The organism is Humidesulfovibrio mexicanus, from assembly GCF_900188225.1.
Lineage (GTDB): Bacteria > Desulfobacterota > Desulfovibrionia > Desulfovibrionales > Desulfovibrionaceae > Humidesulfovibrio > Humidesulfovibrio mexicanus.
Genome location: NZ_FZOC01000006.1, coordinates 1 through 51,207, shown reverse-complemented (window position 1 = coordinate 51,207; position 51,207 = coordinate 1). Strand labels below are relative to the sequence as shown.

At 67.5% G+C, this 51,207-nt stretch carries 44 protein-coding genes; 12 read left to right on the top strand and 32 right to left on the bottom strand.

Features of this window, described 5'->3' with window-relative positions; genetic code table 11:
- Positions 1-219 precede the first annotated feature (219 nt).
- A complete protein-coding gene (locus CHB73_RS12515; RefSeq protein ID WP_089274939.1) occupies positions 220-2,541 on the bottom strand; it encodes a methyl-accepting chemotaxis protein in 2,322 nt (773 codons plus the stop codon).
- A gap of 332 nt (positions 2,542-2,873) precedes the next feature.
- Between CHB73_RS12515 and CHB73_RS12510 the strand changes: the two genes are divergently transcribed.
- Both CHB73_RS12510 and CHB73_RS12505 read left to right on the top strand, forming a co-directional pair.
- Positions 2,874-3,995, top strand: coding sequence for a hypothetical protein (locus CHB73_RS12510; RefSeq protein WP_179217036.1), 1,122 nt, complete (start codon positions 2,874-2,876; stop codon positions 3,993-3,995).
- Between the two features lie 142 nt (positions 3,996-4,137).
- Positions 4,138-5,268, top strand: a complete 1,131-nt coding sequence (locus CHB73_RS12505; protein WP_089274937.1) for a hypothetical protein — start codon at positions 4,138-4,140, stop codon at positions 5,266-5,268.
- Between the two features lie 73 nt (positions 5,269-5,341).
- Here CHB73_RS12505 and CHB73_RS12500 read toward each other — a convergent pair whose 3' ends face one another.
- The 8 genes from CHB73_RS12500 to CHB73_RS12465 form a co-directional block, all read right to left on the bottom strand.
- Complete coding sequence (locus CHB73_RS12500) at positions 5,342-6,883, bottom strand: YifB family Mg chelatase-like AAA ATPase (RefSeq protein ID WP_089274936.1); 1,542 nt, start codon at positions 6,881-6,883, stop codon at positions 5,342-5,344.
- A 44-nt stretch (positions 6,884-6,927) separates the two neighbouring features.
- The gene (locus CHB73_RS12495) at positions 6,928-7,791 is read right to left on the bottom strand and encodes a DMT family transporter (RefSeq protein WP_089275073.1); all 864 of its coding nucleotides are present in this window, start codon (positions 7,789-7,791) and stop codon (positions 6,928-6,930) included.
- A 32-nt stretch (positions 7,792-7,823) separates the two neighbouring features.
- The gene (locus CHB73_RS12490) at positions 7,824-9,065 is read right to left on the bottom strand and encodes a GGDEF domain-containing protein (protein ID WP_089274935.1); all 1,242 of its coding nucleotides are present in this window, start codon (positions 9,063-9,065) and stop codon (positions 7,824-7,826) included.
- 36 nt (positions 9,066-9,101) lie between these two features.
- Positions 9,102-9,821, bottom strand: a complete 720-nt coding sequence (gene lepB / locus CHB73_RS12485; protein WP_089274934.1) for a signal peptidase I — start codon at positions 9,819-9,821, stop codon at positions 9,102-9,104.
- A gap of 57 nt (positions 9,822-9,878) precedes the next feature.
- The gene (lepA, locus tag CHB73_RS12480; RefSeq protein WP_089274933.1) at positions 9,879-11,687 is read right to left on the bottom strand and encodes a translation elongation factor 4; all 1,809 of its coding nucleotides are present in this window, start codon (positions 11,685-11,687) and stop codon (positions 9,879-9,881) included.
- A 181-nt stretch (positions 11,688-11,868) separates the two neighbouring features.
- On the bottom strand, positions 11,869-13,548 hold the full coding sequence (locus tag CHB73_RS12475; RefSeq protein ID WP_089274932.1) for an NAD+ synthase: 1,680 nt from the start codon (positions 13,546-13,548) through the stop codon (positions 11,869-11,871).
- 22 nt (positions 13,549-13,570) lie between these two features.
- Positions 13,571-14,632 carry a glycosyltransferase family 2 protein gene (locus CHB73_RS12470; protein WP_235641598.1) on the bottom strand — a complete coding sequence of 354 codons (1,062 nt, stop codon included), beginning with the start codon at positions 14,630-14,632 and terminating at the stop codon, positions 13,571-13,573.
- A gap of 35 nt (positions 14,633-14,667) precedes the next feature.
- Positions 14,668-15,549 carry a ChbG/HpnK family deacetylase gene (locus CHB73_RS12465; protein WP_179217035.1) on the bottom strand — a complete coding sequence of 294 codons (882 nt, stop codon included), beginning with the start codon at positions 15,547-15,549 and terminating at the stop codon, positions 14,668-14,670.
- 202 nt (positions 15,550-15,751) lie between these two features.
- On the opposite strand from CHB73_RS12465, the gene CHB73_RS12460 reads away from it, so the two are divergent.
- Positions 15,752-16,402: a CBS and ACT domain-containing protein gene (locus CHB73_RS12460; RefSeq protein ID WP_089274930.1), complete on the top strand. Its 651-nt coding sequence runs from the start codon at positions 15,752-15,754 to the stop codon at positions 16,400-16,402.
- Positions 16,403-16,502: 100 nt separating this feature from the next.
- Here the strand turns inward: CHB73_RS12460 and CHB73_RS12455 are convergent, their stop codons facing one another.
- The 5 genes from CHB73_RS12455 to CHB73_RS12435 all read right to left on the bottom strand — a co-directional run bounded on the left by CHB73_RS12455 (position 16,503) and on the right by CHB73_RS12435 (position 22,566).
- Positions 16,503-16,949, bottom strand: coding sequence for a CGGC domain-containing protein (locus CHB73_RS12455; protein WP_089274929.1), 447 nt, complete (start codon positions 16,947-16,949; stop codon positions 16,503-16,505).
- 61 nt (positions 16,950-17,010) lie between these two features.
- Complete coding sequence (locus tag CHB73_RS12450; RefSeq protein ID WP_089274928.1) at positions 17,011-18,489, bottom strand: sigma-54-dependent transcriptional regulator; 1,479 nt, start codon at positions 18,487-18,489, stop codon at positions 17,011-17,013.
- Complete coding sequence (locus CHB73_RS12445; RefSeq protein WP_089274927.1) at positions 18,486-19,922, bottom strand: HD domain-containing phosphohydrolase; 1,437 nt, start codon at positions 19,920-19,922, stop codon at positions 18,486-18,488. Before CHB73_RS12445 ends, CHB73_RS12450 begins: the two co-directional genes overlap by 4 nt.
- A 19-nt stretch (positions 19,923-19,941) precedes the next feature.
- The gene (locus tag CHB73_RS12440) at positions 19,942-20,859 is read right to left on the bottom strand and encodes a TIGR01777 family oxidoreductase (protein ID WP_089274926.1); all 918 of its coding nucleotides are present in this window, start codon (positions 20,857-20,859) and stop codon (positions 19,942-19,944) included.
- Positions 20,860-21,183: 324 nt separating this feature from the next.
- Positions 21,184-22,566 (bottom strand): sigma-54 interaction domain-containing protein, encoded by a 1,383-nt coding sequence (locus tag CHB73_RS12435; RefSeq protein WP_327438382.1) that lies wholly within the window; start codon positions 22,564-22,566, stop codon positions 21,184-21,186.
- 241 nt (positions 22,567-22,807) lie between these two features.
- Between CHB73_RS12435 and CHB73_RS12430 the strand changes: the two genes are divergently transcribed.
- Positions 22,808-23,377 (top strand): hypothetical protein, encoded by a 570-nt coding sequence (locus CHB73_RS12430; RefSeq protein ID WP_089274925.1) that lies wholly within the window; start codon positions 22,808-22,810, stop codon positions 23,375-23,377.
- Between the two features lie 143 nt (positions 23,378-23,520).
- Here CHB73_RS12430 and bamE read toward each other — a convergent pair whose 3' ends face one another.
- Positions 23,521-24,060, bottom strand: a complete 540-nt coding sequence (gene bamE / locus CHB73_RS12425; protein ID WP_143337383.1) for an outer membrane protein assembly factor BamE domain-containing protein — start codon at positions 24,058-24,060, stop codon at positions 23,521-23,523.
- A gap of 250 nt (positions 24,061-24,310) precedes the next feature.
- Positions 24,311-24,946 carry a tlde1 domain-containing protein gene (locus CHB73_RS12415; RefSeq protein ID WP_089274922.1) on the bottom strand — a complete coding sequence of 212 codons (636 nt, stop codon included), beginning with the start codon at positions 24,944-24,946 and terminating at the stop codon, positions 24,311-24,313.
- Positions 24,947-25,254: 308 nt separating this feature from the next.
- On the opposite strand from CHB73_RS12415, the gene CHB73_RS12410 reads away from it, so the two are divergent.
- The 3 genes from CHB73_RS12410 to CHB73_RS12400 are packed head-to-tail and all read left to right on the top strand — an operon-like array spanning position 25,255 to position 27,835.
- Entirely contained in the window at positions 25,255-26,511 is a 1,257-nt protein-coding gene (locus CHB73_RS12410; RefSeq protein ID WP_089274921.1) for a NupC/NupG family nucleoside CNT transporter, read from the top strand.
- A gap of 24 nt (positions 26,512-26,535) precedes the next feature.
- The gene (locus CHB73_RS12405) at positions 26,536-27,333 is read left to right on the top strand and encodes a nitroreductase family protein (protein WP_089274920.1); all 798 of its coding nucleotides are present in this window, start codon (positions 26,536-26,538) and stop codon (positions 27,331-27,333) included.
- Between the two features lie 25 nt (positions 27,334-27,358).
- On the top strand, positions 27,359-27,835 hold the full coding sequence (locus tag CHB73_RS12400) for an EF-hand domain-containing protein (RefSeq protein ID WP_089274919.1): 477 nt from the start codon (positions 27,359-27,361) through the stop codon (positions 27,833-27,835).
- Positions 27,836-28,557: 722 nt separating this feature from the next.
- Here CHB73_RS12400 and CHB73_RS12395 read toward each other — a convergent pair.
- Positions 28,558-29,331, bottom strand: coding sequence for a hypothetical protein (locus CHB73_RS12395; RefSeq protein ID WP_089274918.1), 774 nt, complete (start codon positions 29,329-29,331; stop codon positions 28,558-28,560).
- 178 nt (positions 29,332-29,509) lie between these two features.
- On the opposite strand from CHB73_RS12395, the gene lgt reads away from it, so the two are divergent.
- On the top strand, positions 29,510-30,307 hold the full coding sequence (gene lgt / locus CHB73_RS12390; RefSeq protein ID WP_089274917.1) for a prolipoprotein diacylglyceryl transferase: 798 nt from the start codon (positions 29,510-29,512) through the stop codon (positions 30,305-30,307).
- On the opposite strand, the gene CHB73_RS12385 is transcribed toward lgt, so the two are convergent.
- The 11 genes from CHB73_RS12385 to CHB73_RS12340 all read right to left on the bottom strand — a co-directional run bounded on the left by CHB73_RS12385 (position 30,279) and on the right by CHB73_RS12340 (position 38,788).
- Positions 30,279-31,109, bottom strand: coding sequence for a glutaminyl-peptide cyclotransferase (locus tag CHB73_RS12385; protein WP_089274916.1), 831 nt, complete (start codon positions 31,107-31,109; stop codon positions 30,279-30,281). The genes lgt and CHB73_RS12385 overlap by 29 nt on opposite strands.
- A complete protein-coding gene (locus tag CHB73_RS12380) occupies positions 31,103-31,654 on the bottom strand; it encodes a chemotaxis protein CheD (protein WP_089274915.1) in 552 nt (183 codons plus the stop codon). The genes CHB73_RS12385 and CHB73_RS12380 overlap by 7 nt, the downstream gene beginning before the upstream one ends.
- 3 nt (positions 31,655-31,657) lie before the next feature.
- Positions 31,658-32,044 (bottom strand): hypothetical protein, encoded by a 387-nt coding sequence (locus CHB73_RS12375; RefSeq protein ID WP_089274914.1) that lies wholly within the window; start codon positions 32,042-32,044, stop codon positions 31,658-31,660.
- Between the two features lie 22 nt (positions 32,045-32,066).
- Positions 32,067-34,205: a LamG domain-containing protein gene (locus tag CHB73_RS17255; RefSeq protein WP_089274913.1), complete on the bottom strand. Its 2,139-nt coding sequence runs from the start codon at positions 34,203-34,205 to the stop codon at positions 32,067-32,069.
- 8 nt (positions 34,206-34,213) lie between these two features.
- Entirely contained in the window at positions 34,214-34,720 is a 507-nt protein-coding gene (locus CHB73_RS12365; RefSeq protein WP_089274912.1) for a type II secretion system protein, read from the bottom strand.
- A gap of 10 nt (positions 34,721-34,730) precedes the next feature.
- Positions 34,731-35,123, bottom strand: coding sequence for a prepilin-type N-terminal cleavage/methylation domain-containing protein (locus CHB73_RS12360; protein WP_089274911.1), 393 nt, complete (start codon positions 35,121-35,123; stop codon positions 34,731-34,733).
- A 12-nt stretch (positions 35,124-35,135) separates the two neighbouring features.
- On the bottom strand, positions 35,136-35,642 hold the full coding sequence (locus CHB73_RS12355; protein ID WP_179217034.1) for a prepilin-type N-terminal cleavage/methylation domain-containing protein: 507 nt from the start codon (positions 35,640-35,642) through the stop codon (positions 35,136-35,138).
- Positions 35,643-35,730: 88 nt separating this feature from the next.
- Positions 35,731-35,889, bottom strand: coding sequence for a hypothetical protein (locus tag CHB73_RS16880; RefSeq protein ID WP_179217033.1), 159 nt, complete (start codon positions 35,887-35,889; stop codon positions 35,731-35,733).
- A gap of 152 nt (positions 35,890-36,041) precedes the next feature.
- Positions 36,042-37,049 carry a D-alanine--D-alanine ligase family protein gene (locus CHB73_RS12350; RefSeq protein ID WP_089274909.1) on the bottom strand — a complete coding sequence of 336 codons (1,008 nt, stop codon included), beginning with the start codon at positions 37,047-37,049 and terminating at the stop codon, positions 36,042-36,044.
- Positions 37,046-38,380, bottom strand: coding sequence for a KamA family radical SAM protein (locus CHB73_RS12345; protein ID WP_218819421.1), 1,335 nt, complete (start codon positions 38,378-38,380; stop codon positions 37,046-37,048). Before CHB73_RS12345 ends, CHB73_RS12350 begins: the two co-directional genes overlap by 4 nt.
- 30 nt (positions 38,381-38,410) lie before the next feature.
- The gene (locus CHB73_RS12340; protein WP_089274907.1) at positions 38,411-38,788 is read right to left on the bottom strand and encodes a hypothetical protein; all 378 of its coding nucleotides are present in this window, start codon (positions 38,786-38,788) and stop codon (positions 38,411-38,413) included.
- Positions 38,789-38,983: 195 nt separating this feature from the next.
- Here CHB73_RS12340 and CHB73_RS12335 point away from each other — a divergent pair, with 195 nt between their 5' ends.
- Together CHB73_RS12335 and CHB73_RS17250 are read left to right on the top strand one after the other, a co-directional pair.
- The gene (locus CHB73_RS12335; RefSeq protein WP_089274906.1) at positions 38,984-39,568 is read left to right on the top strand and encodes a YajG family lipoprotein; all 585 of its coding nucleotides are present in this window, start codon (positions 38,984-38,986) and stop codon (positions 39,566-39,568) included.
- Positions 39,569-39,583: 15 nt separating this feature from the next.
- Positions 39,584-43,126 (top strand): EAL domain-containing protein, encoded by a 3,543-nt coding sequence (locus CHB73_RS17250; RefSeq protein ID WP_089274905.1) that lies wholly within the window; start codon positions 39,584-39,586, stop codon positions 43,124-43,126.
- A gap of 171 nt (positions 43,127-43,297) precedes the next feature.
- On the opposite strand, the gene CHB73_RS12325 is transcribed toward CHB73_RS17250, so the two are convergent.
- Positions 43,298-45,019, bottom strand: a complete 1,722-nt coding sequence (locus CHB73_RS12325) for a lytic transglycosylase domain-containing protein (RefSeq protein ID WP_179217032.1) — start codon at positions 45,017-45,019, stop codon at positions 43,298-43,300.
- A gap of 192 nt (positions 45,020-45,211) precedes the next feature.
- On the opposite strand from CHB73_RS12325, the gene rlmB reads away from it, so the two are divergent.
- On the top strand, positions 45,212-46,417 hold the full coding sequence (gene rlmB, locus CHB73_RS12320; protein ID WP_089274903.1) for a 23S rRNA (guanosine(2251)-2'-O)-methyltransferase RlmB: 1,206 nt from the start codon (positions 45,212-45,214) through the stop codon (positions 46,415-46,417).
- Positions 46,418-46,651: 234 nt separating this feature from the next.
- On the opposite strand, the gene CHB73_RS12315 is transcribed toward rlmB, so the two are convergent.
- Positions 46,652-48,163: a DUF389 domain-containing protein gene (locus CHB73_RS12315; protein WP_089274902.1), complete on the bottom strand. Its 1,512-nt coding sequence runs from the start codon at positions 48,161-48,163 to the stop codon at positions 46,652-46,654.
- Positions 48,164-48,307: 144 nt separating this feature from the next.
- Between CHB73_RS12315 and ispG the strand changes: the two genes are divergently transcribed.
- Entirely contained in the window at positions 48,308-49,384 is a 1,077-nt protein-coding gene (gene ispG / locus CHB73_RS12310; RefSeq protein WP_089274901.1) for a flavodoxin-dependent (E)-4-hydroxy-3-methylbut-2-enyl-diphosphate synthase, read from the top strand.
- Positions 49,385-49,746: 362 nt separating this feature from the next.
- Here ispG and CHB73_RS12305 read toward each other — a convergent pair whose 3' ends face one another.
- Together CHB73_RS12305 and CHB73_RS12300 are read right to left on the bottom strand one after the other, a co-directional pair.
- Positions 49,747-50,166, bottom strand: coding sequence for a hypothetical protein (locus tag CHB73_RS12305; RefSeq protein WP_179217030.1), 420 nt, complete (start codon positions 50,164-50,166; stop codon positions 49,747-49,749).
- Positions 50,167-50,590: 424 nt separating this feature from the next.
- Positions 50,591-51,196, bottom strand: coding sequence for an RHS repeat-associated core domain-containing protein (locus CHB73_RS12300; protein WP_089275070.1), 606 nt, complete (start codon positions 51,194-51,196; stop codon positions 50,591-50,593).
- Positions 51,197-51,207 lie beyond the last annotated feature (11 nt).

Sequence of the window (51,207 nt, the reverse complement as noted above, 5' to 3'; positions counted from 1 at the left end):
CCGTGAGCATGGCCCCCAGAAACGGGAGCGTTTTAGGTACAGCATCTGGAGCCGCCGCCGCTCCCTAGACCGTATCCTCTTTCGCCAGAACCCTTTGCCGAGCATGATGGCCCGGACGGCGCACGCGCCGTCCGGGCCATCATGCTCGGCAAAGGGATTCCAAAGGGCCCGCGGCCCTTTGGCGGGGGTCCAGGGGGCGGCGCCCCCTGGTTCCCATGCTTAGCTCTTGTTCATGTCGCTGATGATGCCCTTCAGGTCCGAGGCCAGCCGGGCGAGGTCGCTGACGGCCTGCCCGGACTGCCGCATGGCCTCGGCGGTCTCCGCGGCGATGCGGTTGATCTGCTCGGTGGAGCGGCTGATTTCCTCGCTTGCGGCGGATTGTTCCTCGCTGGCCGTAGCGATGCCGCGCACCTGGTCGGCCGTGGAATCCACCATGCCGACGATTTCGCGCAGGGCCTCGCCGGACCTGTGCGCCAGTTGCGTGCTGGTCTGCACGGCCTGGGTGGCGGTCTCGGTGTTCTGGATGTTCTTGCGCGCGCTTTCCTGCACGGCGCGGATGTAGTCGCCCACCTCGTTGGTGGCGTGCATGGTCTTCTCGGCCAGCTTGCGCACCTCGTCGGCCACCACGGCGAAGCCGCGCCCGGCGTCGCCCGCGCGGGCGGCCTCGATGGCGGCGTTCAAGGCCAGCAGGTTGGTCTGGTCGGCGATGTCGCTGATGACGTTCATGATCTGGCCGATGCCCTCGGCCTGCTTGCCCAACTCGGTCATGTCGGTCTTGAGGGCCATGGACTGGCGTTCCACGCCGCTGATGGTCTCGACGACCTGGTTCACCAGGTCGGCACCCTGCTGGGCCTTCTGCTTGGCCTGGTCGGCGAGGTCGGAAGCAGTGCCCGCGCTTCTGGCCACCTCCATGACGGTGGAGTTCATCTCCTCCATGGCGGTGGCGGCTTCGGCCGTGCGTTCGCGCTGCTCGTCCGAACCGCGGCTCGACTGTTCGATCTGCGCGGCCAGCTCCTCGGAGGCGCTGGCCACCTGGTCGCTGACGGTGTTGGCCGCGGCGGCGGCCCGGGCGATGCGCTGGTTCTGCTCCTCGATCTTCTTCTGCTGCTCGCGGATGTCGGTGAGCTCGAACCACAGGGCCAGCGTGCCCAGCAGGTTGCCGTCCAGGTCGTGGATGGGCGTGCTGGTGACATCGAATACCTTGTGTGTGCCGGAGCGCGTGTCGTAGCCCACCTCGGCCTGCAGCTTCTTGTTTTCGCGCAGGGCCTTCAGGGACAGGGTGTCGCGCTTCTCGTCGTTGTAGATCATCGTGCCGGAGGTCTGCCCCAGGTAGGTGGAGGGTGTTCCGGTAAGTTCCAACGTTTCGAGCATTTCGGGGTTGACGAAGGTGACGCGGTTGTCCTTGTCCACGGCTGCAGCCGGCAGGACGATGCCCGAAAGCACGCCCTGGGCGAAGCCGAGTTTGACCTTGAGTTCCGCCACCATGGCGCGGATGTTCTGGGCCAGGTCGGCCAGTTCGTAGTGGAAGGTCGCGCCCAGTTCGGCCTTGAGGTCGCCCTCGGCGATGGCCTTGGTGAAGTTCTTGATTTCGTTGATGGGGGACGCCACCTGTCGGCGAACCAGGAGGGTGATGCCGCCGACAAGGGCCAGCAGGGCCGCGAGGCCGATGCCGATGAGCACGTTGCGCTGGGTGCGCGCCTGGGCGGTCATCTCGTCCACGTAGGCGCTCATGCAGACCACCCAGCCCGTGTCCGGATCGGTGCTTACGGTCATGAACTTCTCTTCGCCCTTCCAGTCATAAAAGAGCGTGCCGTTCTTCAGTTCCAGGCTCTTGCGCACGAAGTCCAGGTCGGAGATGTCCTTGAGCATCAGGCTCTTGTCCAGCGCGTGGGCGATGATCCGGCCTTTGGCGTCGAGCATGAATCCGTAGCCGCGCTCGCCGAAGCGGGGCGGATCGATGAAGGCCTGGGTGAACGTTTCCCACTTGGGGAAGGCCCCCACGCCGCCGAGCACCTTTCCGTTGGCGTCCTTGACGGCCCGCGCGACGGAGAAGATGAGCAGGTCGCCATCGCCGCTTTTGGCCTTGATGACCTCCTTGGCGAGGAAGAGGTCTTGGCCGCCGAGCACGGCCTTCACGTAGTCGCGGTCGGCGCGGCTTTGCCCGGTGAGGTCGTCGCCCTTGGCGTTGTACCCGGCCAGGATGACGCCGTTGGCGTCGAAGATGAACAGGGCCCAGTATTCCTTGTGGATCTTGATATATTCGCGCAACCGGTCCTTGGCGCGCTTGGGGTCGCCTTCAAACGCCTCCGTAAGGGCTTTTTGCGCCGCCAGCGAATCCACAATGGTCTTCGTGCCTTCTATGTACCGGTCAAGGGACATCTGCGTTGCCGAGGAAATCTGCTCCATGGCCTGTTGTTCAAGATGCAGGCTGATGTTGTATGAACTTTTTGATACATACAGGACGATTCCCGCCACGGCCGCGGCGATGACGAGGACCACGGAGAGGATGAGGACGGTTCCAAGGCTCTTGATGCGTGACATGTCGCCTCCTGGTCTCACTTGCATGTGTTGCATTGCGTCTTCATCGGACTCTCTGGAAGAAAACTTGAGTTGTCCGTTGTGCGTTGTGCCCACGTATTCTTTTACAGGAGGCGAGTAAAGCAGGCGAAGCGTTTCTGCAGTTGGCTGTTTTGCTTTTGAGTTTGCGGCGCAGCCGAACTGGGCGCGGCCTTGCGGCCGGCCTGTTCGGGGCAGCGTACGCCGTGGCGGCCTGGCGGCAGGCCAGCCAGCGCTGTGTGAAAAATATCGATATAAATAATGGTTGACGGATGTCGTTGCGTTTTGGCACCGTGTTTGAAAAAGAAGAGGTGACCATGCCCCCCCTGGTCCGCCCGCTTGGCATAGCCTTATGTGCTGGGCTGCTGAGCCTTTTCGTCTTCTCCGGCCACGGCCTGGCCGCCAGCCCCATGCCCGACGCCTCCGGCACCGTGTCCGACGACACCGGCTCCATCACCGTAAGCGCCGGGGCCAAGTACCTGATGCCTCAGCAGTACAAGGGCTCGGACATGATCTACTGGGGTGTCGGGGTCAAGATAGCCGACACGAACATTTCCAGGCCGGACGCAATGTTCGCGCCGTCCGTCAGTCTGGCTGCGGAGCGCAAGACATCCCTGGAGTTGGCGGGACTGAGCACAATCCGCTTGGTGGGAGAGTTTAGCTACGTCGGCGGCTCCGCCCGCAGTTCCGGGCTGGTGTCGCCTGGTGCCGTGAACACCATCATTTTTATCAGCGTCGATCCCGCCTACAACTGGATCGGCGGCATCGCCCCCATAGCTGGCGGAAGCGCCACGACCCGGGTTTCCATAGCCCTGGACAACTTCGACCTGCGCCTCGGACTGGAGGGCGACGGTTCGCGCTGGCAGTCCGGGGAAGGACTGCTGACCGCCACGCCCGTGTTCGGCGTGGGCCTCTACGCGGCCACGCAGCGCTACAAGGTTTCCACGCGGCTTGAAGCGGTCTCGAACTCCGACACCTACAATATGTCGGAAACCATGCGCACCACCGACATCGGGCCGGAGCTGCGGGCAGGGATCAAGGCGGAGCTGCCCGGCGGGGCCACGCTCTCGGCCATGGCCAGCGCGGCGCTTCTTGTGGGGTGGGCGGACCTTGGCGCCAGCCAGGTGTTGAACGCCGTCGCGCCGAACTGGGATCCGCGCAAGCGCAGCCCGACCTATTCGGCCGAGCAGTCCGAGAACGAGGTGCTGGTCTCCGGCCTGTTCGGCCTTACCCTGCGCGGGGATATGCCCGTGGCGGAGAAATGCACCCTGGGCCTGGAGGCCAGCGGCCGCATCTGGACCAGCAGGCCCACCATCGACAACCCCACGTCCCTCGGCGGCACCGGAGTGGTGGCCACGGGCACCAACGAAGGCGTGCGCATCGGCCACGACAGCGCCAGCGAACTGGGCGCGGCCTTGCGGCTGAATTATACCTTCTAGGCTTGGGGGCTGTTCGGGGCGGCGTCACGCCCCCGGCCCCGCGCGATTGGCCAGGCGCACGGCGTGAGGATAATGATCGACATGGAATGGGTTGACATGTACTGTGGCGTTTTGGCACTGTGCTTGAAAAGAAGAGGTGGCCATGCCCCCCCTGTCCCTCCTCCGCGCCCGCACCCTTAGCGCCAGCGTGTGTCTCGCCTTGTTGATCCTTTTCGTCTTCTCCGGCCACTGCCTGGCCGCAGACCCTTTGCCGGGCGAGTCCGCCACGGTCAGGGACGGCGCCACTTCCATCACCGTGAGCGCCGGGGCCAAGTACCTGGCGCCCCAGCGGTACAAGGGCTCGGACATCATCACTAACGCCGCAGGGACCAAGCTGGCCGTCGCGGACATTTCCAGGCCGGACGCCGTCTTCGGGCCGTCCGTCTCCATCGCCGCGGAGAGCGAGATAGGTCTGGAAGTGCCGGGCCTGCGCCAGCTCCGTCTGGTGGGCGAATTCAGCTATTCCGGAGGCTCCGCCAGAAGGAGCGGGGTGGTGGATCCCGGGGCGGGCAATTTTCTCATACTCCTGAGCGTCGACCCCTCTTACAACTGGATTGGCGGTATCGATAAGACTATCGATGGCGGCGCCACGAGCCGTGTCTCCATCTCGCAGGACGCCTTCGAGCTTCGTTTCGGACTGGAGGGCAAGGGCGACGACTGGCGGCCGGGCAGCGGGGCCGTGACCGCAACCCCTGTGTTCGGCGCGGGCCTGTATGCCAGCACGCAGCGCTACAAGGTCTCCACCCGTTATGCGGCGATTACCGCCAGCCACAGCGCCAGCATGGTTGAGACCATCCGCACCACCGATATCGGGCCGGAAGTGCGCGCGGGCATGAGCTTCGCGCTGCCCGGCGGCGCGCGGGTAGAAGCCCTGGCCAGCGCGGCGCTGCTTGTGGGCTGGGCCGACCTGGAGGCTAGCCAGGGGCTTGACACCACAATACCATTGATCGCAATCAAGCGCAGCCCGACCTGGTCGGCCAAGCGCTCGGTGAACGAGACCCTCGTGTCCGGACTGTTCGGCCTCACCCTGCGCGGGGATGTGCCTGTGGCTGAGAAGCTGAGCCTGGGCCTGGAGGCCAGCGGGCGGCTGTGGACCGCTCGGCCCACCATCGAGAACCCCACATCCCTTTACGGCACCAATAATATCCTCACAGCCACCAACGAGGGTGTGCGCATAGGTCAGGACAGCGCCAGCGAACTGGGCGCGGCTCTGCGGCTCAGATACTCATTCTAGCGTTTCCCGGTCCGACATGCGCCGGATGCCTGTACGCGGGCGCCCGGCGTTTTTGTTTGGGCTGCCTATGGCGTCACGCCCCCGGCGGGTTCACGCGGTCCATGGTGCGGAAGTTGATGGCCTCGGCCAGGTGCCCGATGCCGATGGCCTCCGCGTCTTCCAGGTCGGCTATGGTGCGGGCGATGCGCAAGACGCGCGTATAGGCCCGGGCCGAGAGGCCCAGGCGGTGCACGGCCTGGCCGAGGAAGCGCTGCTCCGCCTCGCCCACTTGGCACCAGCACTCCAAAGCCGCGCCTGTCAACTCGCTGTTCAGGCGGATGCGCAGGCCCTTGTACCGTTCGGCCTGGATGGCGCGCACCTTGAGGATGCCCTGGCGCATGGCCGCGGAGTCGCGGCTGCCGCGCGGGGCTTTCAGGTCGTCATACGGCACGGCGGGCACTTCCACCTGTAGATCGATGCGGTCCATGAGCGGGCCGGAGATGCGCGAACGGTAGCGGGCGATGGCCAGCGGCTGGCAGGTGCATTCGTGCCGGTCGTCCGTCAGGTAGCCGCAGGGGCAGGGGTTCATGGCCGCCACGAGCATGAAGTCCGACGGGTAGGTGAGGGACAGCGCGGCGCGGCTGATGGTAACCCGGCCGTCCTCCAGGGGCTGGCGCAGCACCTCCAGCACGTGCTTCTTGAACTCCGGCAGTTCGTCCAGGAAGAGCACGCCCCGGTGCGCCAGCGACACCTCGCCGGGCCTGGGGTTGGCCCCGCCGCCGATGAGCCCGGCGTCCGAGATGGTGTGGTGCGGCGGACGGAAGGGGCGGCGCACGATGAGCGCGGTCTCGCGCGGGAGCATCCCGGCCACGGAGTAGATCTTGGTCACCTCCAGGGCCTCGTCGAAGGACAAGGGCGGTAGCACGGTGGGGATGCGCTGGGCCAGCATGGTCTTGCCGCTGCCCGGCGGGCCCACGAAGAGCAGGTTGTGCCCGCCTGCGGCGGCGATCTCTATGGCGCGCTTGGCGTGGTCCTGGCCCTTGACCTCGGAATAGTCGCCCGCGGCGGCCTCCTGCTCGGCCCACAGGGCCTCCACGTCCACCTGTACGGCCCGGGGCGACAGCGCGCCCGAAACGATGCCCACGGCCTCGGCCAGGGTGGCCGCGCCGAACACGTCCACGCCCTGCGCCACGGCGGCCTCGGCCGCGTTCTCCGCAGGCACGATGACTCCCTTGCAGCCCTGCTCGCGTGCGGCCATGGCCAGGGGCAGCACCCCCGGCACCGGGCCGATGCGCCCGTCCAGGGACAGCTCGCCCGCCAGCATCCAGCCCTCCAGGCGCTCGGCGTCCAGTTCCTCGGCAGCGGCCAGCAGGCCCAAAGCCAGGGGCAGATCGTAGGCGCTGCCCTCCTTGCGCAGGTCCGCAGGGGCCAAATTCACGGTGATGCGCGCGGGCGGCAGCCGGTGCCCGGCATTTTTGAGGGCCGAGAGCACGCGCTCCTTGGCCTCGCGCACGGCCCCTTCGGCCAGGCCAACCAGGGTGAAGGCGGGCATTCCGGACCGGGCCAGGTCCACTTCCAGGGACACGGGCACGGCCTCTATGCCCAGCAGGGCTGCGGTGCGGGCGATGGCGATCACGGGGGGCTCCTTTGGGCGCGGCAGTGCGTAGAGCGTAGTCGATTTCAGCCCGTTTTGCCAGGGCTTTTGGTTGCTTGCGGTCTGACTTGCGCCACGCCGCGCAGGGTGACGGCCGCCAGCACCACCCCGCCGCCCACGCAGGCCCACAGGCCGGGCAGCTCGCCCAGGCCGAAGGCCACCCACACCGGGTTCAGAATGGGCTCCAGGGTCATGATGAGGATGGCTTCCAGCGCGCCCAGCCGCGCGATGCACCACACGTAGAGCGCCAGGGACAGCCCTTGCTGGATTACGCCCAGGTAGGCGAGCCCGGCCCATCCGGCCAGGTCCGGCCGTCCCTGGGAAAGCTCCGGCAGCAGGAAGGGCAGGCCGATGAGCGCCGTGAGCGCATGGCCCCAGAGCACGCCCTCCACGGGCGAGGCGTTCGCCTTGTTTTGCAGGGCCTGGGCGCGCATGGACAGGGTGAAGGCCGCGTAGCTGACGCCCGTGCCCACGGCCACAAGGTTGCCCCACAGCCCCTGCGCGGACATCTTGTCCAGAAAGAACAGCGCCATGCCCGTCAAGGTGACGCCAACAAAGAGCCAGTCCGCCAGGCGGGTCTTCTCGCCCAGCAGGCGCGGGGCCAGAAGCGCCACATAGACCGGCGCGGTATAGGCCAGCAGGATGGCGTTGGCCGCGGTGGTCATTTTTGTGGCGGCAACGTTGGTGATGAGCATGGCCGCATAGCTGAACGCGGCGCATATGCGCGCGGGCGTAAAAGACAGGTCGAGCCGCCCCCGGAAGAGCGCGGCCAGGGTGAGGGCGGACAGGGCGCTGCGCACGCCGGTCATGGCCATGGGCGGCAGGTCCACGGCCTTGATGGCCAGGCCGCCGGAACTCCAGATGAGGGCGGTGGCCCCCAGCAGGAACATGGCTCGGGTGCGTTCGCCGGAGGCAAGCCCGTTCACGCGGGGGCGTCCGTGCCGCGCGTGGCGCCGAGGGCTGCGTCTTCCTCGGCGGCTTCGAGCTGCACGCGGTTTCTGCCCAGGCGCTTGGCCTCGTACATGGCCTGGTCCGCGCGGTCCAGCAGTTCAAGCAGGCGCTCGTTTTCGTCGGTGCAGTCGTCTTCGGCCGCGCACAGGGCAACGCCGATGCTCACGGTGTAGCGCACGTGGGGGTTTTCCGTGGGCTGGCTGGCCTCGGCAGAGGCGCGGATGCGCTCGGCCACGCGCAGGGCGGCCTGTCTGTCGAGTCCGGGCAGCACGGCCACGAATTCCTCGCCGCCATAGCGGCCATAGGCGTCGTAGGTGCGCAGGCCGTTGCGGATGACCCGCGCCAGGTCGCGCAGCACCTCGTCGCCGGTGGCGTGGCCAAAGGTGTCGTTCACCTGCTTGAAGCGGTCGATGTCCAGCATGAAGGCGGCCAACGGCTGGCCCTCGCGCCGGGCCATGGCCGTCAGGGCGCGGGCGTTGGCCAAGAGCGCCCTGCGGTTGGGCGCACCGGTAAGCTCGTCCTGGGTGGCGATGCGCACCAGGGTGCGGTCGGTGTTTTCCTTGAGCACCAGCACCAGGCCGAAGGTTCCGGCGAACATGAGGGTGTAGAGCAGGGCGAACAGCGCTCCGTGCAGCGGCGAGGTGCTGAAGATGGTGAAGCCCTCGCTGGTGAGGGCCACGACCGTGCGCCCGAGCGTGGCCAGGGTGAGGGCCACGAAGCCCGCGCCCAGGGAAAGGCGCAGGGGCGAGGGCCGGGAAGCGCCGAAAAACAGACGGGAGGCCGAGAGGGCGAAACAGCCGGAGGCGACGGTGGAGGTGGCGGCGATGCGTAGACCGGGATGCGACAGCAGCCAGGTGGACAGGAATCCCAGCAGCATGGCTGCGGCCACAACGCCCAGGGGGAACACGCGCGGCGCAGGACCGGGCGGAATGGCCTGCTGGGCGTCCAGCACCTTGATGCTGGCGGCCTCGAGCCAGAAGCCGGCCATGAGCAGGCCGTTGCCCAGGCCGAAGGAGCACGCGTCGGGCACATACCCGCGCAGCAGCAGCAGCAGCCAGCCCGGCCCCAGCACCAGCTTGGCCAGGGTGAAGACGCCTTCCGGGGTGTTGCGCCGCAGGGCTCCGTAGAACACCAGCAGCCCGGCCGCGGCCATGTTGCCAAGGGACATGAGCAGCAGCACGGTGCGGATGTCCACCTGCAACAGCTGCTCCATGCTCACCTCCCCACCGCGCGCGGGCGCGGCCCTGGCCTAATGAATCAAGCGGCCTAGCCGCTCCCAGCGGATCTCCGTGGGTCCGGTCCAGGACCAGTAGATGATCATGGCCTTGCCGCGAATGGCCTCGCGCTTCACAAACCCCCAGAAACGCGAGTCAAAGGACTCGTCGCGGTTGTCGCCCATGACGAAGAACTGGCCTTGGGGCACAGTCATGGGAGGCATCCAGTCGCGCTTGGCGCGGCACACGCTGGTGGTGTCCTCGCAGTGGTCGAAATAGGCCGCCGGGTCCACGGTGACGGCGGGATGCCCCTCAGGCAGCGGATTTTCCTCCACGTCCTCGCGCACGTGCTGGATGTATTCTCCGGTGACATGCTCGCCATTGACGTAGACCTCCTTGGCGCGGATCTCCACCACGTCGCCGGGCAGGCCCACGATGCGCTTGACGAAATCCACACCGTCCAACTGCGGGCGGTTGGCGTCGAGTTTGGCGTCGTACGGGTATTCGAAGACGATGACGTCGCCGCGGGCGGGCTCGTACACCGGAATCAGCACGCGGTCGGTGAAGGGAAGCCTGACCCCGTAGTGGAATTTGCTCACCAGCAGCTGGTCGCCGATCTGGAGCGTCTCAAGCATGGAGCCGGTGGGGATCTTGAAGGCCTGGACGATGAAGGCCCGGATGATGAGGGCCAGGACCACCGCGACGAGCAGCGCCTCGATGTATTCCTTGAGCGTTTTGAGCCATCTGGGATTCATGCGTGTTCCTTTGCGCGGCAGGGGACGCCGCGCGCGTTGTCTGCGGCCGAAGGCGGCCTAGTCGTCGCCGCCGGCCTTGAGCACGGCCAGGAAGGCCTCCTGGGGAATTTCCACATTGCCCATGCGGCGCATCCTGCGCTTGCCTTCCTTCTGCTTTTCCAAAAGCTTGCGCTTGCGGGTGATGTCGCCGCCGTAGCATTTGGCGATGACGTCCTTGCGGAAGGGGGCCACGCGCTCCTTGGCGATGATCTTGTTGCCGATGGCGGCCTGGATGATGACCTCGAACATCTGCCGGGGAATGCTCTTCTTGAGCTTTTCCGCCAGGCTGCGGCCGAAGGGGTAGGCGCTCTGCCGGTGCACGATGACCGAGAAGGCGTCCACCGCCTCGGTATTGATGAGGATGTCCAGGCGCACCAGGTCGCTCTGCCGGTAGTCGATGATCTCGTAGTCCAGGCTGGCGTAGCCCTTGGTGGAGGATTTGAGCTTGTCGAAGAAGTCGTACATGATCTCGGCGAAGGGCATTTCGTAGGTGATGACCACGCGGCTGGCGGTCAGGTACTTCATGTCCTTCTGGATGCCGCGCTTTTCCTCGCACAGGCCCAGCACGTTGCCCACGAAGTCGTTCGGCACATGGATTTCCACCCGCGCGTAGGGCTCGTACAGGGCCGCGATGGTGCTGGGGTCGGGCAGCAGGCTCGGGTTGTCTATCTGCAAATGCCGACCGTCGGTGGTGTCCACCTTGTAGATGACCGAGGGCGCGGTGGTGATGAGCCGGGCCTGGAACTCGCGCTCCAGCCGCTCCTGGATAATCTCGATGTGCAAGAGCCCCAAAAATCCGCAGCGGAAGCCGAAGCCAAGGGCCTTGGAGGTCTCGGGCTCGAAGGTGAAGGCGGCGTCGTTCAACTGCAGCTTCTCCAGCGCCACCTTCAGCATCTCGTATTCGTTGGGCTCCACCGGGTACAGGCCGGAGAAGACCATGGGCTTGACCTTCTTGAAGCCGGGGAAGGGCGTGTCGGTCGGGCGATCGGCCTTGGTGACGGTGTCGCCCACGGGCGCGTCGGAGAGCTCCTTCATGTTGGCGCACAAGAAGCCCACCTCGCCGGGGCCGAACTGGGCGACCTCCACGCTCTCCGGGCTGAACACGCCGAGCTTCATGACTTCGAATTCGCGGCCCGAGGAGTAGATGCGGATGCGGTCGCCTTTTTTGAGGCTGCCGTCCAGCACGCGGAAGAGCACCACCACGCCCAGGTAGGTGTCGTACCAGGAGTCGAAGATCAGCGCGCGCAGGGGCGCTGCGGCGTCGCCCTTGGGCGGCGGCAGCATGGTCACGATGCGCTCGATCAGGTCGGCCACGCCCAGGCCGCTTTTGGCGCTCACAAGCGCCGGGTCCGTGCAGTCCAGGCCGATGACTTCCTCGATCTCCTTGGACACGCGCTCGGGCTCGGCGCTGGGCAGGTCGATCTTGTTCAGGACCGGCAGCACCTCAAGGTCGTTGTCCAGGGCAAGGTACACGTTGGCCAGGGTCTGGGCCTCCACGCCCTGCGAGGCGTCCACCACCAAGAGCGCGCCCTCGCAGGCGGCCAGGCTGCGCGAGACCTCGTAGGAGAAGTCCACGTGGCCGGGCGTGTCGATGAGGTTCAGGACGTACTGCCCGCCGTCCTTGGCCGTGTAGGGGATGCGCACGGTCTGGGCCTTGATGGTGATGCCGCGTTCGCGCTCCAGGTCCATCTTGTCCAGGTACTGGGCCTTCTGCTCACGCGCGGAGACCACCCCGGTAAGCTCCAGGATGCGGTCGGCCAGGGTGGACTTGCCGTGGTCGATGTGGGCGATGATGCTGAAATTTCGGATGTTCTTTGTGTCTGTCATGGTCCTCGTCCGCGTGTCGGGGTGGCGTTCTTTCGCCCCGGCAAGGCGCTGAAGTCCTGGCGGGCGACAGACCTTGTACGGCATTTGCGCGCGCCTGTCTAATGGGGGAAGGGCTTGCGCCCCCTGGGCGCCCCCTTGGCGCCGCCGTGGGGCGCGGGCCTTTCCGGCCGGAAGGTCCGGCCTATGGCAGCGGCGCCGCGGCCAGGGGCATCCGCCAGCCGGAGCCGAAGCTGCGCCAGGCCACCTTGACGCCGGGCGCGGCCTGCCTGCGCTTGAACTCCGCGCCCTTGACCAGCGCGCACACCCGGGCCACGGTTTCGGGCTCGAAGCCCGCGGCCACGATCTCTGCCGCGGTGTGTTCCTTTTCGATGTGCAGGGCCAGGATGGCGTCCAGAACCTCGTAGGGCGGCAGGGTGTCCTGGTCGGTCTGGTCGGGCTTGAGCTCCGCCGAGGGGGCCTTGTCGATGATGGCCTGGGGGACGGCCCGGCCCTTGATGGCGTTGACGTACCGGGCCAGGGCGTAGACCTGGGTCTTGGGCAGGTCGCTGATGACGGCGAAGCCGCCGCTCATGTCGCCGTAGATGGTGCAGTAGCCAACGGCCAGCTCGCTCTTGTTGCCTGTGGTCAAAAGCAGCGCGCCGGTCTTGTTGGAAAGCGCCATGAGCAGGTTGCCCCGGATGCGCGACTGCACGTTCTCCTCGGTGGTGCCGGGGCCGATGCCGGGGGCCAGCGCGCCAAAGCTCTCGGCCAAAGACTCGTCGAAGGCGCGCATGAGCGGCGCGATGGGAATGGTGCGCGTGTGGATGCCCAGGGTGCGGGCCAGCTCAAGGGAATCGTCCACGCTGCCCTGGCTGGACCAGGGCGAGGGCATGAGCACGCCGGTGACGTTTTCCGGCCCCACGGCTTCCGCGGCCACGGCGGCCACCACGGCGGAGTCGATGCCGCCGGACAGGCCGAGCAGGGCCTTCTGGAAGCCGCACTTGGCGAAATAGTCGCGGGTGCCCAGCACCAGGGCGCGCCAGGTCTCGGCCGGGGCCGAGAGGTCTTCCTCGGGAAGCTCGGCAGCTGCCGGTGCGAAGAGCTCCGCCACCAGCACGTCTTCGGAGAAGCTTGCGGCGCGGGCCGCCAGCGCGCCGCAAGCGGCGTATAGGGCGCTGCGGCCGTCGAACACCAGTTCGTCGTTGCCGCCCACCTGGTTGCAGTAGGCCAGCGGCAGGCCGCGCTTCGTGGCGATGGACGAGAGCATGTCGCGCCGCAGGGCCTGTTTGCGCAGGCTGAAGGGCGAGGCCGAGAGGTTCACGATGGCCTGCGCCCCGGCGGCCATGGCGGCCTCGACGGGGTCGACGGGATACAGGCGGTGGGGCCAGTAGTCCTTGTCGTTCCAGAGGTCCTCGCAAATGGTGACGCAGAGCCTCACACCTCGGTGCGTCATGATCCGTGCCGCGCCGGAGGCGTCGCCCGGCTCGAAGTAGCGCGCCTCGTCGAATACGTCGTAGGTGGGCAGGAGCGCCTTGCGGAAGCGCGCCCGGATGCTTCCGCCCTCGCAGAGGAGCGCGGCGTTGTAGAGCGCCTTGCCCCGTCCGGACGCGTTGGGCTCCGGGCAGCCCAGCAGCAGGGCCGGGCCGCCGGGGAAGCGTTGGCCCAGGCGAGCGGCCAGCTGCTCCGCTTCGGCGAAGGCGGCCCTGGCGAAGCCTGCGTAAAGCAGCATGTCGCGCGGGGGGTAGCCGGTCATGGCCAGCTCCGGCGTCAGGCATAGCTCCGCGCCCTGCGCGGCGGCGCGCGCGTAGGCCGCCTCCACGCGGGCGGCGTTGCCCGCGAGGTCGCCGACCTTGGGGTTCAACTGAAGCAGACCCACGCGCATGACGGTCTCCCCAGCGTCTCCGCTATTGCCGGGGCGGCTGGCCGCCGCCTTCGGCCCCGTCGCCCGCGTCGGCCTCATCGGCCGCGGGGCAGGCGGTCCGGCCCCGGCTGGTGACGATTTCGCGCACCTTGTAGGGCGTGGCCCTGCTGACGGCATCGTGTGTGTTCACCAGCAGTTCGAGAATCAGCCCGGTGCTCATGAAGCCCAGGGAGGAGAGATACAAGAGCACCGCGCCCAGGAACGGCGGCCGGGTGCCCATGTGCTCGCCCAGAAAGAGCTTGCCGTACAAGAGCCAGCACATGATGAGGCTGGCCACGAGGAAAAGCCACAGGCTGATGCGGCCGAACAGGTACACCGGGCGCTGCTTGTAGGAGTTCTGGAACCACAACAGCACGATGTCGAAGAGCACGTCCACGCTGCGGCCGATGCCGTAGTGGCTTTTGCCCGCGAACCGGGGCGGGGCGCTGGTGGGCACCTCGCACACCGCGCCGCCCTGGCCGTACACCAGGGCCGGAATGAGCCGGTGCTGGCCCTCGCGCAGCTTGAGCCCGCGCGCCACCTCGCCCTTGATGACGGAAAGCCCGCCCATGTCGTGGATGTCGCACTTGCTGGTGGCGCGCATGAGGTAGTTGGCCACCCGGCTGGGGATGCGGCGCAAAAGCAGCGATTCCTGCCGCCGCTGGCGCATTCCCTTCACCAGGTCAAAGCCCTGGCGGATGGTCTCGATGAGTTTGGGCACTTCCTCGGGCGGGTGCTGCAGGTCGCCGTCCATGATGACCACGTAGCGGCCGCAGGAGTGCTGGATGCCCGCGTAGATGGCCGTGCACTGGCCCCGGTTGCGCGCCAGGAATACGCCCACGAGGTTGGGGTCGGCGGCGGAAAGCTCGCGGATGATCTCCGGGGTCTTGTCCGTGCTGCCGTCGTTCACCAGGATGATCTCGTGGCTGACGCCCATGCCGCGCAGCACCGCGCTCATGCGGCGGTGGAACTCGCGCACGCAGAGTTCCTCGTTGTGCATGGGGGTGACGATGGAGACCTCCACGGGGAAGTCGCCCTGGGCGCTGCTTGCTTGGGTGGGGTGCATGGAACTCCCTTGGTTCGTCGAAATTAAGCCGCGTTCTAGGACGCGAAAGGCGCGCGCGTGGCCGGGTCCAACTGGCCGTAGTGCACAAGCGTCGCGCCGCATTCCCTGAGCGCCCGGCCCCAGCCCGGCGCGGCCAGGGCGTCGCGCTCCGGCGTCCACTGCCCGGCTATGCGCATGGGGCCGTACTCCGCGGGCAGGGGCGGATCGCCGGGAAGCGGCGCGCCGGGATGGCACACCAGCTCCAGCACGTCCGGCCGCACCCGCTTCATATACGCGGCAAGGCGCGCAGGCAACAGCTCCGGGCCCTGGTCGGCGATGCCGAACACGCAGGACGGGTGCGCCACGCCTGGCGCTCCGACCCGGTGGTGCGCCAGGGCGAAGGTGTTCAGGATGCGGGCGCGCACGCCCCCCTTGTCCCAGCGCGAAAGGGGCACGTGCTCCACGGGCCTGCGCACCCAGCCGATGTGGAAGCGCGCGGCGACCCTGCAGGCCGCTTCGAAAAGACCAGGCCAGACGTGGATGTGCTTTTCCGAGTCCAGATGCGTGGGCGTGACGCCCAGCTCCAGGGCGCGCTCCACCTGGCGCGTCCATTCGCGTTCGGCGTCGGTGGGGGTGAAGGCGCGGGCCAGATAGCGCTTGAACAGCGCCACGTAGTCGCCCAGGAACAGGCCGTCGGCGCGCAGCAAGCCGGGAATCTCGGCGGCCGGGCTTTCTGGCCTGCCGCGCAGGATGTTCAGGTGCACGCCCACGCCGAGCGAGCCCCGGCTGGTGGAGGACAGGGAGGCGGCGGCGGGCGCGTCCGGGCCGTTCACCAGCAGCGTGGCCGAGCTGACGCGGGACAGCCCTGCCAGGTCTTCCACGGCGCGGCGCACGGCGGGGTGCAGGCCCAGGTCATCCACGTTTACGACGACATGCATACCCGCCACGTTACGCCCAGCCGGACGGAAGGTCAAAGCCCCGCTCCCACCCGGGGCCAGAATATCCTTCGGAGCAAGGCGGACAGGGGGTTGCGGCTGTTTTTCCGCTGGAAAACTTTTGTGTACTGGTATAAAAGCTCCACAAATGGAGTTCACGCCGCCGGAACACCCTTCCCGCCGGGGCGCAACAGGAGGAATCTCAATGCTCATCGAGAACTGGATGACGAAGGACATCGTCTGCGGCACCCCCGAGATGTCCATGATGAAGGCGTCCAAGATCATGAAGGAGCGGGGCGTGGGCCGCCTGCCCGTGGTGAACGAGGTCGGGGTGCTCCTGGGGCTCGTTTCCGACAGGGACATCAAGGAGGCCTCCCCCTCCAAGGCCACCACCCTGGACATGCACGAGCTGTACTACCTGCTCTCGGAGATCAAGCTCAAGGACATCATGACCAAGAAGGTCGTGACCATCAAGAAGGGCGAGACCGTGGAGCGGGCCGCGCAGCTGATGCTGGAGCACAATTTCGGCGGCTTGCCCGTGGTGGACGAGGACAACAAGGTCGTGGGCATGGTCACCGATTCCGATGTCTTCAAGGTGCTGGTGCGCATCACCGGCGTCATGGAGGGCGGGGTGCAGATCGGCGTGCGGCTGCCCAACCAGCCCGGCGGCCTGGTTCCCGTGCTGGACTATCTGAAGGACCACGGCGCGCGGCTCATGAGCCTGCTCACCTCCTGCGAGCCCGCCGAGGTCGGTTCGCGCGACGTGTATCTGCGCATCCGCGACATGGACAAGACGGCCCTGAACGCGCTCAAGGACGAGATGCACAAGCAGTTCGACATCATCTACTGGGTCTAGGCCCGGCGTTTTTCGGGACAGGGGGTCTTACCCCAGGGGCCGGAGGGTTGCAGCCTCCGGCCTTTTTGTTTGGGGGAGGGGCGCGGCCAAAGGCGGCCGGTCAGTCGTAGCTCAGGCGGGTCGTCGCGTCGCTCATGGTGGGCGCAACCAGCGGAGCCCACGCGGGGTCGTCCCAGGTCTTCAGGCGCGTGTGCATGTCCAGATATTTTTCCGGAATCGGATGTGTGCCGACAACGACCTTGACGCCGAAGCGCTCCGCGAGAAAGCTCGTGAAGGCTGCGATGTGCGGGCAAGGAGGGTAGCCCACCACGAGCCCCGTGGCCAGGTGGATCACCTCGACGCCGTTTTTGAGCATTTCCTCGCCCAGGTATTCGACGTTTCCCCCTGGACAGCCGCCGCAAGAGGTGTAGCCCACGAGTTCGACCTCCTGCCGGGCATAAACGTCAAAGGCGCCCTGCCGGTTTTTCAGCGCCCTGAGGCATTTGCCTCCCGCACAACTCTTGTAGCGGTCGCAGATGACGATTCCGATTTTGACCGTTGACGACATGCGTGTTCCTTCCCGTATTGCAGGTGTTGCTGTGGCGTTGGCCCCGACCTGTGCCTGTGTTTTAGTCCGCCATTATCCCGTAGCCCTTCAATTTCCGGTACAGGGAGCTGCGGTCCAGGCCTACGGCCTCGGCCAGTTTGGAGACGTTGCCGCCGAACTCCTTGAGCTTGGCCTCCAGAAAGCGGGCCTCGAAGGCGGCGCGGGCCTGCTTCAGGTCCAGCGGTCCGGCCGGGAAGCTCTCCGGGAGAAGCCCGTCGGCCAGATCGTCCTCGTCGTCCGCCAGGCAAACCGGGGGGGCGGGCGCGGCGTTTGACGTCTGCTGCCCGGCAGTGGGCGCGGCCGCACCCGGCGCGGGCACCCGGCACTGGGCGAGAATCTCCGGCGGCAGGCGGTCGGCCGTCACCTCCCGGCCGTTCATGATGATGAGCATCCGCTCCACGAAATTCTTGAGTTCGCGCACGTTGCCCGGCCAGGGGTAGGTGGACAGCAGCGCCAACGCCTGCGGCGAGAAGGCCGCGCGCCTGCATCCGCTGCGCCGCACCAGCTGCTCCACGAAGTCCTCTATCAACAGCGGAATGTCGCTGGCGCGCTGGCGCAGGGGCGGCACGGTGAGGGGAAACACCTTGAGGCGGTAGTACAAGTCCTCGCGGAAGTTCCCGGCCTTGATCTCCGCCGCCAGGTCCTTGTTGGTGGCGGCGATGACCCGCACGTCCACGCTGATGGTCTTGCGGCCGCCCACATGCTCGAAGCGCTGCTCCTGCAGTATGCGCAGGATCTTGGCCTGGGTCTTGAGGCTCATGTCGCCGATTTCGTCGAGGAACAGCGTGCCCTTGTGGGCCAGCTCGAACTTGCCCAGCTGCGCCTTGTCCGCGCCGGTGAAGGCCCCTTTCTCGTGGCCGAAGAGCTCGCTCTCGATGAGTTCCTCCGGGATGGCGGCGCAGTTCACCGCCACCAGCGGCTGGCTTGCGCGGCGGCTTGTGGCGTGCAGCAGCCGCGCGGCGATCTCCTTGCCCGTGCCGTTCTCGCCGGTGATGAGCACCCAGGCGTCGGTGGGGGCCACCTGGGCGATCATCTCCTTGAGCTCCAGCATGGCCGGGCTCTCGCCCGTCAGGGTCACGGTCTGGTCGCCCAGGCTGTGGCGCAGGGCCAGGTTCTCCTGCTTGAGCAGGGCGAACTCCATGCCCTTGCTGGCGGCCAGGATGACCTTTTCGAGCGACAGGGGCTTTTCGATGAAGTCGAAGGCCCCGCTTTTGAGGGCGGTCACCGCGGTCTCGATGGTGCCGTGGCCGGAGATCATGATGACGGGCAGCTCCGGCCGTTCCTGGCGGATGCGCGAAAGCGTCGCCAGGCCGTCCATGCCGGGCAGCCAGATGTCCAGGAACAGCAGGTCCGCGGCCTCGCCGCCCTCCAGCAGGGCCACCGCGGCCTCGCCGCTCTCGGCTTCGATGACCTCGAAGCCTTCGTCTTCCAGAATGCCTTTGAGCGAAAAGCGGATGCCGGACTCGTCGTCCACCACCAGCACGCGGCCGTGCGTGGTCATGCGTTCTCCTCGGATTGGTCGGGGGGGGATGGGGCCGGGACGCATCGGTCGGGCGCGGGCTCGTCAAAGGCATAGCCGTTCGCCATGATCGCCAGGCATTGGTCCACGATGTCGGGGTCGTACAGGCCGCCACGCCCGCTGCGTATCTCGTCCAGGGCCTTGGCCAGGCCCTGGGCCGGGCGGTAGGGCCGGTGGGAGCTCATGGCCTCCACCACGTCGGCCACGGCCAGAATGCGCGCTTCAAGGCAGATTTCCGCCCCGTGCAGGCCGCCGGGATAGCCGGAGCCGTCCAGGCGCTCGTGATGCTCCAGCACGGCGCGGGCCACGGGCCAGGGGAAGGTCACCTCGCGCAGGATGTCGAAGCCCACTTCCGGATGCCCGCGCATGATGGCCATTTCCAGATGCGTGAGCCGGGTCGGCTTGGAAAGGATTTCCGCAGGCACGTACACCTTGCCCACGTCGTGCAGGGTTCCCGCCATTTCCAGTCCTTCCAGGGCGTCCTCGGAGAGGCCCAGCCCCCGGCCGATGGCGCAGGCCAGCCGCGCCACGCGCTGCTGGTGTCCGGCGGTGTAGGGGTCGCGCTTTTCGGCCATGCTGGCCAGGGCGCGCACGGTCTGCCGGAAGGTGGAACGCAGGGCGGCCATGCTGGCGCGCAGTTCGGCCTCGGCCAGCTTGCGCTGGGCGATGCTGCGCAGCACCAGCACCCGGCCTTGCAGCCCATCGCCGCCGGGGGCGTAGAGCGGCGAGACCGACAGCGCCACGGGCGCTTCCCGGCCGGTGGGCAGCCGCAGCAGCATGTCCTCGCAGCGCGGGGCGCCTCCATGGGCCACGCACAGCTCCTCCAGGTCCTCCACCTGGGCGCCGTCGTCCTTGTCCACGATGGCGAAAAGCGCGCGCCAGGAGTGGCCGATGGCGTGGCCGACGCTGAGCCCCAGCAACTCCACCGCCGAAGCGTTGAGGTAGGTGACCTGTCCGTTCTTGTCCGTGGAGACGACGGCCTCGCCCAGGCTGCCCAGGGTGGTGGAGAGCAGCCGCTCGCTTTGTTTGAGCCGCGTTTCGGCCTCGAACTTGACCAGGGCCATTTCCAGGGCCGCCCGCAGTTCGTGGTCCTCGAAGGGCTTGGCCAGATAGCCTAACGGGCCGGTTTCCTTGGCGCGGGCCAGGGTGTCCTCGTCGCTGGCGGCGGTGAGGTAGATGACCGGCAGACGGCGGCGGCGCAACAGTTCGCGGGTGGTGTCGATGCCGTCCAGCGGTCCGTCCAGGCGCACATCCATGAGCACCAGATCCGGGCGGTTCTCGTCGGCCAGGCGCAGGGCGTCCGCGCCCGTGGCCGCGTGCCCGGCCAGCTCGAAGCCGAGGCGCGAGAGCCGGGCCTGGATGTCCAGGGCCACCACGGGCTCGTCTTCGACCACAAGAATTCTGCCCTTGCTCATGCGCGCCTCCACCCGGCGTTTACCCCGCCGACAGCGCGGCTTCAAGTGCCTGGATCAGGGTGGGGCGCTGGAAACGGAACCCTGCCGCGAGCAGACGCGAGGGCACGGCGTTGACGCCGGAGAGCAGCACTTCGTCGGCCATCTGGCCCAGGGCCAGGCGCAGGGCGAAGGCCGGGGCGGGCAGAACGGCCGGGCGACCCAGCAGACGGCCCAGGGTCCGGGCGAAGCCGCGGGAGTCCACGGCCTCGGGCGCGGCGAGGTTGAACGGCCCGGCAAGGCCCGGCGTGCCCAGCAAAAAGGCGATGGCCCCGGCCTCGTCGTCCAGATGGATGAAGGGAACCATTTGGCGGCCCGAGCCCAGCGGGCCGCCCAGGCCCAGACGGAAGGCGGGCAGCATTTTGGCCAGCGCCCCGCCCGGCCCCAGCACCATGCTGGTGCGGATGACCGCGCGGCGCACGCCAAGGGCCTCCGCTCCCCGTGTGGAGGACTCCCAGGCCATGGCCACCCGCGCCAGAAAGGTGTTTCCGGCCGGGGCGTCCTCGTCCACGGATTCTGGCCCGCGCGCGCCGTAGAAGCCCACTGCCGAGGCCTGCACCAGCACGGCGGGGCGCGCGTCCGCCCGGGCCAGCGCGTCCATGACCGCCGCCCCGGCGGACAGGCGGCTCGACTCGATGCGCCGCTTGACCTCGTCTGTCCAGCGCCCGGCCGCGATGTTTTCGCCCGCAAGGTTCACAATGCCCGTGTCCGGGGTGATGAAGTCCGCCCAGCCCGCGCCGGTCCGGCCGTCGAAGGGCGCGCCGATGACCGTGGGCCCGAGGACCGCCGGGACTTTTTCCGGTCGCCGGGACGGCACGACCACCTCGTGCCCCTGGGAGGCGAGCACCCTGCACAGCGCTGCGCCGATAAACCCCGTTCCGCCAAGTATGATGGTTCTCATGGTCCAGCAGATACGCACAATCCGACCCAAGGGCAAGTCTCCACAAGAGGGGCGGCCGCCGTCACCGGCCGTGTGCCGGGCCCTGGAACGGCACGCCCTTGCCGCAGCGGCTGGCGGGCTCGCCTTTGGACGCGGGAGGCAAAATGTTGTTTTGGAAAGTATTAGTGGTAAGGATTTTCTTTTCAGAAAAAAGGAAACGCTTGAATCGTTCTTTTGCCGTGTTTTCTGGGTGTGGGACGAAATATGTGTCCCATGAGGGCTGGCGGACGAATTGTTCGTCCGATGGGCGTCGACGCGGCCAGGGGGGATGGCGGGAAGCGGCTGTTACGAAGGGAGATTGGAGCTTTCCTGGGAATTGTCCTCAACGCGGCCCAGAATGCGGCGCAGCGTGTCCTTGGTGATGCCGAGCTCGCGGCAGGCGGCGTTCCTGTTGCCGCCGTTGCGTTCGACCGCCTGCACGGCCGCATGGTAGCGGATCTCCGCCATGGTCATGGGCTGGCCGTTCATGGCGCTACGGGGGGCCGGGTGTTCGCAGGTGCGCACGTCGGCGGGCAGGTGCTCCACATGGATAAGCCCGCCGGGGCAGAGGATGGAGGCGTACTCGATGATGTTCTCCAATTCGCGGATGTTGCCGGGAAAGGAGTGCGCCAGGAGCAGCCGCATGGCCTCCTGCGAAAGGCCTTGGATGTGCTTGCCGCCGTTCTGCTGCCTGCGTTTGATGGCCATGTCGACAAGCAGGGGGATGTCGCCCCGGCGCTCGCGCAGGGGCGGCAGGGTCATGCGCACCACGTTGAGGCGGAAGTACAGGTCCTGGCGAAAGCTCCCTTCCTGGGTCATGCGCTCCAGGTCGCGATTGGTGGCGGCGATGACGCGCACATTGGCGGGCACGCCCGCCACCCCGCCCAAGGGCTCGAACACGCGCTCCTGCAGCACGCGCAGGATCTTGGCCTGCAGCGGCTGGGGCAGGTCGCCTATCTCGTCCAGCAGGATGGTGCCGCCCTCGGCCAACTGGAAACGACCGGGCTTGTCGCGCCGGGCGTCGGTGAAGGCCCCGGCCTTGTAGCCGAAAAGCTCCGATTCCATGAGCTGTTCCGGCAGCGCGCCGCAGTTGACCGCCACGAAGGGGCCGTTGTGCCGGGGGGAAAGCTCGTGGATGGCGCGGGCGAAAAACTCCTTGCCCGTGCCGGACTCGCCGAGCAGCAGCACCGTGGCCTCGCTTTCGGCGACCTGAGGGAGAATGCGCAGTATCTCCGCCATGTTGGGGTCGCGTGAGCAGAAGCCCTTGGGCAGTTTGCGCCCGTTGTTTTTGCCGGGAACGCTGGACAGGTCGCGAAAACTCTCCACCCCGCCGATGATAGTCCCGTCGCGGTCCTTCAAAGGCGCGGCGCTCACGCTCACGGGCACATGGACGCCGTCCTCGCGCTCCACCATGAGGATGCGCCCCACGATCTTGCGGTCCTCGGCGATGCACTGCCTGAGCACGCAGTGCCCGCTGTCGCCGTTTGTGCAGCCCTCGGTGCGGAACACCTGCCAGCACTTGCGGCCCACGGCCTTTTCCGCCGGGAGGCCCACTATGCCCGCCGCGCTTTGGCTGAAGTAGATGATGTTCCACTCGCGGTCCACGGTGAACAGCCCGTCGGCCACGGAGTCCATGATGAAGGAGCACAGCGAAGTGCAGGGGAACGGTTTTCCAAGGGGGGTCTGCACGCGGAACTCCTGGGGCTGGAGTGAAGTCAGCTGCGAGTCTGCCCCTGGCCGGGGGCAAGGTCAAGGGGGGCGGACGTAAAATTCGTCCGACGGATCAGGGTGTTTGCTGATTGTGATAAAAATCACATGGAATCCGGCGGGATGCCGGTTTGGCCCGCTCCTTGCTCTTCTCGAGGCATGGGGCAGGCGAACTGGACGGCCTCCCCGAACACGTCGGCACTCATACCCTGGAGGAAGCAACATGGACCTGAACCTCACCATCACCGGCCGTTGCTGCGATCTGGCCCTGCACCCCGTTTCTCCGGCCACCGCACAGAGAATCCGCGAAGAGGGCCGCGACATATACAAGACCAAGTACCTGGAGTGGTGGCGCAAGGGGAACACCTGCACCTGCGGCATGAAGCTGGGCGACGAAAGCATGGTGGAGGTGACCTGCGACGGTCGGCAAATGTTCTTCAACCCCGCGCCCATCAAGGACTCCGCCGTGCTGCTGCGCCGCCGCATGTACCTGGACAGCAAGGCCCGCTTCATCGCCCTCATGGGGTATGACGACGAGGTCTGCTCGCTGACCTGGCACTGGACCGGCGTGCAGAACTACGACCCCAGCTGTTTCGAGTTCTTCGTGCACCGCTGGGACCGCCTGCTGCACGAGGACGGCTTCTACATCGTGGACGACGTGCGCTACGACGGCCGCTTCGCCTCTGACTATTCGTGGGGCGAGCGCAGCGGCCACAGCATGATCGACCCCGTGGTCATCGACCTGGAGGACGTGCGCCGGGAGATCGCCCAGGGCCAGACGCAGGTGGCCTAGCCCCGCCCAAACCTAGTCCCCCTCTCAAGGGCCGTCCGGCACCCCCTCGCCGGGCGGCCCTTTTGCGGCCTCATGTATGAGGTCTAAAATATATAAATTCCAGGAAGTTTCGAGTGCGACCACGCCGTTATAACAAGAGGCGCTTACTCGCTTGTCTTGTTGCTCACGCCCGTGAGCTCCGGCGACGAACCTTCCTGGCTGAACTCCTCCGCCTCAAAGCCGATGACCCTGTCCTTCTCGTACCAGACTACAACCTTTTGGAGACGCGTGCGGTGGGTCGCGCGATTCCCTTCCCAGCCCAGCCTGCGATTGAGCGCCGGGGTGAGCGGCTCCCGCTTCACGCTCTCGATGCCGTCGCGCCAGGAGTCTGCCGCCATTGGCCTGCCCAGGATGCTCCGCACCTGTGTGCGGCTCATGCCCAGCCTGATCCCGCTTACCGTGGCCAGCCCGGCGTGCACCCGCGGAGTGCGGGCGCACAGGCTCGGCTGGCGGATGAACGCCACGTCCGAGACCACGGCGATGGTGGACACGAATCCGTCGAGATCGCTGATGAAAAGCACCGCTGTTTTGTCGCTGGGTGTGGCGCTGGTATAGCACCAGCCTTCGATTTCGTGCATGTCCTCCAGGTTGGGCTCCGACGCCGGGATCTTGCCGAAGAGTCCGGGCAGGCGTTCCGCTCTCACGCTTGCCGACTGGATGTAAAGCCCACCAGCGCCGCGTCCGTCCGTGGGGCCAAAAGGCCCCACCGCTAGGTGCCGGGGGTCGATGTCATTGGGTGGTGCACCCTCCTTGCCCAGAGGCGGGATGTTGCGGTCCGGGCGCTGCACTTTCAGGAAGGCCTCGGCCTCGACAAAGATGCCTTTGCCACTGGCCTGGGCCTCTCCGGTCAGTCGGCCAAAGAGGATACAGACGCAGAAAAGCGGCAGCAGAAGGCTAAAGCGTGACGCGCAGGATCGACCCCAGGGGAATGCGCCTGCGCGTTGTTTCTTTCGTGAGGATGCAGCCCTGCGAGGCCCTTGGCGACTCTCCGCTATGTATCCAGAATCCGTCACGGTTCATCTCCTTGAGGCGCTGCCGGGTTTCCGCATCCGCAGGCTCCAGGCGCAGAATGTGCTGGCCTTTCTTTTCCCTGTCAGTATTTCTCGTGTCCTCGATCACTTCCGTGACCTTGTAGTTCCCGCGCGGGATGACGCCCCGGTTCTTCTTGTCTTCGAACTCCGGCCTGTCTCGGTAGTCTTCATAGCCGGAATGTCCCTTGTCCATGAGGCGGCCATCAGCATCGCGCAGCTCCCCGGACTTCTGGCTGTACACCAAATGCGGCTCCTTGGACGCCGGGGGCGGCGGCGGGTATTTGTCCTTCTGCGGCGGCGAAACCTTGCCGCGCACTTCGTTTCTGCCGGAAATGCCGCCGTCTGCGCCCACCGTGAACGCCATGTAGCGCCCGTCTTCCGCGTTGAAGGGCTGCTCATCGCCGCCAGCGCCGGGCTTGGTGCTGATGCTTGCGGCTGCATGCCTGCCGTCCGCGTTTACCCAGGTCGTGATGTGCTTTCTTTGGCCTGCTGTTTCCATATCTGACCTCCTTCGGTCTTTCAATGGAGTATGGCACGGCCTTTATGTCGCGGACAAAAAACACCCGTTTTGGGCTGCTAAAAGGACAAAATTCCCCTATTGACAGGGTCCGGGGGTCAGCCCAGGCTGCTAGAAATCAAACTGGTGGGTGTCTTGCTGACAACCACCTGTTTCGATTCGGTTTTGAGTTTCCTGCATAAGGGCGGCCCTTTTGCTGGCCCTCCGTCATTTCGGCAAGTACTCCCCCCTTTCCAAGCGGCGAAAAATCCAGCATGTTGCGCCCACTTCATCGCATGGGGGGGACCGTGATGATCCACAGCGCCCTGGGGCTTGTGTGTCTCCTTGTTTTGGCCTGGCTTTTGGGGGAGAAGCGCCCCTGGCCCCTTTCGCGCCTGCCCTGGCGCATGGTGCTGGGCGGCCTGGGGCTCCAGTTCCTCATCGCGGGCTTTGTGCTCAAGGTGCCCGCCTTGAAAGCCCTGTTCATGGGGTTGAACGCCCTGGTCCAGGCGGCGGAGACGGCAACCCGCGCGGGCACGGCCTTCGTGTTCGGATTCGTGGGCGGCGGCCCGGCTCCCTTTGCGGTCTCCAATCCTTCCGCCGGGTTCAGCCTGGCCTTCCAGGCCTTGCCCCTGGTCATCGTCATCGCGGCGCTCTCCGCGCTGTTGTTCCACTGGGGAATCCTGCAGCGCGTGGTGCGCCTGTTCTCCCTGCTGCTGGAGAAGACCATGGGCCTGGGCGGGGCGCTGGGCGTGGGCGCGGCGGGCTGCATCTTTCTCGGCATGATCGAGTCGCCGCTGCTTATCCGGCCATATTTGGCCGTAATGACCAGAAGCGAGCTCTTCGCCCTCATGGCCACGGGCCTCAGCTGCATCGCGGGCACCATGCTCATGCTCTACGCCGCCGTGCTCGCCCCGGTGATTCCCGACGCCCTGGGCCACATCCTTGCGGCCAGCATCATCCACGCCCCGGCTGCGCTGCTGGTGGCCTCGGTCATGCTGCCGGAGGACGCCGCCCCCACCCTGGGCCGCGAGATGCCGAAAAGCGCCGCCGCGAACAGCGTGGACGCCCTGTGCCGGGGCACCTGGGAGGGCTTGCAGCTTTTCTGGAACATCGTGGCCATGCTCATCGTGTTCGTGGCGTTGGTGAAGCTGGCCAACCTGGGCCTGGCGCTCATGCCGGATGTGGCCGGCGCGCCGCTGACCCTGGAGCGGGCGCTGGGCGCGGCGCTGGCCCCCGTGGCCTGGCTCATCGGCGTGCCCTGGGCCGAGGCCCACACCGCGGGGGCGCTCATCGGCACCAAGATCATCTTGAACGAGTTCCTGGCCTTCATGGACATGGCCGCCCTGCCGCCGGAGGCCCTCTCCGCCCATTCGCGCCTCATTCTGACCTACGCCATGTGCAGCTTCGCCAACTTCGGCAGCGTGGGCATCCTCATTGCGGGGCTGGGCACCCTGTGCCCGGAGCGCCGCAGCGAGATCACGGCCATGAGCCTGCGCGCGCTGGCCGCCGGGGTCATCGCCTCGCTCATGACCGGAACGGTTGTGGGGATCCTCGGGTCCATGTAGAAGGGGGATGCAAGGAGGCGGACAATGTCTGCGGAACACATCGTCATCGACCTTTCCCTGTGCAACAGGGACGGCCTGTGCATCAGCGAATGCCCGGCCTTTCTCCTTACGCGCGGCGCGGACAAGTTCCCCGTGGTGGCGCAGAACGCGGCCGAGCGCTGCATCATGTGCGGGCACTGCGTGGCCGTGTGTCCCACCGGGGCGCTCACTCTGGCGGGCCGCGGCGCGGCCGACCTCACGCCCATCGATCCCGCGCTGGCCGTGAGCCCGGAGGCGGCCGAGCAGTTCATGCGCACGCGCCGCAGCGTGCGCCGCTTCCGCTCAAAGCCCGTGGAGCGGGAATTGGTGCGCCGCATCATCGACACCGCGCGCTACGCGCCCAGCGGCGTGAACACCCAGCCGGTGAACTGGATCGTGGCCGAGGACCCGGACCTGCTGGTGGCCCTGGTGGACCTGACGGCCAAGTCGCTCAGGCGTTTGCCCTATTTCATGCCCTACCTGGATGCCTGGGACAAGGGCGTGGACCTGATTTTGCGCGGCGCGCCCCAGGTGGTGGTGGCCCACGCGCCCAAGGGCGGCATGGACAACACCAGCAACTGCATCATCGCGCTCGCGCACTTCGAACTGGCCGCCCACGCCCTGGGCCTGGGCACGTGTTGGGCCGGGCTGTTCACCATGGCCGCCTCGCGCAGCAAGGCCATCGCTTCGGCCCTGTGCATCCCCGAGTCCCACAAGATCTACGGCGCGCTCATGCTGGGCCGCCCCAAGTACGGCTTCCAGCGCCTGCCGGAGCGCAGGCGTCCGCCCGTGCGCTTCCTCTAACCCCATGCCCGAAGGGAGACAGCCCATGCCCCGCACCGCATCCGCCGCGTCCACGTCCGTGCACGGCTTGACGCTTTTGGCCGCCCTGTTGTTTGGCGCCACGGCCCTGGCCCAGACGGCCGCCACCACAGGCCCGGCCGCCGTGCTGCCCGCCTTCCACGAGGTGGACGCCGACAAGAGCGGCCGCGTGAGCGTGGAGGAGATCATGGCCTACGCGCGAAAGAAGAAGGAGGAGGCCCAGCCCTTCGCCATCAAGGACGTGGACCGCGACGGCGACGGCATGGTGACCCAGGAGGAGCTGACCCGTGCGGGCATCCACGGGCTGGAGGGCTTCGGCACGATCAAGGCCAGCGATCTGGACCGGAACGGCGACGGCTATGTGAGCCATAAGGACCTTGAGGACTACCTGAACCAGAAGCATCGCGAGGCGTACCTGCAAGCCGACACGGACGGGGACGGCTCGCTCCGGCAGTCGGAATTCGTGCTGTTCCGCTTCAAGTAGGCTTTGCGCCGCAAAAAAGAAGGCCGCCCCGGTTGCCCGGAGCGGCCTTTGTGATGCTTTTTTGTTCTTCCTCGCGCCCCCGCGATTCCGGGGGTCGTCTCAGCGACCTTTCTCCACGTTTCTTCCGCTTCCGTCGCGGCGCCGCGGTGGGGATGTGCCCTGCCCGTTCGCCTATGCGGTCCGGGCTGTTTGTGTGCGCCTTTGCAGACCTGTCGCGGGGTTTTCGGCCTTAAAGCGCCGACGTGTCCACCTCTGCCTGTGCAGATGCGCCGGGTTCCTCGGCGCGGTGGTGGTTATCTCGCGCGGCCCCTGGACTCCAAAAGGGGCGACTTGGTGAACATCTTCCGTACGTTCGGCTGCCGCGCTGCGTTTTTTCGGGGCGTTCCCGGCCTGTCTTGCGGGCTTTTTTCCCCCTTTCGGGGATCCCGTCACGCAGGCTCGTCTTCCGGTTTCGGGTCGCCCTGGCCGGTTGCGATCGCCCCCGGCCGGTTGGGTGGCGGCTGGCCTTCCCCAGACGATCACGAAGCTGACTGGTCCATTGGCGTGCCCTCCCTGGATTGGTTGAAGGACTTGGGACTTGATTTCTACATACGCCTTTTGCGCGCCGTGTCAACTGTCCAGCCCCGCGTGGGGGAAAGATGCGGTCGTGCCGCGGCCGTGTCCACTCGGCCGCCAATCGCCAGAACCGAGACGGGAGCGAACATCATCTTGCAACGCCACGGCTAGGCCATGAACGAGCGCGCCACCCGGAACACGTCGTCGTAGGACAGGCCGGCCTTGATGGCCAGGCACATTTCCGCGGCCATGCGCATTTTGCGCCCGGCCCCGGCCATGGCCTGGTCGCGCAGGGCCAGCATGTGCCGGGACACGAACTCGGCCTCGAAGCCGTCGGCGGCGAGGGAGAGCCCATCGGCAAAGGGGCCGGGCCGCAGGTGCGGCAAATGCTCGTGCAGGGACTGCCTGCCGTTCCTGCGCGCGGCCAGGGCATAGAAGAGCAGCTTCACGACCAGCCGGTCGTCCTTCTGCTTGTGGTCGGCGGAGAGCAGCACGCGCAGGTCCGCGTCCTTCTCGCCCACCGTGGCCATGAGGCCGTGGGCCAGCTCGAAGGCGCGCTTTTCCCCCAGGGCCGGGGGCGTCATGAGGGCGGAGAGGCGGATGAAGGTGAGGCGCGGGTTTTCGCCCAGGGCAACGCCCATGAGCCCCAGGCGCATCATGTCGAAGCGGCGGCGGGCCTCGGCCAGCAGCGTGGCCGCCTTGGCGCGGGCCAGCCCCCGCAGCGTGTCGCGGTCCAGGCCGGAAAGGGCCGCGTCCAGCAGGTGGCGGATGTAGCGTTCGCCGGTATTCTCCAGCTCCGCGGCCAGAAGCGCCTTGTCGCGCTTGGCGTCGAGCAGCTTCTTGATGGACAGCCAGTAGGCGGCCAGGGCCTCCACGGGCATCTCCAGAATGTCCATCTCCTCCTGCGGAACGCCGCGTTCCTTGAGGTCCTTCTGCTGCATGGCCGTGCCGCCTCTGGCCCCGGCGCGCCGGGGGTGGGGGTTGACGCGGAGGCTAAAAAAACGGACCTTGTCCGGCGTTCCGCCAGGCCGCGTCAGGCCGCCAGGCGGCCCAGGCGCCAACATAGCGCAATTTGAAACAGGAAACAAACGCGCCGCGCGCCAGCGGTCCGGAGAGACCATGCTCACCTATCCCGTTTTCGATCCCGTGGCCGTGCAGATTGGCCCGGTGGCCGCCCGTTGGTACGGGCTCATGTACGCGGTGGGCTTCGCCCTGGCCTGGTGGCTGGGACGCGTGCGGGCAGCGCGCCCCGGTTCGGGCTGGACCGCGGTCCATGTGGACGACCTCATCACCTGGTTGGTGGCGGGCGTGGTGCTGGGCGGCAGGCTTGGCTACGTCATCTTTTATGACCCCGCCTACTACCTGGCCAACCCGTTGGAGATTGCGTCCATCTGGCGCGGCGGCATGAGCTTCCACGGCGGCGTGGCCGGGGTGGTGCTGGTGTGCTGGCTGTACGGCAGAAGCATCGGCAAGGGGCTGCTGGAGGTGGGCGACCTCATCGCTCCGCTGGTGCCGCCGGGACTCTTTGCCGGGCGCATGGGCAACTTCATCAACGGCGAGCTTTGGGGCCGGGTGACCGACGTGCCCTGGGCCATGGTGTTTCCCACGGGCGGGCCGCTGCCCCGGCACCCCTCGCAGCTCTACGAGGCCGCCCTGGAGGGGCTGGTCCTTTTCGCCGTGCTTTGGGTGTATGCCCTGAAGCCAAGGCCGCGCGGGGCCGTGGGCGGTCTGTTTCTGCTGGGCTACGGCCTGGCGCGTTTTTTTGTGGAGTTCTTCCGCCAGCCGGACGCCCAGCTGGGGTTCGTGGCCTTTGATTTCCTCAGCATGGGGCAGCTGTTGTGCCTGCCCATGATTCTGCTTGGCGCGTGGCTCATGCTGCGCCACCGCTTCACGGCCGGGGGGCGGGCGGCCGTGTGAGGAGTTCCGGCAGCCGCGCCACGAACATCGTGTCCCAGCGTTTGCCCGTGAGGTAGAGCGCCCCGCGTCCCCCGTCGCCGTCCGGGTCGAAGGCGATGCCGTTGGCGGCCTCGGCCCCGGGAGACAGCGCGCGGCGCAGGGCCGAAAGGTCCAGCCACAGGGCCACCTGGCCCGTGTCCGGCCGGATGACCGCGATGCGGTCCTTGAGCCAGACATTGGCCAGAAGCCAGCCGTTGACCCATTCCAGCTCGTTCAGCCGGGGCACGGGCCTGCCGCCGTCGCGTACGGCCAGGGTGCGGCCGGTTTCGGCCAGGCTGCGCGCGTCCAGGAAGCGCAGGGTGGCCGAACCGTCGCTCAGGGCCAATGCATCGCCCTGCCAGGCCAAGCCCCAGCCCTGGCCGCGCAGGGCGTGGCGGGAGAGCGGCCCGAGACTGTCGGCGTCGTAGGTCAGAATAAGCCCCTCGCGCCAGGTGAGCTGGCAGAGCCGCCGGGGCGTGCCGGGGCACAGGGTCAGGCCTTCGCCGAAGAGCTCTGGCGGCAGTTTGTGCCGCGCAAGCACGCGGCCCGTGGCCGGGGCGACCCGGCGCAGGCTGGACTGGCCGTAGAGGCCGGTGCTTTCGACGAGCTGGCCCCGATCGAAGGCCAGGCCCTGGGTGAAGGCTGCGGGGTCGTGGGGCTGGCGGGCAAGCTCCTGGACGGCCTGGACAGGGGCGGCGCTTGCGGCGCGGGCGGCGTGCACGGGCACCAGCCCGCCGAAAAGGCAGCTCGCCAGCGCTGCCGCCAGGGCCGCTCGCCTCAGCACCGCTTGCGCTCCGCCAGGTATTTGCGGGCCAGCTCCGGGGTCAGGTAGCTCAGCCACACCTCGCCCGTGGCCGTGGCGAAATACAGCTTGCGGCCATGGGGGCCCAGCACGTCGCTGACCGTCGGGGCAAGCCCGTGAGCGGCCAGGGCGGCCAGGGCCGTGCGCACGTTCTTGGCTCCCACGTCCAGCATGTCGTTCAGTTCCGAACGCCCGGCGGCCTCCATGGTGTTGGCCCCGCCGAAAAGTTTCACCACCAGCTCGTCCGGGGCCATTCCCGCTGCGCGAAAGCGCTCCACCATGGCCTCCACGGCCAGGTCGGCGAAGGTGCAGACCGGGGTGCGCTCCGTGTTTTTGCGCATTCCACGGTCCGGCAGCATGGCGTGGAACATGCCGCCCGCGCGCCTGCCCGGATGGTGGAAGGTGGCGCACACGCAACTGCCCAGCACCGTGGTGAGCAGCATGGGCCGAGGCGCGAAGGCGCAGTCGCCGATGCTGACATGCCCCAGGGGCAGGTCCGGGCGGTCGTGGCAGGGCGAGCGGGGCATGGGCTACCTGTGGATGATGATGTCGCCGTAGATGGTCTTGCCGCCGCTTCCGGAAGCCGCGCCTTGCCCTTGTTGCCCCTTGGCCGGGGCGCGGCCGATGGCTTCCATGGCCTTGGGGTCGTGCTGCATGGCGCGGACCGTGTGCGGGGAGATGTCGCCCTGGGCCTTCATGGCCTTCTTGAGGGCCGCGGCCGGGTCGGGGATGGACGGGTGGGCCGGATTTCGCGGCTCTTGTGTATCCTTGCCCGTCTTGGCCGTCGTTTGTTCGGCTTCGGCTACCGGCGCCACGGTGCCGTCGGGGTTGGCCTTGGCCGCCAGGGCCGGGGCGGCGAACACCGCCGCCAGACACAGGGCGGCCAGGACGGCGGGCTTTATGCGGAGTGGCTGCATTGTCGCTCCTTCCGTGGCGGCGCTAGGGAGCCACGGCCATTCTGGCCACTTCAAGGGGGCTGAGGGCGCGGTTGTAGATGGCCACCCGGGACAGACGGCCCTTGAAGACGTAGTCTGCTGATTCGTCCGCGGTGTCGAAGGCCTGCGCGCCGATGACCAGACCGCCCGAAGAGGCGCGCGCGGCGTAGCCGTTGGTGTTTTCGGTGCGGCCCTTGAGCTCGCCGTCGATGTAGATGAGCAGCTCGCTGGGGGTCCAGGTGGCGGCCACATGGTGCCAGCCCGTTCCGGCGGTGACGTTTGTTTGCACCATGACCGTGCGGGAATTGCTTTGCCGCACCACCAGGGCCATGACGCCGTAACCGTACATTTGCAGGGAATAGGACTCGTCGTGGAAATCGTCCCGCTCTCCCTTGTGCACAAGCCCGGCGTAGGCGCCCGGCAGTGTGGGGATGGAATACCAGGCGCTGACGGTTCCGCTTTCGCCGGGGGCCGTGGCGGGCGAGGAAGGGGCGAACGCCACGTCGTTGTTCCCGTCGAAGTTGAGGGCCGGGCACTTTGCGCAGCCTGTGAGCCATGTCGGGCCGTTGTACAGGGTGGCCGTGGTGCCGTTGGCGTCGGAGAGGGTCGTGCCGCTGCCTTCGCTCATGGGGAAGTAGGCCACATGGTCCGTGGGCATGACGGGCGTTTCCTGGGTTTGCCGGAAGGAGGCCTTGAGCCCGGACACCGTGACCTTCTGCGTGCGCGAGCCTGTGGCCTCGGTGAAGCCGAGCATGATCTTGGACAGGTTGGCGTGCATGGCCGGGGAGAGGAAGATGGCCCGGTACATGTCCGGCGGCCCGGCCGTGTAGTCGGCGTTGACGTTGCTGTAGTCGGCGGTTTGCGTGCCGGTGCGCACCCAAGTCTTGAGCAGATAGGGGTAGTTGCCCTGGGCGTTCGGGTAGCTTGGCAGGCGCGAGAGTTCGAAGCGCACGAGGTACTTGGTGCCGTTGCGCAGCCAGGTGCGGTCGGTCTTCTTGTAATAGTAGCCCCAGCGCCCGTCGCCGCTGCCGTCCAAATCGTGGTAGCTCCTGGGCTCGGTGCTGCCGTCGTCTCCCGCGTCGTTGTCGGTGAAGGACTCCGCGTGGCGGTTGTCGTCGTAGGTGGCTGTCCAGAAGCGCCCCCAGCCGTCCCACACCCGCACGGAACTGGTGCTGCCCCAGAACACGTAGGCCATGTGGTCGGAGTCGCGGTTGCCGGTGCTGGAGTTGTAGTAGTTTTTGTCCGCGCGGCTGTCGGCGTTGTAGATGGTGGAGCCGTCGTTGTTGCGCCAGGTGTCCAGCTCCAGGCCGATCTTTGGCGGCTTGATGCCGTCGTAGCCCAGGCTTTGCGGCCCGGGCCCGGCCCAGCCCATGACCTCGCCCATGTCCTTGTAGGGGTCGCCGCCCGCGGAGAGGGCGACGTTGGTCAGCGCGCTCTTGATGCCGAAGACGATGCCGTCGGCCACGGAGGCGGTGTCCCACTGGGCCTCGAAGTAGGCCCGCAGGCCGTAGTCCATGGTGCACACGCCCTCGGTGCAGTAGGTGTTGTTGCTGGTGTACCAGATGGCGGCGGAGTTGTAGGTGTCGCCGAGGACGCCCAAAAACACCAGCTTGCCCGTGGCGTCCACGCTGATGGGGCTTGAGCCGCCCGTGGGCGTGGTGATGGTGAAGTCGTCGCCCAGGTCGGAAAAGTCGATGTCGCCGCTGGTTCCGGCGATTTTGGAGAGATACACGCTTGAGGCCGAGCTTGCCGTGACGCCGGTGATGTTGGTGCAGCCGTTGCCCGTGCTGGTGACCTGGGCGGTCTTGGTCCCGGCGTCGTAGGTCACGGCGAGCGAGAAGCTGAGGCCCTTGCCCGCGTCAACCGTGTAGCTTTGGCCGTTCATGGCGGACACCGCGCTTGTGACGCAGGCTTCGTCGGCGCAGTCGCGCAGGCGCGCCATGGCGTAGCGCAGGCCGCTTTCAGCCATGTACCGGGCGTTGGTGGCGCAATTGGGCGAGAACACGCTGGTCACCGCGGAGCCGAAGCGCGTTCCCCCGGCCATGGCCAGCACGCCGAAGGCCGCCAGGGCGATGATCAGGTAGACCACGATGCTGCCGCCCTGACGGGGGCGAAGAGTGGTGTGCCGCGTGTGGTGCCGCATGGTGCCTCCTAGCTGCCGACCGGGGTGCTGACGGCGTTTCTCGGCTTCACCGTGATGCTGAAGGGCTGGGCCATGCCGTTCAAGGTGAAGCTGACGGTGAAGACCACGTTGTGGTCCGCCCCGGTGCCGCTGAAGCCCATGGTGCAGGCGGTGACGCCGTCCACCAGGGTCTGCGCCGTGCCGCCGCTTTGCGGGGTCAGGGTCAGGCGTGCGCCGCCCGCGTCAAAGGCCAGGGTGCGCTCGCCGGGCAGCAGGGCCTGGCTTGTGGTGTACTGGATGCTTGTGGCGCTGACCAGCGGCGCGCCGCCGGACGGGCCGCCGCTTGCGTCGCGCAGTTCCAGGGCGATGCGCGCCAGGGCGATCTGGCCTTTTTGCGCGTTTTCCTCGGCCTGGCGGGCGGCGAGGGTGCCGCGCGCCCCCGTGCTGACGAACAGCCCCGCGAACACGGCCACAAACCCCAGCAGCACCGCCACGGCGATGAGCTCGATGAGGGTGAATCCGTGTTCTGCGCGCATGGCGGCCCGCCTAGAAGTTGGTGGCGTTGTCGGCGCTGCTGGTGCGCGCCTGGGTGAGGATGTTGGTCAGGCTCACGCCGCCCTCGGTGACGGTGACGGTGAGGGCGTCCACCCCGTTGAAGGTTCCGCGCGTGGCCGTGAAGGTGGCGTTGTCCGGGTACTGGGCCTGCACCGCGTCCAGCGCGCCGGAGGTGCCGCTGTTCACCGCCTGGGTGTAGTAGGCCACCACGGCCTCCATGGCGGTCTCGGCCCGTGCCGTGTCCGCCGTGGTCTTGAGGGGCGAAGCGCTGCGCAGCATCTGCGTGCCCATGAGGTTCAACGTCAGCACGCCCAGAAAGCCCGCCACCACGATGATGACGATGACCTCCACCATGGTGAAGCCGTGCGCGCGCCTGTTGGTCATGGAGCGATTCTCCTAGGGCGCGAAGCCCGTTTCCGGCGTCACCGTGAGCTGGCCGCTTTGCCCGCCCGCGCCGATGGTTATGGCCGCGGCGCTGGAGAGCTTCACCGGAACGTCGCCGCTGTAGGGGATGCCGAAGGCGTCGAAGGAAATGGTGAAGGCGCTCATGGTCATTTTTTTGTCCGCAAGGGAGACGGTCCGCGCTGTCTCGCCCGGCAGGGGCAGCTTGGTGCCGGGACTGGCGGTGTTGAAGGCCCAGTAGTCGGCGCCGTCGCACGTAAGGGCGAGGTTGCTGGTCCCGTTTTTCATGGCTGTAAGCTGTAAATAGCGCAACTGCGCGCGCACCTCGCTCGTGCGGGCGGGGAGATCCGCGCCCATGAGCCCCCCCTTGGAGACCATCACCGCCGAGAGGATGCCGATGATCAGGATGACGACGATGACCTCGATGAGGGTGAAGCCCGCGCCGGGTCTCGTGTGGTGATGCGCGCGGGCGCTGCCGCGGTTCTGTTGCGCCTTGGTCATGGGGCCTCCGCGCGATAAGGATGCAATATCCGCGCCCTTCCGGCGGCGGCGGGAGGGCACCGCCGCCGGAAGGGCCGCACGCCAGTGGTTAGGCCTTGCGGATCTCCACGTGTCCGGTGGTGATGGAGCGGATGTGCTGTTCGCGTTTGAGCTCCACATCCAGCAGGATGGATGAGGAGAACAGCACCTCCTCCTTCTTGCCGTCGATGAGGACCAGCTGGTAGCTTTCAGGGGCCTTTTCGCTCATGTTCTCTCCGTGTGCGCCGTTGTGGCGGCGCGGTGTTGTTTTTCGCCGGGGCGCGGCGCGCGGCGGCGCAGCGCCCAGGCGGCGGCTTTTGCGGTCAAGCCATAAAAGTACCCGCTTGCGCCGCGCTTGGCAAGCCGCGCGTGAATGGCGTCTCAGCCGCGCAGAGGCCGCTCGCGGTCAGGGTCCAGCGGCAGGCGTTCCAGGGCCGACTGCACGATCATGCGCAGCAGGTCCTGGTAGCTCACCCCGTTCATGCGGCACAAAATGGGCAGGTCGGAGATGTTCGGGTTCAGCCCGGCGAGCGGGTTGACCTCCATGAACTGCGCCCGGCCCTGTCCGTCCTGGCGGATGTCCACCCGGCCCCCGTCGCGGCAGCCTAAGCCCCGCCACACGTCCAGGGCCAGCTGGGCGGCCTCTTCGGCCTCCGGCCCCACGGCGGGCAGATAGTCCACCACGCTTTCGAAGTTGGCCTTGTTGCTGTAAGAGTACGCCCCCGGCTCGGCCCCGCCGCGCAGGACCACTTCCATCACCCCCAGCGGCCGGGCCAGTTCCCCGGTGCCCACCACGCCCACGGTGAACTCGCGGCCGGGCAGGTACGCCTCCACCAGCACGGGCTGGTGAAAACGCTTGAGGAGCGTTCGGCACACCGCCGCCAGCTCCTTCCTGTCCCCCGCGCGGGAGGCTGCGCTCACCCCCTTGCCCGTGCCCTCGGCCACGGGCTTGGCGAACACGGGGTAGCCCAGGCGCAGCTCGGCCAGGTCCTTCTCGGAACGCACCAGGGCGAAGTCCGGGGTGGGCAGGCCAAGGTCGCGCACCACGCGCTTGCACATGGCCTTGTCCAGGCACAGGGCCATCACCAGCGGGTCGGAGAAGGTGTAGGGAATGCGCCAAGCGTCGAGCAGCGCCGGGGCCAGCGCTTCCCTGCCGGAGCCGAAAAGCCCTTCCGCGATGTTGAAGACGAAGTCCCAGCGCCTGCCGTGGGCCAGGGCCCCGGCCAGGGCGCGGGCCGAGCCCACGGCCTCCACCTCGAAGCCCAGGGCGGTGAGGCCCAGGCGCAGGGCCTCGATGGTCTCCTCATGGTCCAGTTCTGCGGTCTGCTCCTCGCTGAAGCCCGCCGCGAGGTATTCGGAGCGCAGGTCGTACACCAGTCCCACCTTCATGCCGCGCCTCCCGTGCGGGGCCTTGCCGCCAGCGCCGCGCCTGCGCGGTCCGGGTAGCGGTACAGGCCGCCCGCGTAGTTGTGAAGGACCAGATCATCGCCAGAATAGCCCAGGGTGTACTCGGGCGCCAGGGGAATCTTGCCTCCGCCGCCGGGCGCGTCGATGACGAAGGTTGGCATGGCGTAGCCGGACAGGCGCCCGCGCAGGGCGCGCAGGATCTCCACGCCGCGCGCCACCGGTGTGCGGAAGTGGGCGGAGCCGCTGATGGGATCGCACTGGTACAGGTAGTACGGCCGCACCCGCAGGGACAGCAGGCCTTGGAACAGGCCGCCCAGGGCCTGCGGCGTGTCGTTGACGCCCGCCAGCAGCACGGTCTGGCTGCCCAGCGGAATGCCCGCATCGGCCAGGATGGCGCAGGCCTGGCGCGTGTCGGCGGTGAGCTCCCGCGGGTGGGCGAAGTGCAGGCTCATCCATAGCGGGTGGTGCTTTTTGAGCATCCGCGCCAGGTGTTTGGTGACGCGCATGGGCAGCACGGCCGGAACCTTGGTGCCGATGCGCACGATCTCCACATGGCGAATGGCCCGCAACCGCGTGAGCAGCCAGTCCAGCGCGGCGTCGGGCAGGGTCAGCGGGTCGCCGCCTGAGAGAAGCACGTCCGCCACCTGGGGCGTGCGGGCGATGTAGTCCAGGCAGGCCTGCCAGCGCCTGCGCAGGCCTTCCGGCCCGGCCGCCGCGCCGCCGCGCGTTGTGGCGGCGCACGCCGCGCCCACCTGGCGCGAGCGCGTGCAGTAGCGGCAGTAGGTGGAGCAGAAGCCCGTGGCCAAAAACAGCACCCGGTTGGGGTAGCGGTGCACCAGACCGGGCACGGGCGAGCAGGCGTCCTCGGCCAGGGGGTCGTCGGCCTCGCCCGGGGCGCGCAGGTCTTCGGCCGTTGCGGGCAGCACCGTGCGCCGCAGGGGCTGCGCGGGATCACAGGGGTCCACAAGCCGGGCGTAGTAGGGGGTCACGGCCAGGGGCAGGGTGGCGCGGGGCCGGGCCAGGGCGGCGCGTTCGTCGTCCGAGAGTCGCCACAGGCGCGCGGCGGTTTCGGCATCGGCGATGCGGTTGGCGATCTGCCAGCGCCAGTCGTTCCATTCGCGCTGGGTGGCGCCGGGAAAATGCCGGGACAGGAAGCGGGCAAGCGGTTCGGGTGCGTCGGGAAAGTGGGGATCGGGGAGCAGGGGGGGGACTTCGGGTGAGGGGGGCTCTTCGGGCTCGGCGCCGCCTTCGCGGGCCGCGGCCCCAGCGTCCGGAGGATCCGCCTCGCCGTCCAGGATGGCTGTTTCCAGCATGGTCATGCGTCCTTGTTGTTGGGTGGAGGGCTATTTCCTTTTGCCGCGCGCCTGCCCGGCAGGGGCGTTCCGCTCCGGAGCCGCCGAGGGCGACGCGTCGTCCGGGCTTTGGATGCTGTGCTCAAGCAGGCGAATGGTGCGGTACTCCTGGTCGCGGCGGATGACAAGCCCCTTGGCGCGCACCGTTCTGCCCGCGAAAGGGGCCAGGCGCTGGCCCTCCACCAGCCAGTACTCCTCGCCGTCCTTGATGAACACCTGGTCCATGCCGGACACGATGCGGCCGCACACCTCCACTTCCTCGGGTTGGCGCGGCTGTGCGGCCGTGGCCGGTCCGGCGGCTGCCACGCACAGCAGGAACGAAACGAGCAGCGCATCGGCCAGGGTGCGGAATGTGCGGCGGGTGATCATGGGGCGCTCCTTGTCTGTCTCCGCGCGGCGTTGCGCGGACCGCTCCACAGCAGCACAAATGCGCGTTCAGGTCCAGAACCGCGTGGTCGGCGGGGTCGCGTTCGGCTTGCTTGCGCGGCGCAGTGTTTTGGCCTATCGTCCGCCAGTTCCGGGGCGATGCGCCCCGCAAGCCGCAGATTCGGGAGGGATTTTCGCATGAAGTTCATGCACCGCATTCGCAAGACCATTCTTTTCGCCAGCATCATGGCCGCGTTGACCCTGCTGTGCGCCTGCGCCGCAAACACCGTCGTGCCGCTGCGCTACCAGCCCTCCACGCCTCAGGGAACCGCCTCCTGCTCCGCGCCCATTACCCTGTCGCCGTTCGTGGACAAGCGCGCCGACACCATCACCATCGGTTCGCTGGGCGAGGGCAAGCGGTTTTATCCGGAAAACGACGTGTCCGAATGGGTGAGCTGGGCCATGTTCGAGGAGCTCAAGGCCCGTGGCTGCGACGTGAAGTACCGGGAAAAGACCGATACGGCGCCCGTGAAGGGCTATGTGGTGTCCGGCTCCTTCGACACCGTCAACGTGGAGACCGGCACGGCGCTGATGGCCAAGGCCCGCCTGCGCCTGCGCGTGAAGGTGGAGAAGGACGGGGTTTTCATCGTCGAGCAGATCTACACCGGGGAGCGCGAGAACCTCGGCCTGACCTATGTGGACGCCGCGCAGAAGGTGCTTTCGTCCACGTTGCAATACCTGCTGCAGGACGCCGCCACGGATGTGGTGAAGGCGACAAAGTAAGAGCCAGTGCCGGAAATGGGCGCACTCCCCCTGTTGCGTCCGGAAGGGGCCGCGGAAGGCGGGGCGTTTTCGTCCCGCCGTCTGGCGGCCCTTTTGCTTGCGCTGATCCTGCTCTGGGCCGCGCCTCCCGTCCAGGCGCGGGACAACGCCGTCTTGGTCGTTGCCTGCCCGGAGGACGCAGCCCCCTATTCCTATCGCGATGCCGATGGCCGGGCCGCGGGACTGTTGCCGGATTTCTGGCGGCTGTTCGCGGAGCGCGGGGGGCTGGACGTGGAGTTCCGGCTCGCGCCCGCCTCGGAGGCCTTGGCTTTGGTGGAGCAGGGCCAGGCGGACATCCATGCCGGGCTGTCGCTCGACGGGCCGCTGTATCCGCCAGCGCAAGGCGCCGCGGCACCGGAAGAGCCTGGCGCGTCCGACGTTTCCGGGTTGGAGGAACGCTTTGCCTGGACCAGGCCGCTCATGGACCTGGGCCTGGGCCTCTTCGCCCTGGAGGAGACTGCCGCCACTCTGGCGGAGGCCGGGAACAGCCGCCTGGAGCTCTCCGGGCTTGAGGTGGGCGTGGTGCGCGGCGATGCGGTTTCCGGCTATCTCGCCACCGCCTTTCCCGGCCTCCGGCGGCGCGAGCATCCGGACCTGCCCACCCTTGCGGCCGCGCTGGCCTTGGGGCAGGTGCGGCTGGCCGCGGCTCCGGTCATGGCCTTCCGGCGCAGGCTGGAATCTTTGGGCAAGCCGGAGCGCTTCGCCCTGGTGCGGCGCTTTCCCGGCGCGGCCCTGCGCGCGGCCCTGCGCAAGGATGACCAGCGTCTGTTGGCGCGCGTCAATGCCGGGCTGGCGGCCCTGCCCGCAGAGGACATCCTGCTGCTGGAGACGAAGAACGCGCGCGGCCCCTGGCGGCTGCCTCCCTGGGGAATTCCGGCCGCCTTGTGCGTCCTGGCCTTGGGCGGCAGCCTGCTTGTGCTGGCGCGGGCGCGGCGCATCCGCCGCCAGGCCGAGGCCCGCAGCCGCGAAACCGACCTGCTGCGCGACAGCCTGCTGGCGGAAATGGCCCGCCACCGCAAAACACAGGATCTGCTCGCCTCGGCCATCGACCAGTCGCCCTCCGGGATCGCCATCGTCTACGCCGACCCGGCCACGCCGTCCGTGGTCAACGGCCAGGCCTTGGGCATCCTGAAACTGGACGCGGTTCCCCCGCACGGTAGCATACGGAGCAATCCCCCCTGGCGCGCGTACACGCCCATGGGGCGGCATGTGCCCGGAAGCGAGCTGCCCCTGTTCCTGGCCCTGGACAAAGGCGAGGTGACGCAGGGGGCGGAATACCGTTTCGTGTTCCCGGACGGGGAGGAACGCTGGGTGCTGGCCAACGCCGCTCCCGTGCGCGACGCCCAGGGCCGGGTGCTGGCCGGGGTCTGCGTGTTCCAGGACGTGACCGCCACGCGCCAGGCCGAACGCGACCTGGCCCGGTTCAAATTTTTCCTCGACGCGGGCGTTGAGGAGGTCTACCTCATGCGCCCCGGCGGAACCCTGGCCTATGTCAACGAGGCTGTGGCCCGCAGCCTGGGCTATGCGCGCCAGGAGCTGCTGGACATGCCCTTCGGCGACATCGATCCCGGCTACGGCCCGGAGGGCGTGTACCGCCTGCTGCACCAGGTGCGCCAGGGGCCGCACAGTTTTGAGACCGAGCAGATGGCCCGGGACCGCAGACGCGTGCTGAAGGAGATCAAGGCCTTTTACATGCGCTTCGGCGAGGACGAGTACATCTGCGCCTTCGGCCGCGACATCACCGAGAAGCGCCGCCTGGAGCGTGATTTGGAGAGCACCAGCGCCCTGTTCGCCGCATCGCTGGAGCAGGCGCCCTGGGGCATCATCATCGGCGACGCCGCCACCGGCTGCGTGAGCATCGCCAACGACGCCGCAGGGAGGATGCTCGGCGTGCAGGCCGAGACGCTTGTGGGCATGGCCGTGGACGGGCATCTGCCTTGCTGGCTCTTCCTGGACGAGAACGACAACACGGTCATGCCGGGACAGACGCCGCTCTCGCGGGCCTTGGCCTGCGGCGAAAGTACCCGCGATCTGGAAGTGCGATTCTTGTTGAATGGAGGCCCTGAGCGCGCGCTTTTGGTCAACGCCAGCCCCGTGCGCAACGCTGAGGGGCGCGTCATCGCCGCCATCCTGGTCATGGCCGACATCACCGCGCGCAAGCGCATGGAGCGCCAGCTGTCGTTCAAAGCCTTGCACGACCCGCTTACCGGGCTGCCCAACCGCGCCCGTTGCCTGGAGCTGGTGCGGGAGGCGGTGCGCCGGTCCCAGGGGCAGCGGCGGCCGCCGGCCGTGGCCTTTGTGGACCTGGACCGCTTCAAGATGGTCAACGACAGCCTGGGACATTCCGTTGGCGACCTTGTGCTGGTGGAGGCCGCCCGCAGGCTGGCTGCGGCCTTGGAGGGGCAGGGCCGCGTGTGCCGTTTCGGCGGGGACGAATTTGTGCTGCTTGTGGAAGGGGCGCACAGCCGCGACGAGGCCGAGGAACTGCTGCGCCTGGCCGTCGAGGAACTCTGCCTGCCCATGCGGGTGGGCGGGCGCGAGCTGCGCCTTACCGCCAGCGCGGGCATAGTGCTGGAGCCGGAGGAGGACGACGAGGAGGCGGAGAGCGTGCTGCAGAAGGCCGACCTCGCCATGCACCGCGCCAAGGAGTCCGGCCGCGACAGGATGCGGCTGTTCCATCCGGGGATGCTGCTGCGCGCGCAGGAGCTCATGGCCCTGGACGCCGACATGCGCCGGGGGCTTGAGCAGGGGGAATTCGTGGCCTGCTACCAGCCCATCGTCTCCGTGTCCGACGGGAGCATTCTGGGCGTGGAGGCCCTGGCGCGCTGGCGCAGCCCCACGCGGGGGCTGGTGGGGCCGAAGCATTTCATCCCCCATGCGGAGGAGTCCGGGCTCATCGTGTCGCTGGGGGGGCAGGTGCTGCGCCTGGCCTGCCGGGAAATGGCCGCCCTGCGCCGCAGAAGCCCGGCGGCACGCCGCATGTTCCTGTCCGTGAACCTCTCCGCGCGGCAGTTCGCCCAGCCGGACCTTGTGGGGACCGTGAGCCAGGTGCTGCGGGAGTCCGGCCTGCCCTCGTCCCTGCTCAAGCTGGAGCTTACGGAATCGGCCCTCATGGGCGACCCGGAGGCCGCCCTGGCCGCCATGCGCAGGCTCAAGGCCCTTGGGGTGTCCCTGGCCATTGACGACTTCGGCACGGGCTACAGCTCGCTTTCCTACCTGCAGCGCTTCCCGGTGGACGTGCTCAAGATCGACCGCGCCTTTGTGCGCGACCTGCCCTGCGCCGACGCGGACGGCCGCGCCCTGGTGGGCGCCATTTCCGCCCTGGCGGAGAGTCTGCGCCTGACCCTTGTGGCCGAGGGCGTGGAGACCGGCGAGCAGTTGGAGATCCTGGCCGCCATCGGCTGCGAGGCCGTGCAGGGCTATCTGTTCCATCCGCCCTTGAGCGGCCCGGAGCTGGAAGCCCTGCTTTCGCTTCAGGACGACGCGCGCCAGCCGCTGTCCGCCGCCGCCAGGCCCTGATCCCTCCGGAAGCGTGCCTTCGTCCTTTGCGGGCATGGGCGGCGCGCGCACGGCTTGCCTTCGGCTGCGGCGGCAAGCGCGCCCGCGCGGTTTTCCGCTTCCGTGGGCGAACGCGAAAAAAAAGCCCCCCGGAGACGCTCCAGGGGGCTTTTCGAGGCGGATGGGGCGCGGCTACTGGGCGTAGACCTTGAGGCTTTCGCCAGCGCGCAGGTCGGTGCCCTTGATCTTGTTCCAGGCCTTGAGGGCGTCGGCGGTGACGCCGAAGCGCCGGGACAGGCTGTAGATGGTGTCGCCCTGGCGCACGGTGTAGCGGGTGACCTGCTCCCTGGCCTTGGCGGCCTGCACGCGGGTCTTTTGGGCGGACTGCTCCGAGGCGTCGGGGATGCTCAGGCGCATTCCGGGTTTGATGGCCTTGCTGCTGGATAGTCCGTTGGCGGCCACCAGGGTCTTGACGCTGATCTTGAAGCGCTTGCTGATGGTCCAGGCAGTGTCCGCCTTGCGCACCACGTAGTTGGCGCGGTCCGAGGCGATTTTTCTCGTTTTGCTGGCCAAGGCCTTTTCCGGCACCTTCTCGCCTGTGCCGCTTTGGGGCAGCATGACGCACTCGCCCGCCTGCAGCGTGCCGGAATTCACGTCATTGATCTGGCGGATGACTTCCTGCGGGACGCCGTAGCGCTTGGAAAGCGAGCGCAGGGTGTCCCCCTTGCGCACGGTGTGGGCGATGAAGCCCGCGTGGGGCAGGACGTTGGGATTCTGCAGATAGGCCAGCATCGGCTGGGCTTTGGCTCTGGGTATGCTCACCGCGACCTTGCGGTCCGGGGGGCTTACCTGGCGGCGGAAGGCCGGGTTCAGCTGGTGGAACTCCTCCCAGTTCATGCCGCCGGACTTGGCCAGGGCCAGCAGGTCGGTGCCGCCGGGCACCAGCACGGTCTCCAGGCTGGGAGCCGCGTCCCAGCGCACGGGTTCGAAGCCGAGGGCCTCAAGGTTCTGGAAAATCTTGGTGATGGCGATGAACTTGGGCACGTAGTGCTGGGTCTCGGGCTTCAGGCGCATCTTGCGGTTCAGGCGGTCGTTCTGGCTCACCAGATCCAGGAAGTCCTCGGCGTTGGTCACCTCAAGGGCGCGGGAGATCTTGCCCTCGCCCGCGTTGTAGGCCGCCAGGGCAAGATGCCAGTCGCCGAACATGTCGTTCAGGAAGGCCAGGTAGCGCGCGGCGGCTTCGGTGGAAAGCCGGGGGTCGCGGCGCTCGTCGATCCACCAGTCCACGGTGAGGCCGAACTTGCGGCCGGTGGCGGGCATGAACTGCCACATGCCGCCCGCCCCGGCCCAGGAATAGGCGTTGCAGTTGTAGCCGGACTCGGCGAAGGGCAGCATGGCCAGATCCTGGGGCAGGCCGTGGTTGAGCAGGGTCTGGCGCACGTGGGGCAGGTGCGTTTCGGCGCGTTTGAGCCAGCGGGCGAAGGTTTCGCGGGCCGGACCGGTGAAGTAGGCGAAGTAGCGTTCGACCTCCTGGGAATCGAAGAGGTCCAGGTCGAACTCCAGCCCGGACTGCTGGGCCAGGATGCGGCGCTGCTCCTCGGTGAGCTGCGGGGCGGGGGGAACGGGCGCGGTGACTTCGGGTTCGAGCAGGGTTCCGGTCTGGCCGGGGGTCAGGGGGCCTTCGGAGAGATCGGGCTCCAGGTCCATGTCGTCGTCGAGCACCGGGGCGTGGGGACCGGCGATGCCCCGGGTCTGCGCCGCCAGGAGTCCGGCCGGAAGGCCGCGCGTTTCAGCCTGCGGTCCGGGCTGCTGGGCCTTGACAGGACCGGCGTTGTCGATATTCATGGCGGAGCACGACCACAGGGAGCCGAGCAGACAGAGTCCGGCCATGCTGGTCAGGGAGATTCGTTTCAATTTCTTCAACAAAATTCGTTCCTCCGGTCGGCGGCGCGGGTGGAGAAGAGACTCCTGGGACTGACGGACGCCCGTAATGCGGCCAAGCCCCGTGCGCCGATAGTTGGATACGTAAAAAGACACCGCACCCTACACCTGAACGTTTCCACTGGCAAGCCGTGTCGGCAGGCTTGCAGTTTCCGGGAGGAACCCATGGCAGATTCCAAGAAGTCCCCGCGTCCCAAGGGCTCGCGCACATCCGGCAACACGGGCGGTTCCGGCTGGTCCACCAGCCGTCCGGGCGGGAAAAATGGCGGCAAGCCCGCGGGCAAGGGCGGCCAGGAGCGCCGCTCCGGAGCGGGCAAAAGCGTCCGCAAGCCGGGAGGCTCGCCCCAGGGCGGTCACGCCCGGCGCGAGGACGATCCGCGCATTTCCGGCGGCTACGGCAAGCCCAGGGCCGAGCGCAAGGCCCCGTCCAAGGCCCCGCGCCCTGCCCCGGTCGACGATTTCGACTTCGATCTTGACGTGGATCTTTCTGGCGAGGCGCCAGCGGCCTTCCCCAGCCCGGCCAGGCCCGCCAAAAACGCCCGCGATGCGCGTCCGCCCCGGCGCGAGGGTCGCGCCCCCGCCGCGCAGGCCAAGGCCCCGGCGCGCCCGGCGGCCGAGTCTTCCGGGCCGGAGGCGCTGGAGGAGGGCAAGAGCGTCACCGCCGGGCGCAATCCCGTGCGCGAATTGCTGCTTTCCGCCCCGCGCCGTATCGACGCCGTGTACGTGCGCAAGGGCCTGCGCGAGGCCAGGGTGCAGGAAATCGTCGCCTTGGCCGACGAGAACCGCGTCAAGGTCCATTTCGTGGATGACGTGTTCCTGCGCCGCCTGCATTCCGGCACGCATCAGGGCGTGGTGGCCGTCACCGCCGCCGTGGAGTACGCCGACCTGGACGCGCTCATCGCCGCCGTGGCCGATGCGCCTCTGCCCGTGCTGCTGGCCTTGGACCAGGTGCAGGATCCCGGCAACATGGGGGCCATCGCCCGCACGGCCTGGGCCCTGGGCGCGGCCGGGCTCATCGTGCCGCGCCACGGCGGGGCCTATGTCGGCTCCGGGGCCATGCGCGCAAGCGCCGGCGCCCTGCACCATCTGCCCGTGGCCCGCGTCACCAACATGAGCCAGGCGCTGGACGCCTGCGCCGACGCTGGGCTGTCCATCCTCTGTGCGGATTCCGAAGGCGAGGACCTGTTCGCGGCCGAGATCCGGCTGCCCGCGGTGCTGGTCATGGGCGGGGAGGAAAAGGGCGTGCGGCACGGGGTGTCCGGGCATTGCCAGCAGCGCCTGTCCATTCCCTTCCGGCGGGAGTTCGATTCCCTGAACGTGGCCCAGGCCGCGGCCATCTGCCTGGCGCGGCTGGGGCAGGTCAAGGGCTAGCCGCGGCGTTGCAAGGCGCTGTCCACAACCAGTCCAATCCGGCTGGTGGGCGTTTGATTCCGTAACGCTGCGCGCATGCGCGAGTAAATGTAATTCTGGAGCCGGCGGGGCAACCCGCTGGCTCTTTTCTTTGGGCTGGCGCAGTTGGCGGCGCAGACCCGCTCCCGAAGCGCCGTCTGGACGAAGCGTTCGGCCGTGCCGCCGCGTGGAGCGTCGGACCGGGCGGGATGCTTCTCAGCCCCGCTTGGCCTTGCGCGGCGGAGGGGCGACGCCGATCTGCACCCGCACGGCCGGGGCCTTGGTGCGCGCCTGGAACCAGGCCTCCATGCGCTTGCGCTCGGCCGTGGAAGGCCTGCGTGTCATGGTGGCGCTCAAAAAGGCCGTGTCCGGTCCGGGGGGCTGCTCTGCTGCTGCGTTCTGTTCCTCTGGCGGGGCAGAGAGGACAGCCTCGCCAGGCGTGGCCGGTCGCTTCGTCTTCCCGTGCGCCGCCGTTGCAGCCGCCTCGCCGAGGGCGCCCACGGTCTCCGTCGTTGTTCCCGCGCCGATGACCACGTCCTTGATGCCCGGCCACTGTGCGGCAAGCTCGCTGGCCATGTCCTGCGCGTGGTCCAGCCACGGGGCGTCGCGCGCGGCGAGTTCGCCCTTGAGCCTGGTGATCGCGGCCTCGCGCTCGGCCAGGAGCTTGCGGGCCAAGAGTGTCGCCTTGTCTGCGTCATCCCCCTGGGAAGCCAGCACGTCCACGGGCTCGCGGGTCTGGAACACCCGCAGGGCGGCCCCGGCAAGCCCGGCCTCGCTCAGGCGCGCGCGCACGTCCTGCAGGGTGGTTTGCGCCACGGGTTCACCCACCAGGGTCACGGTGAGCTCGCGGGTCTTGGGCGAAACGCTGGTCTCCAGCAGATGCGTGCCGGGGAAGGCGAATTCGCGGGCGATGAAGGCCCGCGCTTTGGCGCTGAACAGCTCTTCGCCCACCATGCGCCAGGCCAGGTACACGCTGGGCAGCGCCGTGAGGAGCGCCACCGCCACCAGCAGCCGCCGCACGCGCGCCTGCACGGCCTTGTCCACATAGGTGTGCCGGGGCAGGTTCAGGGCGCGGGTCATGGCCGTGGTGGCCAGGGCGATGAACACGCTGTTGATGGCGAAGAGATAGAAGGCCCCGAAAAAGAAGGCCCAGTTGCCCTTGGCCAGGCCGAAGCCCGCCGTGCACAGGGGCGGCATGAGGGCGGTGGCGATGGCCACGCCGGGGATGACGTTGCTCTTTTCCTTGCGGGTGGAGCCGATGATGCCCGCCAGGCCGCCGAAAAGCGCGATCTGCACGTCCCAGATGCTGGGCGAGGTGCGGGCCAGAAGCTCGCTTTGCTCGCCGGTGAGGGGCGAGAGCGAGAAGTACAGGGCCGAGGTGGCCAGGCTGATGCCCGTTGCCACGCCAAGCCCCGCGAAGGAGCGCCGCACCAGCTCGAAGTCGTAGATGCCCACCCCGTAGCCGATGCCCATGATGGGCCCCATGAGCGGCGAGATGAGCATGGCCCCGATGATGACCGCCGTGGAATTGGTGTTCAGCCCTATGGACGCCACGAAGATGGCCAGCATGAGGATCCACGGCGTGGCCCCTTTGAGCTGCGCCCCGGCGCGCAGACCCTCGTCGATCTGCCGGTCGTCGGCCTTGTCCAGAAGCAGGCTGAAGCGCGCCAGAAGTCCCAGCCTGGAAAATGCGCTGCGGCCTCCCGCTGCGCCCGCGCCGTTGGCCATGACGTTCCTCCCCTGGGCCGAGTGCCCGCCTGGATTGCGACCCTGCCTACGTAAGCTGGCCCCAGGCCATGCGTCAAGCGGTGCGCGCCGCGTTTTGGGTCCATGCCCCTTGGCTGTGGCCGCGAAAAGGGGTACGACCGCCCCATGCTGAAACGCAAGAACACACGCGCGATCAAGGTGGGAACGGTGGGCGTGGGCGGGGACAACCCCGTGCGCGTGCAGAGCATGACCAATGTGGACACGCGCGACGTGGCCGCGGCCTCGGCCCAGGTGGCCGAACTGGCCCGCGCCGGGTGCGAGATCGTGCGCCTGGCCGTGCCCGACGAGCAGGCCGCCGCCTCCCTGGCCGCCATCCGCGAGGCGTCCCCGGTGCCGCTCATCGCGGATATCCACTTCGACCATCGCCTGGCCCTCATGGCTCTTGAGGCGGGCATCGACGGCCTGCGCATCAATCCTGGCAACATCGGCGGCGAGGCCAAGGTGGACACAGTGGTGCGCGCCGCGGCCGAGCGCGCCGCGCCCATCCGCATCGGCGTCAACAGCGGCTCCGTGGAAAAGGATCTGCTGGCGCGCTATGGCGGGCCAACGCCCCAGGCCATGGTGGAAAGCGCGTTGGGGCATGTGGGGATGCTGGAGCGCCGCGGCTTTTACGACATCAAGATCTCCCTCAAGTCCTCCAGCGTGCTGCACACCATCGAGGCCTACCGGCTGTTGTCCGACCGTGTGGACTACCCCCTGCACATCGGCGTCACCGAGGCGGGCACGCTGCTGCCCGGCGCGGTCAAGAGCGCCGTGGGCCTGGGCGTGTTGCTGTTCCAGGGCATCGGCGACACCTTGCGCGTGTCGCTTACCCACGACCCCGTGGCCGAGATCGGCGTGGCCTACGAGATTTTGCGCTCCCTGGGGCTGCGCCAGCGCGGGCCGGAGGTCATCAGCTGCCCCACCTGCGGCCGCACGGAGATAGGGCTTATCGCCCTTGCCGAAGAGGTGCAGAAGCGCCTGCGCGACGTGCCCGAGGTGTTCAAGGTGGCGGTGATGGGCTGCGTGGTGAACGGCCCCGGCGAGGCGCGCGAGGCCGACATCGGCATTGCGGGCGGGCGCGGGTCAGGCATCGTGTTTCGCAAGGGCGAGGTCGTGCGCAAGATTCGCGGCGAGGAGAACCTGCTGCCGGAGTTCATGAAGGAACTCGACCTGTTCCTGGCCGAGCTGCGCGCCCGCTGATCCCGGCGCGTTTTTCCTGCCCGGTATTCCTTGATGATCGACGCGGGTCGCCGTACCAGTCGTCCCTTCGGGGGTGGATGTCGCCGCCCTTTGCGCCCAGTGGGTCCGTCCGCAAGCGAAGAGCAGGGCGACCATCTGCGTGACGGTCGCCCTGCCGCTTTAGTTGTTATCGGCTTTGGATAGTGTGGAAGGCCTTCTCAAGTACCATGCAAGCAAGGGGATGGTGATGCCGACGGCAAGGAGCATGTATGCCGTCCACAAGGGTATTGGATAACCGCGCCAATGCGCCTTGCCTGCACCAATTTCAAATGCTCCAACAAAAATGATGGCTTGGCCCCAGTAAATCTCCCCCAACGTAACTCTCATTTTGTGCTCCACTCGTTGTATAACCAGCTTCCTAAGCCGCCCGCACCTCCTGCCTCTGTCATTGGCGGCGGCCCCGGATTAAAAGCGCCGGACAGGAAATCCAAAGTCTTCTCGACCTTCTCCGGATTTTTCGCCACTGTCGTAGCGACAATCGGAGCCGCCTCTATCCCTATTGCAGCGGCAATGGGCAGCGCGCCAGCACCGAGGGCAATGCCGGTGTATTCCAGCAAATCCTCATTCGTGGCGTACGCTTCCGCCGTCTTGCCCAGCGCCTTTCCCGCGCCCTTGGCTCCTTCGGACACGGCCTCGCCTATGCCGCCAGGGGCCTTGTCCCAGAGCTGGCCCAGGCCGGCCTCGATTGTTTCGATACTGTCCCACCACGACTCTTCCAGCCCCCACGCATCCACCCGGTTCACCGGGTCGTCGACGCAGTACCCGTACCAGTCCCTGTCGCCGCCCTTTGCGCCCAGCGGGTCCAGGGCTGTGAAGCATGAAAAGGCCCCGGCCTGACGCGAAGGCCGGGCCGGGGCTGGCGCGTATGCTACGGCGCGAAGCCGCCTATGGACCACGCGACAGAGGCGATGGCCAACGCGAGGACATTCGGGAAGGCTAAAGGAGCGGACAGCATGACCCACCAGGGTCGTATTGTTCCCCCTTTATGCAGCAAAAGTGCAGCGAGCACGCATACTGCCCAGGGAATCCTTGCCACAACAGCTCCTGTTGTTCCGGTCATGCCCAGGCCAAACACTTGGTAAGGCATATGCATTGGAATGAGAGCAGCCAAGAATGCTGAGCCAGCAAAAAGAAGACTCAGCCTGTTGCGAAGTCCATAGACGACATTTACTGTTTGAACCACCATATTGCTGCGTCCCGTATTGCTTCAGCCTGGTCTTCCTTACCTGGGGGCGGTTGCCGTTCCAACAGAGAGGAATTCTCGGGCAGCGTTTTAAGATCTCGTACGAGTTTAGCGTCGCATGTGCTTATGCACGAACCAGGATTCCCCTGGCTTGCGCAATCGGTGTAACAGAAGTCATGGAAGCGACATTTTTCGTCTGCGCTGTCCACGGATGCGAATGGCCCCGGCGTACCCCCGTGCTGTTCGGGATTCCATCCGCCTGTCCAATTCTTCCCGCAATAATTTCCGTACTTCGGACCATCAAGGGGCGTACGCCCTTCCCCTCCAAAATCGAAGGGAGACTCTTCCAGCCCCCATACATCCACCCGGTTCACAGGGTCGTCGACGCAGTACCCGTACCAGTCCCTGTCGCCGCCCTTTGCGCCCAGTGGGTCCAGGGCGGTGAAGCGGCCCGTGTCCGCGTCATAGTCCCGCCAGACAAAGCGCGTCAGGCCCGTATCCGCATCAAACAGCCCGCCCGCAAAGCCAAGAGGGAACCGCACAGGCCCCTGAAGCCCCCGAAGGGGGTTGCCGAAAGCATCGTACCGCATCGTCTGTACAA

Excerpts from the sequence above, each read along its gene's own strand:
- CHB73_RS12515 (WP_089274939.1), bottom strand. The coding sequence starts at position 2,541 with ATGTCACGCATCAAGAGCCTTGGAACCGTCCTCATCCTCTCCGTGGTC.
- CHB73_RS12510 (WP_179217036.1), top strand. The coding sequence starts at position 2,874 with ATGCCCCCCCTGGTCCGCCCGCTTGGCATAGCCTTATGTGCTGGGCTG.
- CHB73_RS12505 (WP_089274937.1), top strand. The coding sequence starts at position 4,138 with ATGCCCCCCCTGTCCCTCCTCCGCGCCCGCACCCTTAGCGCCAGCGTG.
- CHB73_RS12495 (WP_089275073.1), bottom strand. The coding sequence starts at position 7,791 with ATGTTCCTGCTGGGGGCCACCGCCCTCATCTGGAGTTCCGGCGGCCTG.
- CHB73_RS12490 (WP_089274935.1), bottom strand. The coding sequence starts at position 9,065 with ATGGAGCAGCTGTTGCAGGTGGACATCCGCACCGTGCTGCTGCTCATG.
- lepB (WP_089274934.1), bottom strand. The coding sequence starts at position 9,821 with ATGAATCCCAGATGGCTCAAAACGCTCAAGGAATACATCGAGGCGCTG.
- lepA (WP_089274933.1), bottom strand. The coding sequence starts at position 11,687 with ATGACAGACACAAAGAACATCCGAAATTTCAGCATCATCGCCCACATC.
- CHB73_RS12475 (WP_089274932.1), bottom strand. The coding sequence starts at position 13,548 with ATGCGCGTGGGTCTGCTTCAGTTGAACCCCAAGGTCGGCGACCTCGCG.
- CHB73_RS12470 (WP_235641598.1), bottom strand. The coding sequence starts at position 14,632 with ATGCACCCCACCCAAGCAAGCAGCGCCCAGGGCGACTTCCCCGTGGAG.
- CHB73_RS12465 (WP_179217035.1), bottom strand. The coding sequence starts at position 15,549 with ATGCATGTCGTCGTAAACGTGGATGACCTGGGCCTGCACCCCGCCGTG.
- CHB73_RS12460 (WP_089274930.1), top strand. The coding sequence starts at position 15,752 with ATGCTCATCGAGAACTGGATGACGAAGGACATCGTCTGCGGCACCCCC.
- CHB73_RS12455 (WP_089274929.1), bottom strand. The coding sequence starts at position 16,949 with ATGTCGTCAACGGTCAAAATCGGAATCGTCATCTGCGACCGCTACAAG.
- CHB73_RS12450 (WP_089274928.1), bottom strand. The coding sequence starts at position 18,489 with ATGACCACGCACGGCCGCGTGCTGGTGGTGGACGACGAGTCCGGCATC.
- CHB73_RS12445 (WP_089274927.1), bottom strand. The coding sequence starts at position 19,922 with ATGAGCAAGGGCAGAATTCTTGTGGTCGAAGACGAGCCCGTGGTGGCC.
- CHB73_RS12440 (WP_089274926.1), bottom strand. The coding sequence starts at position 20,859 with ATGAGAACCATCATACTTGGCGGAACGGGGTTTATCGGCGCAGCGCTG.
- CHB73_RS12430 (WP_089274925.1), top strand. The coding sequence starts at position 22,808 with ATGGACCTGAACCTCACCATCACCGGCCGTTGCTGCGATCTGGCCCTG.
- CHB73_RS12415 (WP_089274922.1), bottom strand. The coding sequence starts at position 24,946 with ATGGAAACAGCAGGCCAAAGAAAGCACATCACGACCTGGGTAAACGCG.
- CHB73_RS12410 (WP_089274921.1), top strand. The coding sequence starts at position 25,255 with ATGATCCACAGCGCCCTGGGGCTTGTGTGTCTCCTTGTTTTGGCCTGG.
- CHB73_RS12405 (WP_089274920.1), top strand. The coding sequence starts at position 26,536 with ATGTCTGCGGAACACATCGTCATCGACCTTTCCCTGTGCAACAGGGAC.
- CHB73_RS12400 (WP_089274919.1), top strand. The coding sequence starts at position 27,359 with ATGCCCCGCACCGCATCCGCCGCGTCCACGTCCGTGCACGGCTTGACG.
- CHB73_RS12395 (WP_089274918.1), bottom strand. The coding sequence starts at position 29,331 with ATGCAGCAGAAGGACCTCAAGGAACGCGGCGTTCCGCAGGAGGAGATG.
- lgt (WP_089274917.1), top strand. The coding sequence starts at position 29,510 with ATGCTCACCTATCCCGTTTTCGATCCCGTGGCCGTGCAGATTGGCCCG.
- CHB73_RS12380 (WP_089274915.1), bottom strand. The coding sequence starts at position 31,654 with ATGCCCCGCTCGCCCTGCCACGACCGCCCGGACCTGCCCCTGGGGCAT.
- CHB73_RS12375 (WP_089274914.1), bottom strand. The coding sequence starts at position 32,044 with ATGCAGCCACTCCGCATAAAGCCCGCCGTCCTGGCCGCCCTGTGTCTG.
- CHB73_RS17255 (WP_089274913.1), bottom strand. The coding sequence starts at position 34,205 with ATGCGGCACCACACGCGGCACACCACTCTTCGCCCCCGTCAGGGCGGC.
- CHB73_RS12365 (WP_089274912.1), bottom strand. The coding sequence starts at position 34,720 with ATGCGCGCAGAACACGGATTCACCCTCATCGAGCTCATCGCCGTGGCG.
- CHB73_RS12360 (WP_089274911.1), bottom strand. The coding sequence starts at position 35,123 with ATGACCAACAGGCGCGCGCACGGCTTCACCATGGTGGAGGTCATCGTC.
- CHB73_RS12355 (WP_179217034.1), bottom strand. The coding sequence starts at position 35,642 with ATGACCAAGGCGCAACAGAACCGCGGCAGCGCCCGCGCGCATCACCAC.
- CHB73_RS16880 (WP_179217033.1), bottom strand. The coding sequence starts at position 35,889 with ATGAGCGAAAAGGCCCCTGAAAGCTACCAGCTGGTCCTCATCGACGGC.
- CHB73_RS12350 (WP_089274909.1), bottom strand. The coding sequence starts at position 37,049 with ATGAAGGTGGGACTGGTGTACGACCTGCGCTCCGAATACCTCGCGGCG.
- CHB73_RS12345 (WP_218819421.1), bottom strand. The coding sequence starts at position 38,380 with ATGCTGGAAACAGCCATCCTGGACGGCGAGGCGGATCCTCCGGACGCT.
- CHB73_RS12340 (WP_089274907.1), bottom strand. The coding sequence starts at position 38,788 with ATGATCACCCGCCGCACATTCCGCACCCTGGCCGATGCGCTGCTCGTT.
- CHB73_RS12335 (WP_089274906.1), top strand. The coding sequence starts at position 38,984 with ATGAAGTTCATGCACCGCATTCGCAAGACCATTCTTTTCGCCAGCATC.
- CHB73_RS17250 (WP_089274905.1), top strand. The coding sequence starts at position 39,584 with ATGGGCGCACTCCCCCTGTTGCGTCCGGAAGGGGCCGCGGAAGGCGGG.
- rlmB (WP_089274903.1), top strand. The coding sequence starts at position 45,212 with ATGGCAGATTCCAAGAAGTCCCCGCGTCCCAAGGGCTCGCGCACATCC.
- CHB73_RS12315 (WP_089274902.1), bottom strand. The coding sequence starts at position 48,163 with ATGGCCAACGGCGCGGGCGCAGCGGGAGGCCGCAGCGCATTTTCCAGG.
- ispG (WP_089274901.1), top strand. The coding sequence starts at position 48,308 with ATGCTGAAACGCAAGAACACACGCGCGATCAAGGTGGGAACGGTGGGC.
- CHB73_RS12300 (WP_089275070.1), bottom strand. The coding sequence starts at position 51,196 with ATGCGGTACGATGCTTTCGGCAACCCCCTTCGGGGGCTTCAGGGGCCT.